The 51,532-nt window shown below is 70.6% G+C and carries 35 protein-coding genes, 3 pseudogenes and 2 CRISPR repeat arrays; of the genes and pseudogenes, 12 read left to right on the top strand and 26 right to left on the bottom strand.

Annotation, left to right across the window (positions count from 1 at the left end):
- Positions 1-295 precede the first annotated feature (295 nt).
- The 4 genes from ACIRD3_RS32370 to ACIRD3_RS32355 all read right to left on the bottom strand — a co-directional run bounded on the left by ACIRD3_RS32370 (position 296) and on the right by ACIRD3_RS32355 (position 6,365).
- Positions 296-2,365 carry a hypothetical protein gene (locus ACIRD3_RS32370; protein WP_402223695.1) on the bottom strand — a complete coding sequence of 690 codons (2,070 nt, stop codon included), beginning with the start codon at positions 2,363-2,365 and terminating at the stop codon, positions 296-298.
- 186 nt (positions 2,366-2,551) lie between these two features.
- Complete coding sequence (locus tag ACIRD3_RS32365; protein WP_402223693.1) at positions 2,552-3,673, bottom strand: glycosyltransferase family 4 protein; 1,122 nt, start codon at positions 3,671-3,673, stop codon at positions 2,552-2,554.
- Positions 3,674-3,746: 73 nt separating this feature from the next.
- Entirely contained in the window at positions 3,747-5,057 is a 1,311-nt protein-coding gene (locus ACIRD3_RS32360) for a hypothetical protein (protein WP_402223691.1), read from the bottom strand.
- 51 nt (positions 5,058-5,108) lie between these two features.
- Positions 5,109-6,365, bottom strand: coding sequence for a nucleotide sugar dehydrogenase (locus tag ACIRD3_RS32355; protein WP_402223689.1), 1,257 nt, complete (start codon positions 6,363-6,365; stop codon positions 5,109-5,111).
- Between the two features lie 31 nt (positions 6,366-6,396).
- Between ACIRD3_RS32355 and ACIRD3_RS32350 the strand changes: the two genes are divergently transcribed.
- The gene (locus ACIRD3_RS32350; protein ID WP_402223687.1) at positions 6,397-7,170 is read left to right on the top strand and encodes a glycosyltransferase family 2 protein; all 774 of its coding nucleotides are present in this window, start codon (positions 6,397-6,399) and stop codon (positions 7,168-7,170) included.
- Positions 7,171-7,276: 106 nt separating this feature from the next.
- Here ACIRD3_RS32350 and ACIRD3_RS32345 read toward each other — a convergent pair whose 3' ends face one another.
- From ACIRD3_RS32345 to ACIRD3_RS32325, 5 genes are all read right to left on the bottom strand, one after another.
- Positions 7,277-8,176, bottom strand: a complete 900-nt coding sequence (locus ACIRD3_RS32345; RefSeq protein WP_402223685.1) for a TauD/TfdA family dioxygenase — start codon at positions 8,174-8,176, stop codon at positions 7,277-7,279.
- 37 nt (positions 8,177-8,213) lie between these two features.
- Entirely contained in the window at positions 8,214-8,792 is a 579-nt protein-coding gene (locus ACIRD3_RS32340; RefSeq protein WP_402223683.1) for an ATP-binding protein, read from the bottom strand.
- Positions 8,793-9,054: 262 nt separating this feature from the next.
- Positions 9,055-10,287, bottom strand: coding sequence for a helix-turn-helix domain-containing protein (locus ACIRD3_RS32335; RefSeq protein ID WP_402223703.1), 1,233 nt, complete (start codon positions 10,285-10,287; stop codon positions 9,055-9,057).
- A gap of 656 nt (positions 10,288-10,943) precedes the next feature.
- Positions 10,944-11,294, bottom strand: coding sequence for a hypothetical protein (locus ACIRD3_RS32330; protein ID WP_402223681.1), 351 nt, complete (start codon positions 11,292-11,294; stop codon positions 10,944-10,946).
- 253 nt (positions 11,295-11,547) lie between these two features.
- Positions 11,548-12,708, bottom strand: a complete 1,161-nt coding sequence (locus ACIRD3_RS32325) for a hypothetical protein (protein WP_402223679.1) — start codon at positions 12,706-12,708, stop codon at positions 11,548-11,550.
- A gap of 303 nt (positions 12,709-13,011) precedes the next feature.
- Between ACIRD3_RS32325 and ACIRD3_RS32320 the strand changes: the two genes are divergently transcribed.
- Entirely contained in the window at positions 13,012-13,623 is a 612-nt protein-coding gene (locus ACIRD3_RS32320; RefSeq protein ID WP_402223678.1) for a L,D-transpeptidase, read from the top strand.
- 628 nt (positions 13,624-14,251) lie between these two features.
- Here ACIRD3_RS32320 and ACIRD3_RS32315 read toward each other — a convergent pair.
- From ACIRD3_RS32315 to ACIRD3_RS32305, 3 genes are all read right to left on the bottom strand, one after another.
- Positions 14,252-14,725, bottom strand: coding sequence for an NUDIX domain-containing protein (locus ACIRD3_RS32315; RefSeq protein ID WP_402223676.1), 474 nt, complete (start codon positions 14,723-14,725; stop codon positions 14,252-14,254).
- A 556-nt stretch (positions 14,726-15,281) separates the two neighbouring features.
- Positions 15,282-16,250 carry a hypothetical protein gene (locus ACIRD3_RS32310; protein ID WP_402223674.1) on the bottom strand — a complete coding sequence of 323 codons (969 nt, stop codon included), beginning with the start codon at positions 16,248-16,250 and terminating at the stop codon, positions 15,282-15,284.
- Between the two features lie 153 nt (positions 16,251-16,403).
- Positions 16,404-18,077: a DEAD/DEAH box helicase family protein gene (locus ACIRD3_RS32305; RefSeq protein ID WP_402223672.1), complete on the bottom strand. Its 1,674-nt coding sequence runs from the start codon at positions 18,075-18,077 to the stop codon at positions 16,404-16,406.
- A 177-nt stretch (positions 18,078-18,254) separates the two neighbouring features.
- Here ACIRD3_RS32305 and ACIRD3_RS32300 point away from each other — a divergent pair, with 177 nt between their 5' ends.
- Positions 18,255-19,247 (top strand): hypothetical protein, encoded by a 993-nt coding sequence (locus ACIRD3_RS32300; protein WP_402223670.1) that lies wholly within the window; start codon positions 18,255-18,257, stop codon positions 19,245-19,247.
- A gap of 2,321 nt (positions 19,248-21,568) precedes the next feature.
- Here ACIRD3_RS32300 and ACIRD3_RS32295 read toward each other — a convergent pair.
- The 7 genes from ACIRD3_RS32295 to ACIRD3_RS32265 all read right to left on the bottom strand — a co-directional run bounded on the left by ACIRD3_RS32295 (position 21,569) and on the right by ACIRD3_RS32265 (position 32,153).
- Positions 21,569-23,095 carry a class I SAM-dependent DNA methyltransferase gene (locus tag ACIRD3_RS32295; protein ID WP_402223668.1) on the bottom strand — a complete coding sequence of 509 codons (1,527 nt, stop codon included), beginning with the start codon at positions 23,093-23,095 and terminating at the stop codon, positions 21,569-21,571.
- The gene (locus ACIRD3_RS32290) at positions 23,092-24,468 is read right to left on the bottom strand and encodes a hypothetical protein (RefSeq protein ID WP_402223666.1); all 1,377 of its coding nucleotides are present in this window, start codon (positions 24,466-24,468) and stop codon (positions 23,092-23,094) included. The genes ACIRD3_RS32295 and ACIRD3_RS32290 overlap by 4 nt, the downstream gene beginning before the upstream one ends.
- A 58-nt stretch (positions 24,469-24,526) precedes the next feature.
- Positions 24,527-26,458 (bottom strand): DNA/RNA helicase domain-containing protein, encoded by a 1,932-nt coding sequence (locus ACIRD3_RS32285; RefSeq protein WP_402223664.1) that lies wholly within the window; start codon positions 26,456-26,458, stop codon positions 24,527-24,529.
- 543 nt (positions 26,459-27,001) lie between these two features.
- A complete protein-coding gene (locus tag ACIRD3_RS32280) occupies positions 27,002-27,619 on the bottom strand; it encodes a HEAT repeat domain-containing protein (RefSeq protein ID WP_402223662.1) in 618 nt (205 codons plus the stop codon).
- 285 nt (positions 27,620-27,904) lie between these two features.
- Positions 27,905-28,916: direct repeats of the CRISPR family, unit length 29 nt; unit sequence CGGCTGACCCCCGCGTATGCGGGGAGGAC.
- A 259-nt stretch (positions 28,917-29,175) separates the two neighbouring features.
- Positions 29,176-30,096: a phosphorothioated DNA-binding restriction endonuclease gene (locus ACIRD3_RS32275; protein ID WP_402223661.1), complete on the bottom strand. Its 921-nt coding sequence runs from the start codon at positions 30,094-30,096 to the stop codon at positions 29,176-29,178.
- A 300-nt stretch (positions 30,097-30,396) separates the two neighbouring features.
- Positions 30,397-30,957 (bottom strand): hypothetical protein, encoded by a 561-nt coding sequence (locus ACIRD3_RS32270; protein ID WP_402223660.1) that lies wholly within the window; start codon positions 30,955-30,957, stop codon positions 30,397-30,399.
- A gap of 554 nt (positions 30,958-31,511) precedes the next feature.
- A complete protein-coding gene (locus tag ACIRD3_RS32265) occupies positions 31,512-32,153 on the bottom strand; it encodes a DUF4352 domain-containing protein (RefSeq protein ID WP_402223658.1) in 642 nt (213 codons plus the stop codon).
- A 425-nt stretch (positions 32,154-32,578) separates the two neighbouring features.
- On the opposite strand from ACIRD3_RS32265, the gene ACIRD3_RS32260 reads away from it, so the two are divergent.
- On the top strand, positions 32,579-33,376 hold the full coding sequence (locus tag ACIRD3_RS32260; RefSeq protein WP_402223656.1) for a hypothetical protein: 798 nt from the start codon (positions 32,579-32,581) through the stop codon (positions 33,374-33,376).
- A 156-nt stretch (positions 33,377-33,532) separates the two neighbouring features.
- Here the strand turns inward: ACIRD3_RS32260 and ACIRD3_RS32255 are convergent, their stop codons facing one another.
- Positions 33,533-33,715 carry a hypothetical protein gene (locus ACIRD3_RS32255; RefSeq protein ID WP_402223655.1) on the bottom strand — a complete coding sequence of 61 codons (183 nt, stop codon included), beginning with the start codon at positions 33,713-33,715 and terminating at the stop codon, positions 33,533-33,535.
- Positions 33,712-34,023: a hypothetical protein gene (locus tag ACIRD3_RS32250; protein WP_402223654.1), complete on the bottom strand. Its 312-nt coding sequence runs from the start codon at positions 34,021-34,023 to the stop codon at positions 33,712-33,714. Before ACIRD3_RS32250 ends, ACIRD3_RS32255 begins: the two co-directional genes overlap by 4 nt.
- 394 nt (positions 34,024-34,417) lie before the next feature.
- Here ACIRD3_RS32250 and ACIRD3_RS32245 point away from each other — a divergent pair, with 394 nt between their 5' ends.
- The gene (locus tag ACIRD3_RS32245; protein WP_402223652.1) at positions 34,418-35,686 is read left to right on the top strand and encodes a transcriptional regulator; all 1,269 of its coding nucleotides are present in this window, start codon (positions 34,418-34,420) and stop codon (positions 35,684-35,686) included.
- Here ACIRD3_RS32245 and ACIRD3_RS32240 read toward each other — a convergent pair.
- Entirely contained in the window at positions 35,667-36,326 is a 660-nt protein-coding gene (locus ACIRD3_RS32240) for an HAD family hydrolase (protein ID WP_402223650.1), read from the bottom strand. The two genes, ACIRD3_RS32245 and ACIRD3_RS32240, sit on opposite strands and share 20 nt — an antisense overlap.
- Positions 36,327-36,468: 142 nt before the next feature.
- Complete coding sequence (locus ACIRD3_RS32235; RefSeq protein WP_402223648.1) at positions 36,469-37,518, bottom strand: hypothetical protein; 1,050 nt, start codon at positions 37,516-37,518, stop codon at positions 36,469-36,471.
- Between the two features lie 185 nt (positions 37,519-37,703).
- A CRISPR array of direct repeats spans positions 37,704-38,586; the repeat unit is 29 nt; unit sequence CGGCTGACCCCCGCGGGTGCGGGGAGGAC.
- Positions 38,587-39,028: 442 nt separating this feature from the next.
- Between ACIRD3_RS32235 and ACIRD3_RS32230 the strand changes: the two genes are divergently transcribed.
- The 4 genes and pseudogenes from ACIRD3_RS32230 to ACIRD3_RS32215 all read left to right on the top strand — a co-directional run.
- Positions 39,029-39,298 (top strand): hypothetical protein, encoded by a 270-nt coding sequence (locus tag ACIRD3_RS32230; RefSeq protein WP_402223702.1) that lies wholly within the window; start codon positions 39,029-39,031, stop codon positions 39,296-39,298.
- Entirely contained in the window at positions 39,291-42,368 is a 3,078-nt protein-coding gene (locus ACIRD3_RS32225) for an ATP-binding protein (RefSeq protein ID WP_402223646.1), read from the top strand. The genes ACIRD3_RS32230 and ACIRD3_RS32225 overlap by 8 nt, the downstream gene beginning before the upstream one ends.
- Before the next feature lie 647 nt (positions 42,369-43,015).
- Positions 43,016-43,285, top strand: a complete 270-nt coding sequence (locus ACIRD3_RS32220) for a hypothetical protein (protein ID WP_402223645.1) — start codon at positions 43,016-43,018, stop codon at positions 43,283-43,285.
- 347 nt (positions 43,286-43,632) lie between these two features.
- Positions 43,633-43,755 (top strand): annotated as a pseudogene (locus tag ACIRD3_RS32215) (IS5/IS1182 family transposase); the annotation flags it as partial.
- A gap of 6 nt (positions 43,756-43,761) precedes the next feature.
- Here ACIRD3_RS32215 and ACIRD3_RS32210 read toward each other — a convergent pair.
- From ACIRD3_RS32210 to ACIRD3_RS32200, 3 genes and pseudogenes are all read right to left on the bottom strand, one after another.
- Positions 43,762-46,617, bottom strand: a complete 2,856-nt coding sequence (locus ACIRD3_RS32210; RefSeq protein ID WP_402223643.1) for a tetratricopeptide repeat protein — start codon at positions 46,615-46,617, stop codon at positions 43,762-43,764.
- 221 nt (positions 46,618-46,838) lie between these two features.
- On the bottom strand, positions 46,839-47,306 hold the full coding sequence (locus tag ACIRD3_RS32205) for a hypothetical protein (protein ID WP_402223641.1): 468 nt from the start codon (positions 47,304-47,306) through the stop codon (positions 46,839-46,841).
- A gap of 249 nt (positions 47,307-47,555) precedes the next feature.
- Positions 47,556-47,680, bottom strand: a pseudogene (locus tag ACIRD3_RS32200) (IS5/IS1182 family transposase); the annotation flags it as partial.
- A 34-nt stretch (positions 47,681-47,714) separates the two neighbouring features.
- Here ACIRD3_RS32200 and ACIRD3_RS32195 point away from each other — a divergent pair.
- The 3 genes and pseudogenes from ACIRD3_RS32195 to ACIRD3_RS32185 form a co-directional block, all read left to right on the top strand.
- Positions 47,715-47,957: pseudogene (locus tag ACIRD3_RS32195) on the top strand (Gfo/Idh/MocA family oxidoreductase); the annotation flags it as partial.
- Positions 47,958-48,035: 78 nt separating this feature from the next.
- Positions 48,036-48,593: a DegT/DnrJ/EryC1/StrS family aminotransferase gene (locus ACIRD3_RS32190; RefSeq protein WP_402223701.1), complete on the top strand. Its 558-nt coding sequence runs from the start codon at positions 48,036-48,038 to the stop codon at positions 48,591-48,593.
- Positions 48,590-49,024 (top strand): NUDIX hydrolase, encoded by a 435-nt coding sequence (locus tag ACIRD3_RS32185; protein WP_402223640.1) that lies wholly within the window; start codon positions 48,590-48,592, stop codon positions 49,022-49,024. The genes ACIRD3_RS32190 and ACIRD3_RS32185 overlap by 4 nt, the downstream gene beginning before the upstream one ends.
- The last annotated feature ends 2,508 nt before the right edge of the window (positions 49,025-51,532 follow it).

Raw genomic sequence — 51,532 nt, 5'->3', positions numbered from 1 at the left:
GACAGCACAGCCCACTCGGCATCCGAAAGCTCATGACGACGCACCATGCCCGACATGATCCACCATCACTTGATCAGCTTTGAAGACGACCCCTAACACCCAGGTGCCCTGGCCGCTTGTGCGTCGGATTCGTCCGGTGGGCGGTAGCCAACTGCGGCTCCCCCAGGTTGATGGAGGACACAAGGTTAGGAGTACGGCGACCAGACGGTGTGGGCTGACCCCCGCGGGTGCGGGGAGGACCTTTCGCGAACCGGGACGATGCGGTGGGCGGTAGGTGCCGTCGAGTGTCTGCCGATCAGCTCCAGGGCGGGGACGTTCGGCAGTCCGGCTCCAGGCCGTAGCGCAGCAGCCGGGCCCACTGTGGGTCGTCGGCGGCCCGGCGGGTGGCCAGCGCTTCAAGGGCCTCGCTGCGCCCGGCGTCTGCGGCGCGGCGGCAGGATTCCTCGGGTTGCTCCGGCTCCTGCTCGGCGAGGTCGCTCTCGTGATAGTCCGTCGTGATTGCCCACAGGGCGACGGTGCTTCCACGTGCCGCAGCGTCGTGGACCAGCTCGTCCAGCGTGGGGTGCTTGTTTCGGCCCATCCGCATCCATGGGACGACGATCTGAATGTCGTGGTCACCTGACGCTCGCCCTTTGGCCAGGAGCCGGTCCATCGCGGAGGGGTCGCCGTTGCGTTCCGCCAGCCATGCCAGATCCCAGGGAGCGAAGAGGCTTCCGGCCTCTGCGTTCGCCTGGTACAGGCGTGCCGCCTCCTGCGGTGCCCCGGCCCGTGCACGCATGCGGGCCAGACGCTGGAAGACCGACATGTTCCGTCGGCTTGCTGCCTGCCGGGCGAGATGTTCCGCCTCCGTCAAACGGCCGATCCGCTCGTGGATTTCGGCGAGGCCGTTCACCGCGTCGGGGTTCCCGGCCTCGTGGGCCTTCCGGTAGAGCGGCTCCGCGTGCCGCAGCCGCAGGCGTATCAGGGCCGCCGTGCCGAGGGCGACAGCGTCGTCGGTGGATGAGCAATGGTCCACGGCCGTTTCCCAGAAGGCGGCGCCCGGGACCTCGTGACCCCGGGTGCGTCGGCCGTGCTGCTCCAGATAGTCCGCCAACCGGAACCATGGCTGGTCGGGCGCAGCCACGCGGTTGGCGTGATGGGACGCGTTCGTGACCTTCGCACGGGTGGACGCGATCGCACCGCCTGCACGGATGGACGCGATCGTGCCGCCGGCAGGGATGAGCGGAGTGGCGCTGCCCGCACGGTCAACCCCGCTCGCGCCGTCCAGGTCAGGAGCCGGGACAACTGCGAGCGGTCCTGGGACGCCGCGGCACGGTGTGGTGACGGCGACGATGGCCTGTTCCCAGAGGTCGGCTCCGGCCGCCTTCAGCTGGTTGCGTGGGAGGTAGGCGGTCGCGGCACCCGCTAGCAGGGACCACGGCAGGTCCACGCCGTGTCCGAGGCGCCGCAGGTCCATGGCCGCCTCCATCAGGGCGCGGGCGGCCGACGAGGCCGTCTCGTACCGCTCCAACAGCAGGGGCGCAGCCCCGAGGTACTGGGTGATTTCGCCGTCCTGGGCTTGCTCGGCCGCCTCGGTGAGCTTTGGGTCCGCCTCGGCCACGCGGGCCAGTTCGGCCAGGTCCTGCCGGGTGAAGGCGTTCGGTACCCGGATGCTGCGACCCTCGAACAGGGCCCTGGCGTGCCGGTGGCGGTCCTCGTCGAGGCGCAGCCAGTATTCGGGCCACAGGGTGGCCAGAATGAGGACCGGCCCGTGCCCGGGGGTGGTCTGTTGTTCGCGGAGGGCGGCCGCGGCTTCCTCGCCGAGCGGGCTGGAGGACTGGAGGAGATAGGACTGCGCCTCGTCGAGCCAGACCACGGTGTACGGCCCGATCTCGCCGGGGGTTCGGAGCGCTGTGAGGAGTCGGCGTAACGTCAGCGGATGCCATACCCGCCAGTGCGGTGGCAGTTCTCGCAGGGCCTCCCAGCACGCCCGGGTCTTTCCGGTCGATGAGTCGCCGACCAGCACGGCCGTGGCGCTCGTGCCCTGGGCGGCCCGCTGTACTACGGCACGCAGCGCGGCGTCGTGGGCCCGTGTGACGTACGTCGGGAGTTCACCGTTGTCGCCCTGGCCGGTGGTGATGCTCCGACGGACGTTGAGCGCCGTCGGATCGGTGAGTGAGCGCACGGGTAGGCCCGCAGGGCCTCGGGGGGTGGGCGGTTCGGAGACGTGGACGTGAACGACTCCGGCTTGGATCAGGGGCCCGTTGATCGTGCTGCCGCTCACGGTGTTGTCGACGTCGACGTGCGGAGGCTCGTGTTGGTGCAGGTGTTGGCGCTCGGGCTCGGGCCCAATCCCGTGCTCGCGCTCGTGCGCCGATGACGCCACGTGCGGACCTCCCTCAGCTGCCATATGTGGGGAGCTGCGGAGTGGACGCACTCCCCGGTCGGTCCACGGTAGCGGTTGCCAGCTGCCCTCCGAGAGCGAGTTCCGGGAGTCCTTCTTCGGCACCCACGATTCACACCGTCTCTCGGTGCTCGGACAGGGCACGCGCGGCGACGTACTACGGGTGGATCAGGTGAGTCCGGCAGAGACAGTCTTGGTGGTCACGTCAGTCAACTCTCTGGCGGTGCGGACGATGTCGTACTGGCTGGAGTTGTCCATCCCGGCCCGGATCAGGGCTGCGCGCCCGTGCACGTCGCGAGCCAGCTGATCAAGTGCGGATGCCAGGCTCGTCGGGTCACCCGCCGTGAACGGGGTGCCGGCCTTGCCCAGGGTCGCCGTCATTCCGGCCACGTTGGAGTGGACGACAGGGAGGCCATGGGCCTGCGCCTCGATCACCACCAGGCCGAATGCCTCCGAGCCGGAGGTCGTGAAGACGAAGGCGTCGAAGTGCGGCAGGCGTTGCCATAGTTCCTGACGGGGCATGAACGGCATGAAGACCACCCGGTCCTGGATACCGAGGGACCGGGTCCGCTCGCGAAGCGCCTCCTCCTCGGGGCCGCTGCCGATGATGGTCAGCCGGTGAGGCTGAGCGGCCACCGCGATGGCTTCGACGGCGGTGAGTGTGGCTTTGTTGGCATCCAGGCGTCCGGCGTGCACCAGCGATAGCGGTCCTGCTCCGAGACGCGGTCGGTCGTGTGCTCGGGCGTTACGCAACGGGATGCCCCACGGGATGACGGTGAGACGCTCGGTGAATCGCCTTCCGGTGAGGCAGTCGATGCGGTCGGCAAGGGCGTGGGTCGGGGCGACGATCGCGGCGCTTCCGGCGGCGACTTCGATTAGGAACTCGCAGTCCCGTGTGCTGCGCTCGGCTGCCATCACATCGGAGCCGTGGGCGATGGCGATGATCGGGATAGTGCCAGCGGCGCGGGTGAAGGCCACGCTGAGAGCGAACCCGAGGTGTTGGGCGTGGATGGCGTCTGGCTGGGTCTGGTCGATGAGCGCAGAGACCTCGCGCGTCAACACGTCAACGTAGGTATCGAAGTCCGGGCCGTGGGGGCGTTTCGTCGTGGAGAGGATGATCAGCTGGTCAAACGCGGTCTTCCATGCCTGGTCGACCGGTGACCTGCCCAGGAAGGTGGTGTGGACTTCAGGCATGGCGGCGTAGAGATCGTGGACGAGTACCGTGCTCCCGGACGAAGGCGCGGCGGTGCGGTTGATACCGGTCAGGACTTTCAAAAGCTTGGCGGTCATGCGGGAACTCCAGCCATGTCTTTTGCCGGGGGGAATCAGAGATCGGGCATACAGGGTGGACTCGATCCGTGGATCACTCGGTGGCGTTCTGCATCTGGCGCTGCCGGGGAGGCGCCCACCACGACGCCAGGTGGGGCGTGAAGTCGGCCTGGATCTCCTCGGCCGGATGCAAATAGCCGTTGTCGTCCCGCTCTGCCGTCCACACTCTGATCGGCGCTCGGGGGTAGACGGGATGGATTCCGATCTCTCCCTTGGGGAGAAGGCCGTTGAAGGGAGTAGGTATCCCCTCGAGGTTCCAGTAGTCCCATGCTTCAAGAGCCTTGGCCTTCTCGAAGCATTGGTACAGCTTCCGGTAGCGGGCCATGTACCGGATCTCGCGGAAGACCATCTGCCCGAGCCGCTCGGGTGCGACTTCGTGGACCGTTCTGAGATCGAGGCCCTGGAAGGTGATCGATGCCGCGTCCTGGGACGGGTGAAGTGCGGTCCTGGCGAACAGGTGGGACAGCCGTCGCCGAACGTACTCGGAGACACTCGGGACGAGAGCCGGTTCTATGCCCTCTATGAGCTGGATGAGCCGGTCATGGCGCGGATTGAAACGGGCCAGGTCGAACAGCTGGTCCATGCCGTCGACGGCTGCGAAGGCGAGTCGCTTGTAGAGCCAGTTGTTCAGCTCTCCTACCTGGGCATAGCTCTTGGACTCCGGAGTGGTGGAGTGGAGCATCAGGTACTCGGACAGGACCTCGAAGTACAGGTAGCCGAGGAACGGCACATGGGTCACGGCGGCGGAAAGCTGGTCGATGAACTCGTGTGCCGGAGCGGCGTGTCCGGTGGCGTTGTGCAGGGCAACGTCGAGGAATACCGCGGCAGCGCGCAGGCCGGCCACTACGGTGCGGTCGAGATGGTCGTTCTCGGCCGGGGTGAGGAAGCTCTGGTAGCGCTGGTAGATGCGCAGGTGGATGGCACCGAGATGCAGGTAGTCGACGCCCTTGGGCCGGATCGGGGCATCTGGAGTGACCTCGAATACCAGGGGCTTCGTGTAGGGCTTGGTCTCCATCAGGTAGGACCCGAGATTGTGCGGGCGAAGCCCCTCGCGCTGGCTGGCGAGCGGTGAGCAGTACAAGGCTCCGACCAGGCACCCGGTGGAGACGTGCAGCTGCCGGCTGGTGCGGATGGCGTTGATGTCCTTGGTGGTGTGCAGCAGGTACATCGGCTGTCCGCTCACGAGGGCTTCGGTCATGGCGTTGTTCCGGATCAGCCAGCCGTTGGGGGTACAGGTCTCCAGGTAGTCGCGCCAGTCGCTCTCACTTTCGGCCAGCGAGGTAGGAGTTCGGCGCTGCGCGGGCATGGTGTAGTCGGTGTGGGCGTGTTCCCAATCGTCACGCAAAGGAACTCCTGGTTGTGGAGGGTTGATTGTGGAGCGCGGAGATTGCGGGAGCTAAAGGGTCTCGACGTTCGGCCCGGACAGACGATTTCGGCAGTCGAGGACGTAGGGGGCGGTGTGCTCGATCAGCGTGAGGTCGAATCGTGCATGGTCCATGAGGAGCACTACCGCATCAGCGGCCGCGATCTCCTCGGCGCTCGCGTCTACCAGGGGCACGTTGAGCTCGGATGCGTCGCCGTCCGGGATGTTGGGGTCTGAGCCGTAGACCTTGGCCCCGAGGTTGATCAGGAGATCGGCGACACGGGCCGAGGGCGACTCGCGAAGGTCAGTGGCGTTGATCTTGTAGGTGAGGCCGAGCAGCAGGATCCGGGATCCGTTGACGGTCATGTGGCGCTTGTGGAGTGCTTCCGTGAGACGCCGGACGACGTAGTCGGGCATGTGGCGGTTCACGTCGGCGGCGAGTTCCACGAACCGGACCGGGACACCAAGCTCTTCCTGGACCTTCCAGGAGAGGAACATCGGGTCGATGGGGAGGCAGTGGCCGCCGACTCCCGGCCCGGGGGTGAACCGCGTGAAGCCGAAGGGCTTGGTCGCGGCGGCGTCGATCGCCTCCCAGATGTTCACGCCGAGGCCCGGGGCCAACATCGCCAGCTCGTTGACCAGGGAGATGTTGACCAGACGGAACACGTTCTCGATCAGCTTCGCCATCTCGGCGACCCTGGTCCCGGACACCGGAACCAGGGTCCGGAAGATGCCACCGTAGAAGCCCTTGATCACATCGAGTGAGGTGGCGTCGATCCCGGATACCACCTTGGGCGTGCCTTCGAACGACCACCGTGGGCTGCCTGGAGCTATGCGTTCGGGGCTGAAACCGACCAGGAAGTCCACCCCGGCCTTGAGGCCCGATGCCTGTTCCAGGATCGGCACGAGCAGTTCCTCGGTGGTGCCGGGGTAGCTCGTGGACTCCAGGATCACCGTCGCGCCGGGGCAAAGGTGCTCGCCCAGCGTCCGGGCGCAGGACTCGATGTAGGTCACGTCGGGCACGCCGTCCCGCAGCGGTGTCGGCACGGTGATCACCGCGACGTCGAAACCGGCCAGCTCGGCGGCGTCGGCGGTCGCGCCGTACGCCCCGGAGTCCAGCACCGCGCGGAGCCGCGAGGAGGTCACGTCCTCCACGTACGAATCGCCGGCGGTGAGCTGCTTGATACGGTGCAGGTCCACGTCGTAGCCGACGACGCGATGGCCCACCTCGGCGGCGCGCACGGCGAGCGGCAGCCCCACATAGCCTTGACCTGCGACAACGACATCCATGACGACTCCAACCCGGGTAAGGAGCACGGCCGTGCCCCTGGTTTCTGTGGTGATGCCGGTACACAACTCCGTCGCCACCGTGGGCGCGTCGGTGCGCTCCGTTCTCGCGCAAACCCATGCCGACGTGGAACTGCTGGTCACCGACGACGCGTCCACCGACGGCTCCATGGACCTGCTTCAGGACCTGGCCCGCCAGGACGAGCGTGTTCGTCCGCAGCCGGCGCCCGAGCAGGGAGGTGCGGCCAAGGCCCGCAACCTCGCTATGGCGCGGGCGCGGGGGAAATACGTGGCCTTCCTCGACGCCGACGACATGTGGCTTCCGGAGAAGGTGGAGCGGCAGCTCGCATTCGCCGAGGCCGGGGATGCTCCCCTGACGTTCACCTCCTACTACAAGGTCGACGGCGACTACGTGGGCGAGGCGGCGACCTTCACGCCGAACGGGCGCGTGGTCGCGGCGCGGGAGCGCGTGACGTACCGGGACATGCTGGTGCAGGACCACATCGGGGCCCTGACCGCCATGTACGACCGGTCGTTGCTGGGCACGCGACTGATGCCGGACATGCGCAAGCGCCAGGACTACGCGCTGTGGCTGAGCATCATGCGGGAGGGACACCCCGCCCGGGGGCTGCAGGAACCTCTGGCGGTCTACAGGTCCGGGCGGGCGGGATCACTGTCCTCGAACAAGCTGTCGCTGGTGGAGCACAACTGGAAGCTCTACCGCGACCATGAGCGGCTGTCGCTTGTCCGGTCGACGTTGGCTCTGGCCGGGGCGACGTTGCACTCGGTGCGCAAGGCGCGCATCTAGCACCCGGAGTCCATCTCCGGGTGGTACTTGACCGGCCCTGCCCCGTGGTCGTGCCGCGTGATTGGCGGCTGGCCTGCGGGACGGGACTCAGCGTTCCCCGGGCCAGCTACACGGCCGTGCCGGCTCCGCCCGGCGTGCGCAGGAACAACTGGAGGAGCAGCCGCCGGTCGGCGACCGGGACGATCTCCTGACCGCTGTGGAGCGCTTCCCGGCCGTGCAGGACCCGGTGCTGGTTCACGATGAGGTAGTCCCCTCGTTCGAGCATGAAGGACACCTGCCCCCGGACGAGCTCCTCAGCGAGCTCCGTGGCGGCATCCGCGTGCGCAGGGCTGAGCTCGGACCGCTCCAGCATCTTCGCGGTGAACCGGACGAACCCCGCGCCCGGCTCGGAGCTGTCCAGGATCGGGAACGGCTTGTGCTCCTCGCCGACGCCGTGCAGGTCGAAGAACGTTCCATAGTGGTAGGCAGCCTCGGCGAGCAGGACTCGGGTGTCCTCCGACAGCCGTGCGACCGCGGCGTGGGCGTCGGACAGGATGCTGGGGCCACCGCCGAGCGGATCCGGGCGGATGCACAGGAGCGTGGTGTAGTCCGGGGGCAGGGTCGCGTTCACCAGGTCTATGTGGAACGCGTTGTACCCGATGCCGCTGGACTTGCCGGGGTCCTTGTCGACCTTGACCCCGATGTCCTTCCACATCGGCCAATTCGGGAACGGCGAGAAGGGAACCGCCACCTCGGCCGCGAAGCCGGCTGCCAGCCGCAGGAACCGGTCACCGGCCCCCATGGACTCGGCCAGCCTTCCCAGCCGCAGTACGGCGTATCCACCGCCCTCCCCGGTCAGCGCGTGGCGAAGCGTCGCGGCGGTCTCCTCGAACCGCGGGACGGCCGCCAGCTCGGTGCGGTACCGCTCCATGGTCGACTTCGCCAGGAACGATCCGTCCAGCTTCCATGCCGGGAGAGGGAGGTCGATCAGAGCGGATTCGAGTTCGCTCGGGATGCCGATGAACACGCTGATCCTCCTATCTGTTTGTGAGCCGAGTCGGTACTTACGCCACGGTGGCCAGAGCGCGTCCGCCGCCGACCGCGCGCAGACGGCCGCACGCGATCACATCTGCCAGTACTGCCGCTCTTCGTGCGACTCGGGATGGTGACGCGACATTCACGGGAGGCCTGACCTCCAGCTGAGCCCAGACCCGCTTCCCGCCCGGTACACGGGCGATCCCCCACCGGTCGGCGAGTGCCTGCACGAGGAGGAGTCCACGGCCGCTCTCAGCCAGAACATCACCGGTGTGTCCGTGAGGGATGTTCTGGCTGGGGTCACGGACCTCGATCGCGACCGCATCTCCGCCCGGAGACAGGTGAATGCCCACCAGGATCCGGCCGCCGGCATGCATCGTCGCGTTCGAGATGATCTCCGAGGCCAGGATCTCCAGCGATCCCAGCACGGGTTCCGGGAGCCCCCACCCGGTAGCGATCTCCGCAACTTTGTGCCGGGCCCGATGAGCGGCTTGTGCGCGTTGCTCACGGGTACCGGACGCCTTCACGGCCAAGCGGCGTGTCCGAATGCGGGACGCACCATGCGGTACGGTCTCGGCCGGCTTGCCGTGGGATCGGGCTACCGTCATGCCCGACCCCCGGCGTCCTGGTCGTTGACCGGGCTGAGGGTGGAAGCGTCCGGCGAAACCCTCCATCCCTCACCTCCGCCCGGAGGGCAGAGGTGGAAGGAGTAGACGTGCTCGCCAGGGACATCCACCACGACGCCGAGCGAACCAGTCGCGGAGTCAGCGACCAGGTCACCTAAGCGCGGGATCCAGGCTCGTCGTCCGCTCATACGCACAGACAGTAGGTGGACGACTACTGCTCAATATGAATCCGAGGAATACTCGGCTACCCGTCCAGGTGGAAGCGGTCGGACATGCGCCTCAGCTTCTCGCGGGTGCCGGCCCGCTCCTGGTAGACGATCTTGCGGAGGGTCGCCCTGCCGATCGGGTGGTTACGCACCAGCTGCGGGGCGATCCGTTCGGCCTCTTCGAGGCAGGCAAGGGCCTTGTCCCGGTTCCCGTCCCACAGCCAAGCCCGGGCCAGATCCATGCTGTGGTGGCCGCGGCGGGAGTTCGGCAGCGCGGCGACCTTCGCCGGGTCCGCCCGCTCATCCAGCCGGAGCGCGGTCTCATGATCTCCCATCTCCAGCTGGACGGAGATCGCGTGGATCTGCACGTTCCCGGAGGAGAACGTCAAGGAGTGCCGGTCGAAGATCGGCGGACCGTCAAAGCCGTCCATACGGTCGGCCGCACTACGGGCGTGCTGGATCCGCTCCTCGCACTGGCTTCGGCTGCCGGCCCGGGCGGCGGAGACCGCCGCCCGCAACTGCAGCGTCCCCCAGGCCCTGACCGCCAACGGATCACCCTGCCGGTACTCCGCCTCTATGGACTTCAGAGCCTTATCAGACAAAGCCAGGGCATCGTCCCAGTCCGCGGTCGCCCACATGTCCCACACGCGCATCCAGTCCGCGACCGACACCATCACAGGATCACCGGACAACCGCGCAGACCACGCCGCGCGTTCACAGGCCATCGCGATCAGCTCCGGATGACCCAGGGCATGAGCGGCGGTGTGCGTGAACTTGCACGCCACCGCGTAGATCGCGAACGCCTCTTCCCGCTCATGGCCACTCGCGGTCTCGGCAAGAGCCCTTGCTTCCCGCAGGAGATCCGGGAGGATCTTCAAGATCGCGACGTTGGCTGCGGCATCACGGAGACGGTGAAGCCGCTCGGTCTCCCGCCACAGCTCACCAGACGAACGAGGATCCCCGTCGAATACCGGCGTCAGGTCGTACCTGCGAAGCTCACGGAGAATCGCCGAGGCCGACACGTGCCACTGGTTCTCCGATGCCCTGCCAGCCACGTACGGGCGCTCGATCAGATCGTTCGGATGGCAGTGAAGCGCGGCAGCGAGACGATTGATCATGTTCGCGCGGTCCAGCTCGATCAGGCCCTTTTCGACCTTAGACACCCACCCCTGGGATTTCCCAACGGCCTCGGCGAGATCCGCCTGCGGCATCCCCAGCCGAAGCCTGGCCCTGCGAACACGCTTCCCGATGGACTCCCGCTCCTCCAGCACCATGCCCCTCCGGTTCCGCTGGTGGCCGGCATCGAGCCGGGCCCTCCCACCAGGACGGTACCGGGCCAAGCACATTGTGCGAAGCCATGGTTGGTATCCCTCGCCTCGATCGTCACCGCAGTGAGTCCAGCCGCCTTGCTGGCGGACTTCTCGCAGCGTCACGACGGGATCCACGCCAGCCGACCGAGCTCGGGCACCTCTTCACGTAGCCTCTCAAGGGCTCCTGCGGCTGCCACCGGTCGTCTGGCTGGGTGCGCGTTCGGTGCCGCCGTCAACGCGACCGCCTTGGTGATCACCATCCGGGGCCGGTCTGCCCTCACCGGCGCCGACGTGGCCGGGTAGGACATCCGGGCGGTGACCGTTCTCGTGATCGCCGCCCTGGCCGCCGAGGCACCTCTACGATCCGAGGGATGTACCACCTGCGGCGCGGATACGGCAGCCTGCTGCCGAAGTTGGCTGCGCTCGGTGTCGACCTGACGATCGACCGGGAGTAGCCGTGACCAACACCGTGCCGTGGACCCCGAACGCGCTCGCCGGCCTGCGCGAGTGCCTAGACCTGATGACCGCAGACGGCACCGTGCCCGGCGACGGCGAGGAATTGGCCGGGGGCCTGGCGGTGACGTGCTGTTCGCTGGGGAGGTACTCCCAGCTCCAGGTCACGCGTTCACCGCCGTGTAGGCGGCGCGGTACAGCTCGGCGACGGTGATGGCGTGCTCTCGGCACTCGTCGGCGGTCGCAGCGTGGTTGGCGAGGTAGTTGGCCCGGTGGTAGTCCCGGGCGGTGGCCGGGTGGCGCTCGATCTCGACGACGGCGGCCCAGTGCGCGACGAACGAGCGGATCGGCTGCACGTTCCCGGTCTCGATGGCCTCGGCCATGGCCCGCGTCTGCCCGTCGATCATCTCCGGGAGGCGGTCCGCGGCCACGACGGCCAGGGCTGCCTTGAGCGCGGCCGGACTCCGGTCGGGCCGAGGGATCAGCTCGATCCCGTTGTGCGCGGGCTGGCTCATGACGGCGCTCCTCTCCTCGATGCTCCGGTCCCTCGGCGCTCCAACCGACCCCGCTGGCAGGGGAGAACCCGCTCACCAGCGCGACACCCGAGAAGGACTATGGCTGATCCCCGCAGGTGCGGGAGGACCTCCGGGGTCCACCAAGCCGTAGGCGCGCGGTAGCGGAACGCCCGAAGGTGCGGGGAGAACGCCGGTGCCGTCGTGCCACGAGATGAAGCACCCGTACACAGGGGGCCTTGATGCAAAGTCCTTCTCAGGCCTCGTCCGCCCAGATGGCCGTGCGGCCGTCGGACTGGATGTGGACGGTCATCGACATCTCGCGGTAGAGGGAGAGCGCGTCCAGTTCGCCGACCTCGGCGCGGGCCTGGTACGCGGTGGCCGGGAGCAGGGGTTGGACGCACAGTTCCGGAGGGCTCAGCAGCGTCTGGCCCGGCGCCACGACGATCCGCACTCCCGTGCCCCAGGAGCCGGGGCACGGATGGCTGGCGCGGGTGCGGACCCAGCCGACCTTGGCCCGCACCGTCACCGCGTCGGGACCGGTGTTGGTCAGCCGGACCGCGAAGCTCAGGCCCGACTCGTCCACCCGGGTGCACGCCGTCCAGGCGAGGCCCTCGACGTAGCGGATCCGTCCGCACCGGTGGTTGCCGCCGATCTCGGTGCGCGCCCCGGCGGCCGGGGAGAACAGCGGTAGGTCCGCACGCTCGGGAGCGGCGGTCGGCGGTTCGCCCGCGGTGCTCGCGGTGCTCGCGGCCGACGGGGGCGGCGGTGCGGGGGCGGCCGCGTCCATACCCGCACCGCTGCGCCCCGCCAGCAGGACCAAGGGCAGGACGGCGGCCGGGACGAGGACGGCCGCGGCGACGGGCAGCCATCGGCGCACAGTCGTGTTGACGGGGCGTGTGCTCCCGGCGCGCGCCGTGTCGGCGTTCTCGAGCGTGGCGCTCGCGCCGTCTCCGTCGGAGCGCCGGCCCTCGCCGGTCCCATCGAGGCCAGCCGGTACCGGGCCGTCCTCGTCCGGGCCGCCGCGACCGAGGTAGGCGACCGCCTTCCGCCGCCACCCGGCGCCGCCGAGCTCCCCCAGGTGTGACCGGAGTACGGCGATCTCCTCGCCGTGCCCGACCAGCAGCTCGGCCGCCGCCGCGGCGTCCGGGCCCAGGGCCTGGGCGAGAGCGGCGGTGTCGGCCTGTGACGGCATCCGGTTGGCCTTCGCGACGAGCAGCTGGCGGTGTCCCTTCAGCCAGTACGAGAGCAAGGGTTCGTCGATCCGGTGTCCGGCGAGGCGCAGCCGCCGTACGAGGGCCTTGCGGGACGGCCGCTGGGCGCGGTCGGTGACGTCGGACAGGCACCTGGCCCAGTCGTCCAGTGCCCGGGCGAGCTCGCCGGTGGCGTCCTCGAAAGCCTTCTGCCGCTGCTCCACAGGCGTCCTCCGGTGTTGTTCGGTGTGCACCGCGGGCCGTTCGGGCGCAGGTCAGCGCGGTGCAAGACAGAGTGCAAGTTGCACTGTTCCGCGCCTGATGGACAGCCAATCCCGTCGGCCGCGAGGCTCGTTGGCGGCGGAAGCGGCAGCGGTGGGCAGCGCGCTGGTGGCACACGGCCGGTCGGCGCGCACACCGCGTAACGGGTGGCACGCCGCGCGTCGGCGCCGCCCGTCCCCGGGCCATGGCGGCCCCGCCAGGAACCAGAACGGCAAGCCCGAACCGAAGCAGGACAGGAACAGGACATGCGGACGATCCCCTCGTACTCCCACCGCGGCACCTCCCACCACGGCACCTCCCGGCGGCGGCCTCTCACGGCGCTGCTGCTCGCCGCGGGCCTGACGGCCGCGGTCGCGGCCGGCACCGCGCCCACCGCGCAGGCGGCGGACAACGGCGTCCGGCTGACCTTCGTCAAGAACCACGAGCACCCCGACCGCTCCACCCTCTCGGTCCGCGTCGCCGGCGAGACCATCGCCTCCTACCGGGCCGGATCCGGTATCGGCGCCAGTGCCGAGGGCCGTGACAGCTGCCGGACCAACAAGGGCTGGCTGCCCAACGGCACCTACCGGATCGAAGGGCACGAGCGCCACCGGGACAGCGTCATCAAGGGCCTCGCCATCGCCCTCGCGGACAAGAAGTGCTCCGACGGCACCCTGCGGTCCGACCTCTTCATCCACAGCGAGATGAAGGCGGACGGCACCCAGGGCACGCCCCAGGAGCCCGAGCCCACGCGCTGGGACGGCGACCAGGACTACCGGTCCTTCGGCTGCATCAAGCTGAACCCCGACCACATCAAGGCGCTGTTCGCCAAGCTCGACGCCCGTGGCTGGCCCACGACCCTCGAGGTCAGCGGCTGATCCCTCCCGGCGGGCGCGCGCCGTGCACCGCGCGCCCGCCGGTCGCCGCACGCCTGACCACTCCGCGAGCCCTACGTCCGGGATCGGCGCGGTGATCACGGGGCGGGCTCACAGGTGCCGTCCTCAACCTCACCGACCACGCAGACTCGCCTGCCGCCGACCCGTGCGACAGCTCCCGGGGGGCAGCACGGTCCCGACGTTCCGAGCTGCGGGAAAGACCTGGTACCCGTGGCCCGGCTCACCGGCAGGGAGAGCTGACCCCGCGAGGGCGGGACGACCCGCAGTCGTGGCGCCGCTCTCAGAGGTGTTCTCATCTGGTGATCTCCGAGAGCCACGTACGCAGGGGCCCTTCGAGGTCGAGATTGTCGCCTCGCGTGGTGGTTTGGAGTAGTTCCGTGATGACGACCAGTCCAGCGAAGCGCCCGGCTGGGGTGGAGAGGACGTGAGCGAGACGGCGACGGACCTCGGCGGCGGTCTCCGGGACGAGGAGGCTGTAGGCGTACAGGAGAGCTGCGCCGTAGCCTGTGGGCGCGGTGCCCCAGCCTTCCCAGTCGAGCACGGTCAGCGTAGGGCTCCAGTGCGCAGGGCAGCTCGGAAAGCTCCGTGCAGCTGGAGGGGGGCCGTGGTTCTACGCGCGGGTCGCTCCGTGCTCCAGGTAGACAGTCGCGGACTGCCTCCTGCCGGCGCGGGCCGCGTGGACGCGGCGGGCGAGGCGCGGGATGAGGAGTCCGTCGAGCTGGTCCGTGGTGTGGAAGGCATACTCGCCGATCTCTACCTGGTCGACTGCGATGTTGTCCAGCTCTCCGGCGGGGAGGACGCCGCCGTCGAAGATGAAGAGGAGCTTGTCGCCCTCGGTGGGGTGGGGCGCCCAGTCGGCGACGAGCAGGCGGCCGATCGGCGGGGTGATGCCGAGCTCCTCCATGACCTCACGGGCCGCGCCCTCGCTGGGGGTCTCGTCGGCGTGGAGGTAGCCGCCGGGGATCTCCCAGCCGGGCTTGTAGGTCGGCTTCACGAGCAGGACGCGGTCGTCCTCGTCGAAGAAGAGCACGCCAGCGGCGGTGCGGGGCTGGGCCACGACCTCGTGGGACTGGGAGCCGCTCATGGCACGCCTGTAACCGCCCAGCCGCGTCACGCGACGATCTGGGGCCGCTGCGGCGAGCTGCGCGACCTCCGGGGTAGACAGGTCCAGGCCGTCCCACAGGAAGGAGCGGACGCTCTCGGTGACGCCGCTGGCGCTGTACGGCGCCTGGAGCTCGGCGTCCTCGGCAAGTCGCGGCCACAGAAAGCACGGGCCGGTCCGGCCAGCCTCTGACGGTTGTTGGCCGAGGTGCTGGGGCGAGGCGGCGCCAGTCGGCGGTCTGCTGTGGCGCGAGGTGTCCCGGCAGCACGGTACACCCGTCACGCTGAAACTGGTTGCGGTTAGCGGGAGTTGCCATCTCCATCGTCCGAGTGAAGCGAAACGGCTCAGGCCCGGGCAACTCGTTTTGTCCGTGTCTTCAGTCGCCCGGGTGCCCCGACATGGTGAGCACCGGACTCCGCCTGAGTCCTTGGCTGCTACGACTTCGGGCGGCCGACGGGCGCGACGGCGTTTACGGGAAGGCCGTCACGTAGAAGCGGGAGGCACGCCTGCCGACTTCGCCGGTTGGCGACTTCCCTCCTCACTCCCCTGTGAAGACAACGCAGCCTTCGTTGCACAGCTGTCCGACTGGCAGTGAAGACCGGGAGTCCCGCATAGCAACGAGCCCACCGTCCACCACGCGAACCACGCGGGCGAGAGCATCCATCATCCCGAGGACCTTAGCCTCTCCGAGATCAACCCGTGCTTGGATGAACTCCCAGTCCTCATCAGTCCAGACCCCGTACCTAGACAAGTGATCTTTCCAGCGTTCACGCAGCTCCGGTGTACGAAGCTCGCCGCGCTGATGGGTCAACAGATGGCGGATCGCTCGAATTTCCTTGATTGGGCTCTGATCAACTGGAGCGCCGAGGACCTCGTGGGCTTTCGCCAGGATGGGCCAGGCTGGAGATTGTTGATGTCTACCCACCTTGACGTGAAGAGTGCCCCAGAGCCCTGCGCGTCGGACTCGATGCTGTTTCAGCACTTCGTGAAGCACATGCTCCAAGTAGATTTCAAATGCCGTCACAGCGTCCTTTAGCGCCGATGCCTCCAGCATCCAGGCATAGTTGTGCTGCCAAAGCCCGTGGACCTTCTCATCGAAGGTGTTGAACACTATCCAGTCCCCGCGGTCCAACTCTCGCTGTCGGCCGCCGCGACGCCTGTGCTGCTCAGCCGACGACTGCCAAGCTGCCTTGAAGCCGCTAGACGACCATGCAGTTGAGAGACTGATGAAGGCGCGGATATCGCGGTCATGACTTTCCCATGCTTCGAACGCTGCAGTTGGACCACCACGGTCTCGGCTGTCTCTGTCCACCCGCACAGCGTACGAGGCGTGAGCTCGCTGGCCCATCGGTCGGGCGACGGTGAGGCCGTGAAGTGCGACGCCGGAGAACACTGCGAGGACGACGGCGTCCCGCGGGTCCGTGCTGCCGTGGCGCAGCAGGCGGGCGGCTGTGGCGCCGGCCAGCAGACCGAGGCCCAGTACCACGGCGACCAAAGCTGTGGTCATGCCGAGGCTGCGGTGTTGCCGCGAATCGCGGAACTGCTCCTTTCTCGTGGACGGGGTGGTGCGTGCGCGCCCGTCGCAGGCGGTCAGGTGGTCGGCGGCGGGCGCGGGCATCGGGTGCCGCGCGGCGGCGTGGATCCCGGACCTGGGCCGGGGTCAGGCCCAGAGCGCCGGAGCGGTCTCTGGCACGTGGTCGAGGCGCAGGTCGGCGCGGCGGATGAGGCCGTCGAAGACGCCGAGGGCGCAGGCGTGGACCCGGCCACTCGCACCGAGCTTGGCGCACACGGTGCGTCCGTAGCCGCGTACGGAGTCCGGGTTGACGTCCATGGCGACGGCGAGGGCGGCGTTGGGCTGGGCGGCGGCCCACCCTCGGAGCACCAGAAGCTGGCGCCCGGTCAGCGGAGCAGTGGTGGGCCGCCCACCGGGGCAGAGCTCATGCTCGGTGATCAGGCCGTGGAAGGCGGCGAGGGCAGCGGCACCATCAGCAACGCCTTCACGATCGAGGACGGCGGTGTCACCGTCTCCACCGAGAAGGCCGCCGCCTTCCGCGGGACCCTCGGCGATGCCCAGGCGATCAAGCAGCTGATCACCGACCTCGAGGGCGCCGCCAGCATCGAGACCTTCCTCAACGAGCCTCTCGTCGCGCTGTGTCACAGGGCGCAGCGTGGCCGCCTCGTCGTCCCGGCTCGGCGCCTCGCTGACGACGCCCGAGACGATCTCCGCGTCGTGCAGCCCTTCCCGCTTCCACGCCGTCAGGAGGCTGGCCACGCCCCAGCCGACCCCGACTCCATGACGCGGACGGGGAGCCGGGTGCCGAGCGTCCCCGCGAGAACCTGGGCCGCCTGGATCTCGCGCAGCACGACGCTGGCGACCGCGACGGGGTCGGCGGTTGTCCTGGCCGGCCGTGGCGTGGCGCAGCTCCACGAGGTCGCCGACGCGGGCGATCACCATCTCGTTGCCGCCGCCGGCAGCGACGTCGACGCTCAGGCGCACCCACGCGCCCGCCTTCACCCGGTACGGGGAGGTCTCGCCGTCCAGGCCGAGGGCGTTGAGCGCGTGGAAGTCTTCACCGTGGGGCTCGGCGGCCTCGATCCAGGACACCGGGATTGCGCGGGCCTGGCCGCCGCGCGGGAACTGGGCGTGCACCTTGGCTTGGACGAACGGGGCGTCCTCCCCGTGGTCTCGGATCGCGTCCTGCCCCCACTCGGGGTCCACGAGGTGGGAGGCGAGCAGGTGCGCCGGCGCTTGTGGTGGGCAGGACCGGCAGCGCCGCGTGCGCTCGCCCAACATCAGCGGGGTGTCGTAGACGCTGATCGGCAGCATGTGGACGGCCGGGTCGGCGCAGGTCTGCTCGAACCAGCTGCCCTCGTCGTTGGTCGGTGGGTTGCCGATCAGCAGGGCCCGGGTGTGCTCGCCGGTGAGAACACCGCGCATGGCTGCGCCGATGATCCGGCCGATGCCGCCAGCCTCGTCCACGATGAACATCAACCGCGGTGCGTGGATGCCCTGAACGGCGGACTCGTCGTGGTCGGGGGCCGAGCCGTAAGCCACGACGACGTCCGAGCCGTGGGAGTCGGGCATCTTCCACTGGCTGACGCCCACCTCGCCTGGCAGGCCTGCCCTGTCGACGATCTGCCGGATGTGGGGCCACATCTGACGCTGCACCTGGCGGGCGCGGGTGGCGGTGGTGACCGTGAGGGCGGTGCCGGGCGGGTGGACGACGGAGGACCAGACGGCGGCCCTCGCCGCGATGTGGGTCTTCCCTGAGCCGAAGCACGAGCGACGCGGCACGACCTTCTTGAAGGTTGGCGACACCGTCTTGAAGATCACCAGCGGTCTGATGGCCGGCCGTGAAGGCGGGGTGTTGGCTGCCCTCGGAGCCGACCACCACCGGGCCCGCGGGCTCGCCACCGGCGAACTGGTCGGGACGACACTCGCTGGGCACTGGAGCCCACGAGCCGCCGTAAACGGATGGCCTATGGTTCCCAGCCCGGTCATTCTGACCCCATGGGAGACAGAGCCAACGTTATCGTGGTCCGCAAGAACAACACACACGAGCTGTACCGGACCGGGTGGGCGGTCGGAATCGACCTCGACCTGTTGGACGGGCCGGCCGCGGTGCTCGCCATGCTTCCCGAGCTCCGCCAGGACGGCTGGTGGTTGGACGACACCATGGCCCAGGGCGGGGCGCTGCTCGACCTCGGCCGAAAGGTGCTGCTGTTCTTCGCCTGGGAGGGTCCGAGCACTGAACTCCGTCACCGCGCGGCCGTGTTCGAGCTGATCCGAGTGGCGTGGCCGGGCTGGGAGGTCCGTTGGCTGTACGACGGCGCGGCCGAACTGCGCGAGTACGTCGGGCTGGACCCGGAGTACGTTCGGTGCCGCGATTCGGACCTCTCCTTGGCCCCGTTCCTCGCTCCCGAAGAGGAGGATCTGGCCGGGCCCGACCCGGGCGGTGTGGTGGTCACCGTCGGCGCCGGTCGCTGCCACGTCGCCTCCGAGGCTTTCGACCACCCCGTCCGCGAGGGGGTGTCGCTGCTCGACCGCCTGGCAGATGCCCCGGAGCACGGAGTCTGCCGTCTGCATGTCAATGCCGGTATCCACCTCGACCCGGAGCGCCGTCGCTTGGGCTGGTGGTCCCTCTCCTCCACCCCGGAGGCCTACCGGGTGCCGGAGTTGTGGCCGGGCTGGACGGTGGAGTTCTGGAGGGACGACTGGGAGCGGCACCTCCATGCCTGTAACCGCTTCTACCCGGCGCCATTCGACACCGGAACCGAAGCCCGGGCCGCAGTCCTCGCCGAGGCCGGGGAGCGCCGGGCCACCCGGGCGCGCTACCACGCCCAGCGGGTGGTCCCGGACTCGCCCAACCCACCGCCGAATACGTCTGGCTTCCCATCACCTCAGCGAGCCGCAGCTCAGTTGCCGGATGTCGGCGACCACCGGGCGGCGCAGTATTGGGCGGACCGGGCGCGCAGTTCGGGAAGTTCCTCGGAACTCGGCTGACCCCATAGTTGCAGGGAGGAATTTGTGGAGTTCGCCGGACAGCTCTGCTGGGTTCGGCTGACCCCCGCGGGTGCGGGGAGGACACCCTAGCCCTCTCACTCCTCCATGGTGAGCACGGCTGACCTCTGCGGGTGCGGGGAGGACCCGCTTCCGCCGGGCGCCGGGGCGGTGGAGAACGGCTGACCCCCGCGGGTGCGGGGAGGACCTGCCCGGCAGCAGCCAGTCGCAGACGCGGCACGGCTGACCCCCGCGGGTGCGGGGAGGACCTGCGGTTCGCGTCCGAGCAGTACCCGGCAGTACGGCTGACCCCCGCGGGTGCGGGGAGGACTTCGCCTTCTCCAGGTCGGCGCGGCGTTCGGCCGGCCGACCCCCGCGGGTGCGGGGAGGACAACCCCGAGGTGCGCCGCGGCGGCAACCTCCCCGGCTGACCCCCGCGGGTGCGGGGAGGACTTACAAGGGTGGGTCCGGTTACGTCGAAGAGTCGGCTGACCCTGCGGGTGCGGGGAGGACAGGGCGGCGGCGGTGGCCGCGGCTTCAGCGGCGGCTGACCCCTGCGGGTGCGGGGAGGACCACTCGTCCAGCTCCACCAGGGTTTCCAGACGCGGCTGACCCCCGCAGGTGCGGGGAGGACCCGGCAAGACCGGCTTTGAGCATCCCGCCGAACGGCTGACCCCCGCGGGTGCGGGAAGGACCTCCACGACAACGCGAAGCCGAAGCTTGAGGGCGGCTGACCCCCGCAGGTGCGGGGAGGACGGCCACCTCCGGGGAGCCAGGGGCCCGGCGATCGGCTGACCCCCGCAGGTGCGGGGAGGACGCTCACCGCCGCCCGCAAGGTCGAGGAGGAGGCGGCTGACCCCCGCAGGTGCGGGGAGGACATCCCCGGCGCGTCGGGTGGAAACACCGGCGGAGGCTGACCCCCGCAGGTGCGGGGAGGACGATGTGGTTCTTCATCACGCACCGGTCAGGGGCGGCTGACCCCCGCAGGTGCGGGGAGGACGTCTACTCGGTGCAGAAGATCTCGGGCCGCACCGGCTGACCCCCGCAGGTGCGGGGAGGACTCGCGGACCTACGTCGGCGAGTCGCTGCTGTTCGGCTGACCCCCGCAGGTGCGGGGAGGACTCCGGCTCCCACACGCTCTACGTCCTGACCAACGGCTGACCCCCGCAGGTGCGGGGAGGACGGTCCCCCTCGCGCTGGACGAGGCGGCGATGTACGGCTGACCCCCGCAGGTGCGGGGAGGACGAGGTCCGGGCGCCTGAGAAACTCCCGGGCCTCGGCTGACCCCCGCAGGTGCGGGGAGGACGAGGCGATCGCGGTGGCCTGCTCGGCGAAGATCGGCTGACCCCCGCAGGTGCGGGGAGGACGCTTCGCTCGCCCCCTGGAGCCCCCGTTCGACCGGCTGCCCCCCGCAGGTGCGGGGAGGACTTCAGCGCCAGGTCGCTGCCGGTGCCGGCGATCGGCTGCCCCCCGCAGGTGCGGGGAGGACCCGGCCGGCACCACCCCCGGATCCGTCCTCGGCGGCTGCCCCCCGCAGGTGCGGGGAGGACGCCTCCGCAAGGCCGGCCCACGCGGCGGAGAGCGGCTGCCCCCCGCAGGTGCGGGGAGGACCCGTACAACGCCGATGACGCCATTTCGGGTGACGGCTGCCCCCCGCAGGTGCGGGGAGGACGACCTCCAGGAGCGCGAGCGCCCACCAACGGTCGGCTGCCCCCCGCAGGTGCGGGGAGGACCCCACACGCCCGTCCCGGCCGGCATCGACCGCTGGCTGCCCCCCGCAGGTGCGGGGAGGACCCCTTCGCGACCTGGGGCGATGCGGCGGCTTTGCTATTTCTTTGCTGAGCCCGTATGTGCCCCCGCTCGATTAGCCCCAACGTTGCACGTCAACTGTTGAGGTGTCAAAGGGCTTGAGCAGCATCCTATGCGTCGGTGCCGATGGCGGACCGGGGCCGACAATGCGGAGCACGCCGGTGTCGAGGAGCGTTGCAGAGTGTCGAGCGCTGGCGTGGAAGCAGGGCCGCCTCCGGCGGAGGGGCTCACGGTCCGTGCCGCTTCCGCCGCCCTGGTCTTCGTTGCTTGCTTGGCGCGGTGTCGGGCTGGTGTCACTGCGCCGATCACGGAAGTCCGGCTGCCGCCGGACCCGGGCCTTGACGGCCCTTTCCGTGCTCATCCGTTCCCGTGGCTGGCCGCCGATCGCCGACGCGTAATCAGCCTGCTTGTCGTGCTGGTTGCTCGGGATCCCGGGGAGGGCCGAGCGCTCTGTCGGGCGGGCCCGCGGGTGCGGGGCGAACGGTCTCGAACGGCGGTGGAACCAGCACCCGAACTTACGCGGCAGAGGTCGGGTCGGCGACGTCCGCCGAAGCCGCAGGCATGGACGCAGGTGGCGCCTGGCCGAGCGTGCGGGTGATGGCCTCGAACTCGGCGAGCGCGGCCCGCAGGTTCTGCGCGATCTCGGCTGCGATGACCTCGGGCGGACTGTCGTCCGGCGGGGTCGGCTGCGCGATCGGGCAGATCAGGTCGAGGTTGGCGTCGTCCCGGTTGATCAGCTCCTCGTAGGTGAAGCGTGCGAAGCGGCCGTCCGGGGTCTCCCTGCGGGAGGCGCGGTCGCCGGGGCGCAGGGCTTCGAGGACGCCGGTCAGGTCCTCCGCTCGCAGCGGGCGCTGCGTCGGGTGGAACGAGTGGCCGGTGCGCAGGTCGTAGACCCACAGGTGTGTGGTGGCGGGTGTGCCCGAGGGCGACTGCGGCTTGGTGAAGTGCAGGACGTTGGTGCGGACCCCTGGCACGCTGTGGAAGATCCCCGTGGGCAGCCTGATGAGCGTCTGGAGGTCGAAGTCGCGCAGCAGTAGCCGTCGCACCGCCTCCGCGGGGCCGCTTCCGAACAGGACGCCGTCCGGCAGTATCACCGCCGCCCTGCCGCCGGGGGCCAGGACCGACATGACGTGCTGGAGGTGGTTGAGGGCCTTGTCGCGTGTCCGGACGGCGAAGTCGGGGCGTTCCGGCGGGGTGCCCAGCATTCCGAACGGCGGATTGCTGAGCACGACATCGGCCTGGGTGAAGCGGTGCGTGTCGAACGGGTCGGTGCTGGTGACGTGGACCAGGCCGCCGTACCAGCCGGTGTCCCGCAGGAGCAGGTTGGCGTCGGCCAGGCGGCTCGCGGGCGACGGCTCGTTGCCCTCGATGCGGCGTCCGGTCGACGGCGGCAACACGGGGCCGGGGTGCCGCTCGCGGATGTGGCGTAGCGCGGCGACGAGGAAGCCGCCTGTTCCGCACGCGGGATCGGCGATGCCGTCCGCCGGGCCCGGTCCCGCGAGACGCACGAGGGTGTCGACGAGGAAGCGCGGAATGTGGTGCGGGCTGCTCCTCCGGGTGTCCTGGACGACGAGTTCGAACAGGGCCTCCAGGACATCGCCCTCCTCCTCACTCCTGTCGGGACCCGGGGTGAGGCCCTCCTCCAGGTCGTCGATCAGCTCCCGGAGCAGGAGCGGGTCGGTGACGGCCACGGGCGCGTCGGCGAGCGCGCGCCCGAGTGCGGTGTCGGGCCGGTTGCCGAGGTCTTCCAGGATCCGCTCGTACACCTCGGGCAGATCGCCGTCCGGAGCAGCGCGGAGGGCGGTCCAGGCACCTGCCGCGGCGGCGAGTTCCGGGCCCGCCGGGCGCCCGGGAGGAGGTGCCGTCGGTCGGTCGGCCCGCTTGAGCAGGAGGAGGTGGGACATCGTCTCGAGGAACATCCAGCCGGGGACGCCGTCCTCGCGCAGCCGCTCGTACCGGCTCCACAGCCGGTCGGCCAGAGTCTTCGGCGGTTCCGCCTCCTCGAGCGGCAGGGACGGGTCGGTGGGGCGGCTGCTGCTCATCGGAAGTCGAACTCCTGCTGCTCGTAGCCGGTCTCGGGGAACCTCGTCGGCTCGTCGGCCTGGGTGGGATCGTCGGCGGTCCCGTGGCCGGTGAGCCGGCCGGACAACGCGTGGGCGAGGATGGCCAGCCGCAGTTCCGGAGCGGATCGGCGGGCGTCGGCGACGAGCGCGCGGGTGGCGTTCACGTGCTCCCTCCAGACCTCCGCTGCCCGGACGAGCCGTTCCTGGACGGGGAGGGCGGGGACGGGGACGGTGACGGCCTTGACGTCCTCGAGGCGGACGGAGAGGCTGCCCGTCGTGCCCCTGACCTGGTCCTGGAGGCGGCGGCGGGTGGCGGGGGCGTTCCAGACGAGCTCGAGGAACCGCGGAAGGAGCCGCGAGCCGGGCCGGATGCGGACGAGGTGGTTCTGGTACAGGGCACCGGCGGGCTCGCCGTGCCAGAGGGCGGCGTGGCCGATGCGTTCGAGGCTGCCGTTCTGCCGGACGACCAGGAGGTCGCCGGCTTCGACGAGGTGGCGGCGCACGGAGTCGAGGGCGTGCACGGGGATGGTGACCCGGCGGACGTCACCGAGCGTCAGGGCCTCGCGCGCGACGTTCGCGACGCCGAGGTACGGATGCGAGGATCCGGTCTCCGCGGCTTTGGGCGTGCGCAGCCCCGCGGTGACCTCGGCGACCTCGGCGATCGGTGACAGCGGTCCGGTGGCGGGGGCCTCGGTCGGGCCGTCGGCGGTGACGTCGTCGGTGAGACGTCCGGTGACGACGGCGTTCAGGACGCTGTCCCACAGGCGGGGAAGCCCCTGGTACGCGGCATCGTGGGCCGCCTCGCCGGCGTCGAGGCGGCCCAGTAGCTCGTCCAGGGCGTCGGCGACGCGCCGTTGCTCGGCCGGCGGCGGCACCGGGACGCGCCATTTCCGGACGGCGTCGGAGCCCAGATGCTTGAGCCCGGTGGCGCCCCTGGCATGGCGGCCGAACTCGCCGCGCAACGCGTCGTAGGCGAGGGCGTGACAGAGGTAGCGGGGGTCCGTCCCGGGGACCGGCCGGACGCGGATGAGACCGCTGTGGAAGGAGCAGTCCTCGATCTCGCCGTTCCACAGCACGGAACGGCCGATGCGCTCGGCGCTTCCGGAGGCCTCGGCCAGCAGGACGTCGCCCGGGCGCAGGTCGTATCGGCGGGCCTGTTCCCGGGTCAGTTCCGTGGTGCCGACCTTCGTGAGGTCGAGTACGCCCCAGCCGAGGTTGGAGCAGCTCAGCTGGCGCCGCGTCAGCGTGCCGGGGACCCGCGCACGGGTGGCGCCCCGGCCGGGCTGGACCGTGGCGATCGCGTCGACCCGGCGCAGGGCCCAGCCGGGCGGCAGCGGCAGAGCGGGGGACAACCTTCCCATCGTGGACCGTCCGGGGGCGGCCCGGCGGGCGCCGTCGGTCATCGGGGGCTCAGATCTTCTGGAGACCGAGCTCGGCGAACAGCCGCCTGGTCGCCGGGTCGACCGAGTACAGCACCGTGCCGCGGATGGAACGCGTCATGAGGACGCCGTAGGCGTTGCGGATCGCCCGCGCGAGCTCCTCGTCGGACCGTATCCGGTCGGCCTTGCTGAGCACGTGCTCGCGGTGCACGGTCCAGGCGCCGTGCTCCCACGTGAGGTCAGGGCCCATGATCACGCCGCCCCACTCGTACTCCAGCCCCTGCGCGGTGTGCACGCAGCCGATCTGCCCGAAGCCCCCCGGATCCGTCGCCCAGTACTTCCGCTTCGGGACACCGGGAGTCCTGTGATCGTCACCCGCGTTCCACGGACGGGCCCACCCATCCTCCGGCGCCACCTCCGGCACCGTGCCGCTCGAGTCGGTCCACGGCCAGCACATCCCGGCGCTCATCCGAGCAGTGGCACCCGCCTCCAGCCGTTCACGCAGGAACCCCTCCATCTCGCCCGCGCTCTCGGCGTAGTAGAGCTGGAACGGCTCCGGATCCGGACCGTCGTCGGGATTCCACACGATCGGAGCGCCGGCCATGAGCGGCTGGACCCAGGCGTCGTACGTCGCACTGCCCACGGCACGCAGCACCCGGTCCAGGGTGATCGGCACGACCTCCGCCCCGAGACGCTGGATCTCCTCGACGAGCGTCTCCGGAGACCACACCTCCTCGGCGAACAGGCGCTGGTCACCGTCGATGAAGAACACCGGCACCCGCGCCCGGGAGACGATCACCTCGACCGACGACTCACCGGGACGCATGTGGAAGGAGCCCCGCATCGGGCGCTCCGACAACCGGTGCGCCTCGTCGCACAGGATGACGTCGAGTTCGTCCACCGCCAGGTCGTCGGCGACCTTGCTCAGTGTCGTGAACGCGCGGCGTCGGCCCGGTGCCGCCCGTCGGAAGGTGTCGCGCGAGGCGATCCCCCCGGAGACGAAGGCGGCCTGGTAGCCCTCGGACAGCGCGTCTCCCAGCAAGGTCAGCGCGACCAGCGACTTGCCGCTGCCGGCCCGGCCGCTCACCACGTAGACCTTCTTGGTACCGGGGGCGGACGTGGCGCGGACGGAGTCCATCACGTCGTTCACCGCGCGCAGTTGGTTCTCCACCAGGCTGAAGCGGGTGTGGCCGTCGATGATCGCGCCGATCTCGTCGGTGAGGAGCGTCTCCGAGCGGCGGCGGTCCAGGAGGGTCTGGGTCGCCTCGGCACCGGAGGCCGGGGCGAAATTCGTCTCGAGGAACTTCCGCAGGTCGGCGGGCCGGCGGGCCGTGAACGTCGGGATGCCGGGGCACGGCGCCACGTTGCCGATCCACTGCGCGTCCGGGCGCTTGAGGTTGTGCAGGTAGGAGGCGCCGGCGAGGTTGACGTAGCGGCTGTCGAACATGCTGTGGTGCTTCCTGAGCGCCACCATGTTGTCCCGCACCTGAACGGCCGGATGCTTCTTGTGCTTGTCGTACCCCGGTACGAAGACGCGGTCGACCGCGCACCCGGCACACAGCCCGGTCCCGCTACCGGACCGGCACGACGCGCACAGACCCTTGGTCTTGTCCGCCCGGGGGCGCTCGACGACGTCCCACTGCTTGAGTTCGATCGCGGCGAAGCTCAACCCGCCCGACGGGTGGTCGCCGGCGAGCACGACGTCGATCGGACTCATACCGGGGTCGACGCGGTACTCGACGAACATCCACACCTGGCCACGCCCGAGGTCGGTCAGGACGGTCGCCAGCTCGTACAGACTCTCCCGCCACGACGTCACATCGCCCGTCGACGGGTCCTTCCCCTCGGGATGAGCCTCCCGGTAGCACCGCTCGATCTTCTCGACCAGCCCCAGCCGGTTGCGCACCAGCTCCTCAGCGGGCCAGTACGCCTCCAGGTCCCCCCACACGGCACCGGTCGCCACCCCGAACCACTCCCCCGATGACCGACCGGACCCCGTCACGGCCGAACCACTCATGCCGAACCCGCCACCGGCACACATCGGTCGACGGCGAACTTTAATGATCGCCGAGTATCCCAGTACCGGACAGGAGAGACAAGGAATTACCGTCGGGCGGGGCACAGCGGGCGCGAGGTTGACGCGCGGACGCCCACCATCCCGTCACGCACATGACGGACGCCTCTCACGACATCTCGCCCTGCGCACGAGCGGCTCGGCCCAGATCCTCGGCCCGGTAAATGATCTCCAGGGTCAGCTGGATCGGGGTTAGCCTCGCGGAATGACTCGGACCGGTCGATATCGGTGGCGTACCCGTCTGCGCAGGCACCTGCCTTGGTTCCTCGTCGCGCGAGGGCTCGCCGACAAGGGCAGCCAGGATTGCGGAGCCCATGAGTGGTACAACCACGACGGCTCGGTGGCGCGTTGCTACCACTGCGAGGTCGCAGAGCGTCCCTGGGTCGCACCTTTGCGGTGACGCCTCCCCCGGCGATGGGCCGACGTGGGCCTCTACCAGGGGGAATGGGTTCGGTACTCGCCTCGCAGGGACGAGGCGGCCGCGGTGGCCACGTCGGCCCGGGGGCCGGCCGCGCAGTCCCGAAGGAACCCCCGGACCCGAGGCCCCGACCATCCCGCCGCAGCGGCAGCGGCCCAGAACCGGAGGCCGTCGTGCGGCTCCAACGGGCCGAGGACGTCGAGCACGTAGTCGACCGTGGCCGCGTCCAGCCGGAGCCGCTGCGTCGCGACCGCGCGCAGCGCCCCGTCGGCGAGCATCGGCGTGCCGCTGTCGAGGCACCACCGCAGAGAATCAGCGGTGCCCTCGGGACCGCTCAGCCGGACGATGGCGTCACCGAGCGCGGCGTACACCATGGTCGCTTCGAAAGGGCGCCGGGCGAGCTCCCGGAGCAGCCGGAGGGCGGGCCGGTGACCACACAACCCGAGCGCCATGACCATCTGATACTGGGTCTCCCACGTCCGGGAGTCCTGAACCTCCCGCCGAAGGGCCTCCAGCAACGACGGGCCCGCCGCAGGGTCGCTGAGCCGACACAGCCGCGCCGCGACGGACCGCCGCTTGGGCGAAAGCCGATGACCGAGCTGCGCCACGGCCTCATCCAACGTCAGTGCCATCTCGGCTCCCCCATTCCATTGTGAAGGGGTCCGGTAGGGCTGCGGAAACGCGTGGTTCGCGGCCCCCAGGCCGCGAACTCCTCTCGGCACAGAGCCGGCCCCCGCCATTCGGGCACGAACGCCGAACGCAGCGATCCGAGCGTCTCCTCGCGGGACGGTGGTCGGGTGCGGCTATCACAGGAGCATGCTGGCACAGCCGTCCCGTCACCTCGATCTTCAGGTGAACGCTTCCCCGACAGCAGTCCGCTGACGAACACCGCTTTCACCGACTTCGCCCCCTCGGGCCGCCTGACCCCCGCGTACGCGGGGAGGACGATACATGGATCAAACTGGACTTCATCGTCCGGGGCTGACCCCCGCGTATGCGGGGAGGACCGGGGTGGAGGCCGCCCTCGGGTGGCGGGCGGCGGCTGACCTCCGCGTATGCGGGGAGGACATCCAGCGGATCATGCCCGCGGCCAGGAACGGCGGCTGACCCCCGCGTATGCGGGGAGGACCAGATCGCCCTACTCACCAAACACGGATACATCGGCTGACCCCCGCGTATGCGGGGAGGACCGGTTCGGAAATGCCGACAACCCCTTCTCCGTCGGCTGACCCCCGCGTATGCGGGGAGGACCCGGCCCGATGCTGGACGGCGCCGAGCAGCACGGCAACGGCGGCTGACCCCCGCGTATGCGGGGAGGACCTCGGCTGCGGGGCCGGAGCGGGTGCGGGCTGCGGCTGACCCCCGCGTATGCGGGGAGGACCGTTCAGGTTGCCGCGGGTGCGGACAATGAACGGCTGACCCCCGCGTATGCGGGGAGGACCCCGCATCGTAGGCGAGGACGTCGTACAGCCACGGCTGACCCCCGCGTATGCGGGGAGGACCGGTTGGTCTGGAGTTCCCGCAGCTGGCGGGACGGCTGACCCCCGCGTATGCGGGGAGGACAGCCGGATCGGCATGGAACTGACCCGATCGGACGGCTGACCCCCGCGTATGCGGGGAGGACCGGGACCAGGTCGGTCCCTACCAGGCTGCCCGCGGCTGACCCCCGCGTATGCGGGGAGGACGCGCGGTACCGGAACCATCACATTCATCTGCCCGGCTGACCCCCGCGTATGCGGGGAGGACCGAGCGATGCCGGTCCGCCGGTGCAGGTCGGCCGGCTGACCCCCGCGTATGCGGGGAGGACTCCGGCGGCGGGAAGTCCACGATCATCCGGGACGGCTGACCCCCGCGTATGCGGGGAGGACCGCCCCCAAGCGGGGGGCGGGCCCTGAACGGTCGGCTGACCCCCGCGTATGCGGGGAGGACCCTTCGCTACCTGGTGTGATGCGGGGGCTTTGCTGTTCCTTTGCAATGATGGTGACTTGCCGTGCAAGCTTCTCATGCGTCCAAGCGGTCAAGGTCGCATAGGGCTTGAGAGGTGTCCCGGTATCCGTGCAGGGGCCCCCGGAGCGGCCGGACCCTCGAGGTCGTGATGACCACACTCTGCCAGGTGCTTGCGGGGCGGGCTCGACAAGCCCACCAGTGGCGCAGCTGAGCGGTTCCGGTCCGTCGGAAGCAACGGGCGTCACCCGGGGTTTGCCTGGTCTGCGGGGGGACGGGGTGCGCCGTGGAATACCTGCCGGACGTGCCACTCGCGGTGCCGAGGAGCGACCGGTGGGAGGCCGGGCTGGGGGCCGATGACGGGGCGGCCGGCGAGGGCGAGGACGTGCCGGTGGCTGGCCTCGCTGCGGCCGATGAAGCGTTGGGAGACGAGGATGCGGTGGTCCTGCCCCAGGCCGAGGACACCTTTGTCGAAGAGCTTGTGGTGCAGCGAGCACAGGCATAGGCCGTTGTCGACCTCGTCGGGTCCGTCGTGCGACCACCAGCGCACGTGCGCGGCCTCCAGCCCGACGGTACTGGCGCCGAGGGCTCCGTCGTAGCCGCAGAACGCGCACTGGAATTCGTAGGCGGTCAGTATGAGGTCCCGCATCCGCCGGTCCCGCTGCCTGCGGGCTGCGGCGGTGCCGGCGCCGTGGACGGAGCCGGTCTCGGCGCGTTCCAGGTCGAGGCCGACGGCTTCGCAGAGGTCGGCGTGCAGGGACGCCGGGAAGTGGGCGTCCAGCAGCACCCTGGCCATTCGGCCCAGCAGGGGTGGGTCTTGGTCGAGCGCGGCCCGCAGTCCGGGCGCGAGGCGGCCTGCGGCTCCGCTGGAGCGGAGGAGTCCGATGCCGCTGCCGGGGCTTCCCGGGCCCTGGTCGGTCCTGACCTCCCACACGCCGTCGCTGACCATGTGGTGGAACGGGTAGGCGGGCGTCGTCGGGTTCGACGGTCCGTACTCGGCGAGCAGCCGCTTCAGTTCCTCCTCCACCGCGCTGTAGCGCAGTTCGGCGCCGGCGTCGCGCTGGTAGCTGCCGAGGGCGTACAGCAGCAGCAACGGCTTGTGCGGGGCGCGGACGCCGTTGCTCGTCCAACGCCTCAGCCGCGCCACCCGATCGAGCCAGTCCATGGCCGTCAGGGTAGTCAGCGCGACTGACGGGGGATCACGCCGGGGCGTCGGGAGCCAGGCCCCCGAGGCGGCCGGCCCGCCCCGGGGGGAAAGCGGGTCGTCCGGACCGGGAAGGGGCTCGGGTAGTCCGGCGGCGCAGCGTGCCGCGCCGCCGCTGTGGACGACCTCGGCGAGAAGGAAGAGCGAATGTGGCACGCCGCCGACGAGAACGACGTCGCCGGCCGCCCCTCGCGAAGGCGGGGAGGATCGACGGCCAAGGCGTGTCACGTCGGATCCGTGGTGGGCCTGGACGATCGCAGGTCAGTTCGGGGGTGGCGGGGTGGCGGGGCGGTTGTTCTGGCTGGCGACGGTCACCACCCACTGCGGGAACTGCGGCAGGGGTACCGCAGGCGAAGGGCTGGAGTCGGGGCGTAGCGAGGCGGCGGGTAGGAAGGCGACGCGGCAGCTCCGGCACAGCCAGGTCTCCCGCCAGACCCGTTGCAGCTGCTGCCACTGTTCGACCGTGTGCGGCCATTGGTCGGCCGGACCAGTGCGACGGCTTCGGTGATCGGTATGGAGGGTGAGTCCGATCCCCAGCAGGATCACGGCGACCAGGAGCGGACCGTAGTGGTAGCCGAACCGGTAGGCGGCGTCGGAGCTGCCGCCGTCGTCGTCGGAGAACAGGGCGCGTACCCCGAGCAGACCGAAGAGGCCGGCCAGGACGAGGAGGGTGATCGCGGCCCCGGTCGAACCTCCGGGTTCGGGCGGCATCGACAGCAGCTCTCGCGTCGTGGGGTCGAGAGGCCGGTCGGAGTCCAGCAGGGCTTTGCCCACGACGACGGTTTCGTCCGCCGCGGCGCACGTGGGGCAGGTGACGCTCATCGAGAGGCTCCGGAGGTGATGCACGGGGTGCACAAGGATGGGCACGTAGTACAGCACGCGTGACTGACTGATCGTGTGGTCGGGGTTCCAGAGAGCACGGTCGAGTACGAGCGCCGCGTCAGCGCCCTCGCGTCGTTCGGACCGTGATCGTTCTCACCGATAACCACGGTTCCATTGATCCCCGAGGCCGTTTACGAACACGCGATCCGTCGTTCAGGGCCGTGACATACCGAAGCCTTACGTGCCTCGGCAACACTCCTGGACCAGCCCCGGCGGTCCCGCTGCGCCTGCCCCCGCACACTGGGGAGGACCGGTCCCCGTCCGAACCCCCGAGCGGGCGGCGGACCGGTCTCATCCGCCCACATCCCGCATGCGGTCGGTAACGTGCCAGGCGAGCGGCACCGCCCCGAAGGCGGCACCCCCGTGGGTGCTCTGCGGCCCCGTCTTGATGGCGCACCTCCGGCGGCGATACCCGCCATGGCCCGAGAGCCGTCAGCACCGGTTCACCGGCGCAGCGGTACGCGGGACGAAGGATGGCCGGTGTCGCTCCGGGCTCAGGAGACGGTCCACTGACCGGTGCTGGGAGCGAACCCGCTGTCCAAGGTGAACTGGATCTTCGCGACTGTCGACGAGGCCGGAACGGCGAACGTGATGTAGCCGAGGGCCGTATCGCCGGGCGGCACGGTGACGCTGCCGGGAAACCCGGGGCCGGCGGATGTCTCAGTCGCGACGCTGGCGGTGAACTGCTGTCCCTCACTGTCGACGAGCCGCGCGCCGTTGCTGGGGCTGTCCTTGTAGACCGCCGTTCCGGTGTTGTGGAGCCGGAACTGGACGGCGACCAACCGCGTGCCGGCCGCGGGCGACTCGAACGTCTCCTTCGCCCGTGCGGGGTCGACGACCTTGACGACCGTGACCTCTTCGCTCTCCTCCGGCTTCTGACCGGGGAGCGTGAGAGTGCTCCCGATGGAAGCAGCCACCGGAGTGGCGACGGCAGGCGTCGACGGCGTCGCCTGCCCTGGTGGCGTCGACGCTGTCCCGAACGGTGCCGACGTCACCGGACCACTCTGCGGGGAGGTGACGACCGACTGCCCGTTCGAACATCCCACCGCCAGCGCGACCAGGGGCAGACCCCACGCCAGCACGACCACACGACGCATCAGACCCACCATCCCCGGTAACCGCTGCACGACCACCACGATCCCTCCGAACCGCCAGACGCGCACCCGCCGACACGCTCGGCTTCTCACAGAACGACCTCGCAAGCGAAGTCCGGTGCTTTCGAGCCCGCCCGGCCTCGGCCCCGGTTTTCTGGCAGCCGCCGCGACGGGCGGCCGGTGGTGGGCGCCGTCGATCCGCCGCAGCGGAGCGATCCGACAGGCTCAACGCATCGGGTACTGCGACGGATGCCACTTGAGTACGGGTACTCAAGTCACCGCCCAGGTGGATCGGACACGATTCAGAGCACGACGGAGGTCGTGCGCGAAAGCGTGGCCGGCCGATGTCGAGTCCCCAAGCGGCACACGGAGAACCACGGCAGCGAGCCGCAGACGTGCCGCGGCCGTACCCCGGACTCCGGCGACCGTTATGGCCGCCCCACCCGACGATTCCCATGGAGGTCCCTGTGCCCACCGCCCGAGCCGTCAGCCGACTGCCCCTCATGGCCGGTTCGGCCGTGCTGGCCGCGGTCGTCGTCACCGGATGTTCCTCCGAGCCCGGGCCCACCCCCGCCAAGCCGGTCATCACCGCGCACGACAGCACCACGACCCCGGGCGCCGCCCCCACCGCCACGCCGACGCTCCAGACCTCGGGAAGCCCGGCGTTCGGCTCTCCCAGCAGCACACCGACCGGCCCTCCGATCCCCACCGGACCGGCCCTTCGCGCCCTGCTGCCGACCACCGCCACCCTCCCCGCCGGGTGGACGATCAAGGGCAACGGCAACGAGACCGACACCGGCACCTACATCGTGGACGATCCGGTCACACCGACGCTGCCACAAGAGCCGTGCACCCAGATGCGCCTCAGCGGAACGATCCTCTCCCAGGACCTCAAGGCGTCGGGCGCGATGAAAGAGGTCTACGACGGCGAGAACATGGCCCAGGTCTACCTGGCCGCCTACCACGCCGGCGACGCGGCCAAGCTACTCGGCGAGATCCGAGCCTACGCGGAGCGCTGCAAGTCCTTCACGGGGAAGGGGATCGACGGCAAACCGGTCCCGCTGACCGTCACCCAGCAGCCCGTGCCAGGGCTCGGCGACGAGGCCCTCGACATGAAGAAGGTGCCTCAGGGCCCGTACCACAGCGAAGAGATCCTCGTGACCCGGATCGGCGACCGCGTCCTGTTCCTCAGCGGCGACGACATCCTGGGCCGCCTGCCGCGCCTCATGCAGCTGGCGACTCCACTCTCGAAGGCCGTCAAGTAGCAGCCTCCGTACGGGGGACTGTCCGCCACATGTAGCGGCTGGGGTTACCCCCGCGGGTGCGGGGAGAACGCGCACAGCTTCTCCGAGAAACCCACAGCGTACGGCTGACCCCCGCGGGTGCGGGGAGGACGCGAACGAGGTGCCGGGGCCGGACCTTCAGGCTTCGCAGCCGTCCGCGTCGGCCTCGGTCGGCTCGCGCTCCGGTTCGGGGCAGTGTTCGACGATAGAGGTGTGTGCGGTGAGGTCCTCGATCCACCGGCCCCGCGCCCACGCGCCGCAGTACCGGCAGCGTCCCAGTTCGACTTCGTCCCCGGCCGGTGTCCCGCCGCCGGCGATCACCGGTCGTCCTGCGGGGTAGTCGGCTGGCATCGGCTGTGTGTGGGCCGCCGCCAGGTCTCGAGGGGGCGCGCGCAGCCGGGGTGGGCGTAGGCGGCGCGGCTGTACGCCAGGCTGCCGGGGGTGGCGGACAGGTCGTACATGTACCCGATGAACACCAGGTCCCCGGTGCACTGCGTGCCGATCACGCAGGCCTCGCCATGCCACTGCTCAGGGGTCACCCGGATCTCCCGGTGGGGCCCGTGGGTCGGCCTGAGCTGCACCTGGGCGGTCGCCGACCGCTGCGCCGTGAGCCGGTCGCCGGTACTCATCGCCGTCCCTCCCGGCGACATCCGTCTGCGCAGGCCACAACGGGCCAGCCGAGTGGGGCGGAGCCCTCGCCGGTCGGCGTGTAGGCGTGGCCGGCGGGCTTCATTTCGCCGTTGGTGGCGCCGCAGCGGATGCAGGCCTCGGCCTGCAGCTGTGCGTGCGTCGGCGGCGGGGACATTGTCTTGGGCACGTACGTCTCCTCACTCTCAGTAGCCTGAGGCCACCGGTCGGTGACAGCGGTAATCGTTCCCCTCAAGCCGGACGTCCTGAAGGCCTTATGGAGGACATCGAGAGGACGCTAAGGGGACTCGACGGTCAGACCTATGGCAAAGGGGTCCCCGAAACGTCCTCAGGCGCCGTAGAGTTGACCCGACATCGGCTCGTCCGGAGGACTCTGTGCCCAACACCGCGCTCAAGGCGGCCCGCCAGGCGGCCGGCCATGCCAGCCAGCAGGCACTCGCCGACGCCCTCACCCGCGCCGCCCGGCAGCTCGGGCTCGGCGGCATCGTGGTCAGCACCCGGCAGGTCAGGCGCTGGGAGTCCGACACTCCGCCCTGGCCCAGCGAGGAGTACCAGCGCCTCCTCACCCACGTCCTGCACCGACCGATCGAGGAGCTCGGGTTCCGCGCCCCGTGGAACCGCGCCGCCCACGCTGCCGTACCTCAGCCGTCGGCCGCACCCGTCCGGTCACCCGCTCCGCCCGCCCTCCGGGGCTCACTGCCTCGGCCGTACGGGCCCAGTGGCACACAACCCGGAACCGTCGGCGCCGACTTCGCCGTGGTCACCGAGGCCCACCGGCGGCTGTACCTCTCGACCGCCCCGGCCGCTCTACACCCGGCGGTGGCCGCCCACACCGAACTCGGCCGGGTGCTGCTCGGCGAGACCGACGGTGTGGCCCGCGGCGTGCTGGCCTCGGCTCTCGCGGAATCGCTCCTGCTGCTCGGCAGGATCGAGTTCTTCGACCTGCGGCAGTCGGAAGCCGCTGACGCCACGTTCGTCCGCGCGCTCCAGGCGGCAGGCGAGGCGGACGACCACCTGCTCGGGGCCGCGATCCTCGCCCACAGCGCCTTCGTCCCCGGATGGGACGGTCGCATCGACCGCGCACGCGAGCGCCTGCAGGCGGCACGGACCTACACCCGCCGGGTCTCCGCCTCTGCCGAGATGCTGGCGTGGCTCGACGCCGTCGAAGCCGAGTGCCTCACCCGGTGCGGCGACCACCGCGGCGCGCTCGCCTTGTTGAGGCATGCCGAAGACGTCCTGAGCACCGGCGGCGACGTGTTGCCGCCGGACTGGTTCACGTGGTTCTCCGCGACCCGCCTCCACGCGTTCCGCGGCAACACGGAGCTGCTGGCCGGGCTGATCCCACAGGCCCGCACCACGCTGGAGCAGACGCTCGCCGACCTCCCGGACACCGACGGCAAACAGCGCGCGGTCGTGCTGGCGGATCTGGCCGCCGTCGAGGCCGCGGCCCGACGACCGGAGCAGGCGTGCGCGCTGCTGGAGCGGGCACTCGACCAGCTGGCCGTCACCTGGTACGCCACCGGCATGGAGCGGGTCCGGGAGGCTCGGCGAGCGCTCGTCGCATGGCAGGACTCGGCGGCCGTCCAGCGCGTGGACGACCGTCTGTACTCCTGGTCGGCGACGCTCAGCTCCCTGCAGCGTTAGCCTTCGCGATCAGCTCCGGCAGTTCCAAGAGCGAGTCGATCCGGAACGTCGCCCGCTCGGCGGCCGGGTCGTGCTGCTGGATCCAGCCCCACGGCCCGCGCCGGATCAGCGCCGTACGCATCCCCGCGCGGGCGGCCGGAAGCACGTCATTGTCGAGCCGGTCGCCGACGTACAGGATCTCGCCGGGATCGGCGGGCACGACCTCGGCGACGCGCTCGAAGAAGGCGAGGTCGGGCTTGCTGGCACCCCAGTCGTCCGAAGTCCCGATCAGATCGACGTCGGCGGTGAACAGGTCACGCAGGATCCGGCCGGCACGCACGGTCTGGTTGCCGGCGATGGCCAGCCACAGGCCGTCCGCGCGGAGCCGGGCGAGAGCGGGCCGGACGTCGGGGTACAGGTCGTCCTCCCCGAAGGTCTCCGGATCGCCGGCAGCCGCGCGCTTCTCCCGCTCCTCGTACAGGTCGAAGCCCGGGCGGAACACCTGAAACGTCTCCCGGTAGTCCCTGCCCTCCGCGATCACCGCCCCGAACTGGGCGACGAAGGTGTGCCTCGGCACCTCCAACCAGTCGGCCCAGGTCCCGTACTCCCTGGTCTCGTCGACCAGGCACTCCCCGACGTCGAACACCGCAGCCTTGATCATGTCCGCAGCCTAACGGCGAGCGGATGTCCTGGGGGCGTGTCATTTCTGCCGCGGTCCCGCCGGTTCGGCCAGCCCGAGGTGAGAGTGTCGGGCAGTCAGGACGCTGGACGGATCGACCCGGCCCCTACTACCCCGTGCGCTTTCACGATCGGTACGCGGCGTCGTGATACCAGCGCAGCCGGGGGCTGCGGATCGCGGGCAGCCTGACCAGGGTGTCCCTGAAGGCGCCGTCGTGGGGTTGGAGGGGGTACCAGGGGCGCGATGGCAGTGGGTAGTCGTCGCGCAGGACACCCCCCGGGAGTACCCCGGTGGCGGGCGTCGGCGAGGTCTCCTCCCCGGGGCTGGTGAGATACGCCCAGACCCCGCTGTCCAGGGGCACTACCGTCGCCTCTCGGTCGGATGGGCGCCACGGCTCGCCCGTCCTGGGGTGGCGGGGCACGAGGAGGACGTCGGGGCGAGGCTGGGGCTCGGGGATGCCCGGGCCGGCCAACCCCACCGAGCGGGAGTCGGACCCGGACGGGAGGTAGCGGGCGACGGCGTGGCCGAGCAGCTCGGCGACGGGGCCCGCGGGAAGGGTCACCGGGTGGTTCTCGGTGGCTGCCACCAGGTGGGCCAGCGCGACGCCGACCGCGGCCTCCCAACGACGACTCCACGACCCGTCGAGTTCGACGGGCGGGACGCGGTGTTCGGCACGTTCCAGGTCTGCCCAGTCGGGCAGCGGGTCGTCCGGGAGCCCCGAGGGACGACGGACGACCTCGTCGGGCTCCAGCCACACCGTCTGCCACGAGCCGCAGTCGTCAATCCGAGTCGCCACGGCCCGTCCGCACCCCGTACAGGCCAGATTGGGCCCGGCCCGGCCATCCACTCCGCGGCAGTAGCCCTCGCACTTCTCCAGGATCAGGGTCATCGACCGGGAGTCACCGGGCGCGATGACGATCCGTTCTCGCGCGCCGAAGGAGACGGCGTACACCGGCGCATACACCCCCTGTCGGGCAGCTGCCTCCTCTCGGACCTCCTGCCACAGCCGCCAGGGCGGACCGGTGGGCTGCGGGTCGACGGCGTACGTCCCCGGCTCCATCAGCGGCGGGTGGAGTTCCTCCCAGGCACCGTGGCGGGTGTGGACAGGCAGAGCGACCCGGGACACCGGCGCCGTCAGCTCGGTGCAGCACCCGGCACACGCGAACACGTCCAAACAAGCTCCCTCGCTGCGGCTCCCTGGGATTGTGCCGCGCGCGCGGCGGACGATCCATCGGTTTTCACAGCGGCTCCAGGGATTCCGGGGGCGCGTCGTCCCAGGAGTGATGACGGGTTGTCGGCGCCGCCCCGCTTGCCTTCTTCCAGATGTGCGAGCAGCGATCAGTCGGCGCTCCGGGGCAGCTGCTTACCCCCGCGAGTGCCGGGAAGACAAGTCCGCCCTCACCCCCACCAGTGCGCAGCCCAGCTGACCCCCGCGGGTGCGGGGAAGACATTGAGCGGCTACCGGCCTTGTTCGGCTTGAACGGCTGACCCTCGCGGGTGCGAGGAGGACGCGCTGATCTCGACGGCCAAAGGGCCTGACGTCGGTTGACCCCCGCGGGTGCGGGGAGGACCCGGGCGGCAGCTCAAACAGGTCGCGAATGCGCGGCTGACCCCCGCGGGTGCGGGGAGGACGGTCCCGACTATCCCCGACAGCACCGGTGCCGCGGCTGACCCCCGCGGGTGCGGGGAGGACGGTATCGAGCCCGGGGCGCCGGCGATCCGCCGCGGCTGACCCCCGCGGGTGCGGGGAGGACGGCGGATGGGCCGCCCTGCTCCTCGCGCTGATCGGCTGACCCCCGCGGGTGCGGGGAGGACGCGGTGGATGTCGTGGATCTGCCAGCCGGTGGCGGCTGACCCCCGCGGGTGCGGGGAGGACTTCCCCTGGGCGTCGTAGGCGCTGAAGCCCAACGGCTGACCCCCGCGGGTGCGGGGAGGACGAGGACGACGAACGCTCCGCCGAGCTGCCGGACGGCTGACCCCCGCGGGTGCGGGGAGGACCTGCTCGGCACCAAGTGCCGTACCCGCCAGCACGGCTGACCCCCGCGGGTGCGGGGAGGACAGCCCTGTCCTGGGGGCCTCCGCGATCTTGAGCGGCTGACCCCCGCGGGTGCGGGGAGGACGCGCGGTTTGCGCGTAGCCGATCAGGTGGGCGTGGCTGACCCCCGCGGGTGCGGGGAGGACCTGGGTCCGATCGCCGTCACATACGCCACGTCCGGCTGACCCCCGCGGGTGCGGGGAGGACCCTTCGCGACCTGGGCGTCTGTGGCGGCTTTGACATTTCTTTGCATTGTCGGCCGCGTTGTGCCCACACGAGTGTCTCGCATGGTGTCGATGACCGTTGAGGTGTCAAAGGGCTCTCGAGATTCTGCCACGCCCTATGGCATCGGGCCCCCAGGTGATGCAACCGGGACGTGGTCAAGCGCGGTCAGGCGCGCCCGTCTTGTTCGTGCATAGGAGGACAGGGCCGCTCCCGGCCCGGGTGTGTGTCTGCCGCAGCCGTTCGCCCCGCCCGGCGCGCGGCCCGACCATGGCCGAATAGTGCCGTAAACAAGGTCGATTATGCCGCAATGGTGATCATTTAGGAGTACATGGCGAATGTACGGAATATTCCCCTGGCCTGTCGCCAGGTGTACGATGCTGACCCCGCGGCTCCGTGCCGGGAGCAATATCACTGGGGGGCAGGCATGGTTCGTGGATGGGAAGCCGATCCTTCCGCTTCGCTCGAGAAGCGCCTGGGGAAATCCGCGAAAGAGCTCGGGACGTCCGAAGGCCGGGACGAATGCCCGGACATCTGGCAGCTCTCCAACGGTGATATCGCCGTGATCGGACGCGACCTCACGGAGCACTACAGCGACCGGCTCCCCGACGGTGTCACCCTCGGCCCGGGCGAGCGGCTCGTCGTCATTCCCGGCCTCATGCTGAGCGCGGCGAAAGCGGACATCACGGATGCCTGATCGGCGGGTCCCCGAGCTGCGGCCCGAGTGGGGCGAGACCCTCGCCCGCCAGGACTACAAGCGCGACTTCCGCGAGCGGGACGCGCGCGTCCGCGGTCGGGACTCCTGGAAGCTGGAGCGGCTTCAGCACTTCGAGGAACAGGGCAGTGCCAGCTGGGCCGCCGTGTTGCGGGGTGATTGGGACGAGGCGCTGCGCCTGCTGGAGGGCCGGCGCCCGGCGCTGCTCGAGATCGGGCGGCAGGACGAGGAACGCCAGTCCTTCTTCCACCGCGTCCGGGTGGTCCGGAAACCGCTGACGGCGTACGTGCAGTGGGAGCTGCACTCGCTGCGGATCCGCGCCGAATGCGGCGAGCGTATCCGCATCGTCGACGCCGAGGCGCTCGCCGATTCCGGGGACGAGGAATTCGGTCCGCTGCCGGAAATCGTCGTCCTCGGCGGGCGCACGGCCTATCGGGTGCTCTATTCGGAAACAGGGGTCCCGGGCGGTGCCGTCCGCTACACGGATCCCGATCTCGTCCTGCGCTGGGAGGACTACCTCAAGGATCTCTACCGCGTCGGCGAGGACGTGCACTCCTATTTCGCCCGCGAAGTGGCACACCTCCCGCCCCCCGTACCCGCGCAGCATCGGAGCACCGTGGCAGACGAGAACGAAGGGAACGACGGGAACACCGACAGCCCCGGACGCACGCATTCCGCCGTGTCCGGGTCCTCGACCCACGACCTCGTCCAGGCCCGGGACATCCGCGGCGGAATCCACTTCCACCGCGCACCCGACCACCGGCACGCCGCCGACCCCGCCGCCACCGCACCGAAGCCCCGCCAACTGCCCGCCGACGTCCGCGGCTTCGTCAACCGCGTCGACGAACTCCACCAACTGGACACCGTCTTCACCCGGGAAACCCCGGACCGCCACGAAGCCGCCGTCATCGTCATCGCCGGAACCGCCGGCGCAGGCAAGACCTCCCTCGCCCTGCACTGGGCCCACCACGCCCGCGACCACTTCCCCGACGGACAGCTCTACGTCAACCTCCGCGGCTACGACCCCGGCCGCCCCGTCACCGCCCCAGAAGCCCTCCACCACTTCCTCACCTCCCTCGGCGTCCCCGCCCCCTCCGTCCCCACCGACCCCGACGCGGCCGCCGCCCTCTACCGATCCCTCCTGGCCGACCGCCGCGTCCTCGTCGTCCTCGACAACGCCGCCACCGCCGCCCAGGTCCGCCCCTTACTGCCCGGCAACACCGGCAGCCTCGTCCTCGTCACCAGCCGCAGCCGCCTGTCCGGCCTCGCCGTCCGCGACGGCGCCCGCCGCCTCACCCTCGGCACCCTCCCTGAACCCGAGGCCGTCGCCCTGCTGCGCGCCGTCACCGCCGACCACCGCCCCCACGACGACCCGGACCAGCTCGTCCAACTCGCCCGCCTCTGCGCCCGGCTCCCCCTGGCCCTGCGCATCGCCGCCGAACGCGCCGCCAGCCTGCCCCACATGGGCCTCGACGAGCTCATCGCCGACCTGCGCGACGAATCCGCCCTCTGGGACGCCCTCACCGTCGGCGAGGACGAGGACGCCGACGCCGTCCGCACCGTCTTCGCCTGGTCCTACCGCGCCCTACCCGACCACGTCGCCCGGCTCTTCCGCCTGCTCGGCCTCCACCCCGGCCCCGACTTCGGACTCCACGCCGCGGCCGCCCTCGCCCACCTCACCCCCAGCCGCACCCGCCAACTCCTCGACTCCCTCGTCGGCGCCCACCTCGTCGAACAGAGCGCCCCCGACCGCTACCAGTTCCACGACCTCCTGCGCGCCTACGCCACCGACCAGGCCCACCGCGAGGAGACCCCCGACGAACGCCACGCCGCCCTGCGCCGCGTCCTCGACTGGTACCTGCACACCGCAGACGCCGCCCAGCGACGACTGCGCCCCAATGAAGCCAGCGTCCCGCTCGACCCGCCGACCGACGGGATCCAGCCGACCGCCCTCGCCGACTACAACACCGCCGTCGACTGGGCCGAACGCGAACGCGCCAACCTCCTGCACGCCGTCCACACCGCCACCGGCGCGGGCGAGGACCGCCGCACCTGGCAGCTCGCCGCCGTCCTCTGGAACGCCCAGGCCCCCTCCGCCCCCGGCGCCGACTGGCTCCCCGCAGGACACGCAGGCCTCGCCGCCGCCGAACGCCTCGCGGACGACCACGCCCGCGCCCTGCTGCACACCGACCTCGGCATGGGCTACACCCGGATCAACGCCCTCGACGACAGCCTGGAGCACCACCGCGCGGCACTCGGGCTCTGGCGAGGCCTCGGCGACCGGCTCAACGAGGCGCACTCCCTCAACCTGATCGGCCTGGTCCACCTGCACCGCAGACGACTCGACGACGCCGCAGGGCACTTCGAGAGGGCCCTCGCCGCCTTCCGGCTCCTGGACGAGGCGCAGTGGGAGGCCACCACCCTCGCCAACCTCGCCGGCACCCACTACCGCGCCGGCCGCCTGCCCGAGGCCTCGGCCGCCGTCGACCGGGCGCTGAGAGCCCACCGCGCGCTGAAGAACCAGCGCGGCGAGGGCAACGCCCTGCGCCTGCTCAGCGACATCCGCCGCGAGGACGGCGACACGGCCGGCGCGCTCGCCGCCGCCCAGGCCGCCCTCGACATCGCCCTCAACCTCAGGGACCACCGGCTCGAAGGCTTCTGGCTCCTCACCCTCGGCGACGCCCAGCGCGACGACGGACAGCACACCGACGCCCTGGAGTCCTACCAGCGATCCGCCGTCCTCCACCGCCGCCTCGGCGACCGCAGCCGCGAAGCCCAGGCCTGGCACGGCACCGGCGAGACCTACCGCCTCCTCGACCGTCCCGCCGAAGCCGCGGCGTTCCTGCGCCGGGCCGCCGCCACCCACCGCGACCTCGCCGACCCCTGGCACGAGGCCCTCGCCCTCGCCGCCCTCGCCGGATCCCTGATGAGCACCGACCCCCAGGCGGCACGCCGGCACCGCCTGGACGCACTCGCCCTCCTGACCGGGTACGACGACCCGCGGGCGGCCGCGGTACGGGAGGGGATCGCGCGGCACCTGGAGACGGGCTGACCGCGGTCGCCCTACTCGTCCCCGTACCCGGCCACGCATTGAAGGAGGAGCTCCCGTCACGGGACTCGAGGGCGCCGGCCAACTGATCCCCCGCCGACGCGGAGAGGAGAACGAGAAGGCAGAACGGAGGGCCAGGGTCGCAGCGGCGGGACGCCTCCATCGCCTGGCCGAGGTCAACAAGTACGAGAGCGACCGCAACACGGCGCCGCTGCCGGCCCCACCGAGCTCACCAGCACTGCGCGAGCACATCGTCGCTCGCTCCGCGGCCATCGTCCCCGCGGACAGGGCCGGTCCGCAGAGGCTCCGCAGACCGGGACGATGACGGCGGACCCGGTGGCGTTCTCTGATCCGATGTCACAAGGACGCGAGGTGGGCGGCTCGTTGAGCGAGCCCCGGAGCGCCGGGGATTCCCCGCCTGCTGTAGACGGCCATGGTCGAGCGCACCGTCTTCAACTCCTTCCTGTTACGGTCGGACGCCACGCCGTCCATGAAGTCCAGGCACTGGTTCCAGAGGATCACGGCCTCCTCATGACAGGTGCTGGACGGCCGCCGGACTCGGCGAGGCTCTTTCCAGGTCGGGGCCGCGTCGAGTGCCCGTCGGCCGAGGCGGTGGATTTGCTGTCATGGGCGCCGGATAGGTTGCCCGGATGACTGATGCCGACCCGCTGGTGCCCGTCCTTGCCGGACTCCTCGTCGACGTCGTCCGGTTCCTCGACAGCTGCGAGGACGACGAGGTCGACCCCGACTCCGCGGTGAAGATGATGGAGAGCGTGAGCTGGGTGCTCGGGCAGTTGCCTCAGGACCAGCGCGAGCGGTTCCTGACCGTGGTCGCCGACCTGGCCGAGGCCGAGCATGACCTGGGCCGACGGGAGTTCCTGGAGAACTTCCCGTTCACCAGCGGTCTGGCCGAAGAGTAGGAGGGCTCAGTTCGAGCCGAAGCCGGACTAAGTGGAGGCGCCCGGCTGCAGGCTGTGGTCCTCGCTGCGGCGGATCGGCTCGATGCGGTCGTACTCGCCCTGGTGGCCGAGGATCCAGTGTTCGGCCAGCGGCTGCGCCTCGCCCTGGCTGCCGTCTTGGTCCGGTGTTCGGTTCGGCGTCGCCGCCCGTACCCGTCGGATCGTGAGGATTCGTTCGGCTCCACAGTCCCGCCCTGGCCGACCTCGCGTACACCGGCGCCGACGGGATTTCGCCGGACCAGCCGGGCGTGGCCCGGCAAGGAGCCCACCCCAGCCAGAGCCGCTCAACCGGGCCCCTCCCGGTTCCGGTACCCGTCGAACGAGGCGAGGCGACACTCCAGCGATGGCGGATCTTCCACCATGCCCGCTGCAGCCCGAACTGGCTCACGTCAGCACACAAAGCCGTCCTCACCCTGGAACTGCAACGCTGAAAGAGCTCACCGACTGGTGCTGTGCTCCTCTCCCATGTCTCGCCACCAGGAAAGATCACGACGCGTGCCCAGGGTGTGACGATGGTCCGCCCCCAGGACGCGCAGCTGGTCGGGCAGCAGCTCCTCCAAGTCCGCCACTGCCCCGGCCACATCCCCCGCCCGGCCGCGCCACCAGGCAAGGTCGTGGCGCGCGCGGAGGGTGTCGGGGTGATCCGCACCCATGACGCGCAGTCGGTCGGGCAGCAGCTCCTCGAAGGCGGCCACTGCCCCGGCCGCATCCCCCGCCCGGCCGCGCCACCAGGCAAGGTCGTGGCGCGTGTCCAGGGTTTCGGCGTGATCCGCACCCAGGACCCGCAGCTCGACGACCACCAGCTCCGCGAAGTCCGCCGCTGCCCCGGCCGCATCCCCCGCCATGCCACGCCACCAGGCAAGGTAACGGCGCGTATCCAGCACGTTGGAATGGTCCGCCCCCAGGACGCGCAGCTGGTCGGTCAACAGCTCTTCCAAGCTGGCGACCGTCCCGGCCGCGTCCCCGGCGTCGCCCCGACACACGGCGATTTCGCGGCGCGTGTTCAGCGTGTCGATATGGTCCGCCCCCAGGAGGCGCAGCTGGTCGGCCAGCAGTTCCTCGAAGCCGGCCACCGCCCCGGCGGCATCCCCCGCCGTGCCTCGCCACCAGGCGAGTCTGCCACGGGTGTCCAGGGTGTCATGATGGTCCGCACCCAAGGCGCTTAGCCGGTCGGCCAGTAGTTCCTCGAAGGCTGCCACCGCCCCGGCCGCGTCCCCCGCCATGCCACGCCGCCAAGCGATGTGGTAGCGGGTGTCCAGGGTGTCGCGGTGGTCCGCACCCAAGACGCGCAGCTGCTCGGTCAACAGTTCCTCGAAGGCAGCGAGCGCCTCGGTCGCACCTGCCGTGGCGGCGCGGCACCAGGCGAGTTCGCGGCGGGTGTCCAGGGTACGGGGGTGGTCCGGTCCCAAAAGGCGCAGACGGTCTGCCAGCAGTCTCTCGAAGGCTGCCATCGCTGCCGCCGGGTCTCCCGCCTCTCTTCGCCACCAGGCGAGGTTCCGGCGGGTGTCCAGGGTGTCGCGATGGTCCGCCCCTAGGACGCGCAGCTGGTCGGCCAGCAGTTCCTCGAACCCGGCCACCGCCCCGGCGGCATCCCCCGCCGTGCCTCGCCACCACGCGAGGTTGCGGCGCGCATGGAGGGTGTCAGAGTGGTCCGGACCCTGGATGCGGAGCCGGTCGGCCGACAACTGCTCGAAGCCGGCCGCTGCCCCTGCCGCATCCCCTGCTACGCCTCGCCACCACGCGAGGTTGTGCCGAGTGGTCAGGGTGTCCGGGTGGTCCGGGCCTAGAACGTGCAGGCGGTCGGCCAGCAGTTCCTCGAAGGCCGTTACCGCCGCTGCTGGGTCTCCCGCTTCGCCTCGCCACCAGGTGAGCTCCTGGCGGGAGGTCATCGTGTCGGGATGGTCCGGGCCGAGGATGCGCAGGCGGTCGGCCAGCAGCAGTTCGAAGGCAGCCGCAGCTCCCGATGGATCGCCCGCCCTTCCCTGCCAGCTGGCGAGTTCGCTGCGGGCAGCCAGGGTGTCGCGGTGGTCAGCTCCCAGTAGGCGCTGTGTGGTGGTGGCGAGGTGCTGGTAGTAGTCGCGAGTGGCGGTCTTCTGACCACTGTCTGCGAGGCTGGTGCCGGCGCGATGGAGCACGGGGTGGGCGGCGGGTCGGTAGAGCGCCTCGCCCGCGTAGTTGGCCAGGGAGCTGGCGTTGGCACGCATGGCCTGGGCCAGGTCCATGTCGCCTTCGACGTCGGGCCAGGTCGCGATCAGGGAGTCGGCGGCGGTGCGCGCGCAGTGGCCGAGCTGCTCGTGGAGGAGCGGTTCGCGGACGGCGCGCTGGATGAGCTGGTGGACTCGGACGGCCTGGTGGGGGGTGGAGGGGGTGTGATCGATCAGGCTCAGGCGGTGCAGGGCCCGAAGCGCGCCGACAGCCTCGTCCTCGGTGACGGCCGGGGTATCGCCGTTCCGGGTGCCAGGCACCGCCCGGCTCCGGGCGAGGTGGATACGGGCCGGTTCACTGGTCAGTACGTCCTGCGGGATGCCGTTGGGGTCGAGCATGGAGGCGATCTGGAGCATGGACTGCGCCAGGCCCGCTGGGCGGAGACGGTCGGCACGCTCGATGGACAGCGAGAAGGCGGCGGCGACAGTGGCTCCCTGCTCGTCCGGCAGAGTGTGGTATTCGGGGAGCAGGTCGGGCAGTCGGCTGATGCGGTCGGCGAGCATGCGGCGGTAGGTGACGCAGTCGAGGTCGCTGTCGGTGAGATAGGCAGCGGCCTGTGACAGGGCCAGTGGCAGATACCCCAGGTCGTCGGAGAGGGCAGCGAGCTGGGCGGGGGGCTCGTGGCGTCCCGCGCCAGCCAGGACTTCCGCGAGGTATGCCGTCGCGTCGTCAGGGGTGAACACACCCACCGCCAGGGCACGGCCGTGCCGGCTCAGGGCCGCGTCGCGGCGCCGGGTTGTGACGAGGGTCCGACCGTAGGGACTGGCGGGTGGCCACAGACCGGTCAGGTCGCCGGGGTCGGCGACATCGTCGAGCACAATCAGCCAGCGGCACGGTGCTACTCCTGGTTTGGCCTCCAGCCAGGCAAGGAACTCCGTTGCGCCACGGTGCGGGTCGGCCGTGTCCGCTCCCTGCACATCGGCTCCGGCTTTCGCGTAGGCGTCGATGACGGCCTGGCGGGTGGCAGCGGTGATCCAGACCAGCAGATCGATCTGTCGGAGCTGCCAGGCGCGGCGGGCGTAGTCGGCAGCGAGCTGGGTCTTGCCGACCCCACCCATTCCGACAAGCAGCTGGCAGCGTGCCGCCATCCCCTCCCCGGCCGCTTCCCTCAGCGCAGTCGCAATAGCGCGGTCCCGGAAGCGGCCCACTCGCGACGGTATACGCCCGACCTGGTGCGGCCATGCGACGGGAGCGCGTGGCGGTGCAACCTGGTAGACCCTGTCGGCGCGCAGGACAGCCAGCGCGTGGTCCTCGGCGTAAACGACGGTGTTCGCAGTGATGTGCGGGGCAGGGGTGACACCGGGTGCGCTCAGTCCTGCGGCGCCCCCGGCTGAGGAGGGTTTCCGATCGTCACGTCCCCCGTACGCAAGGCGGCGACGGACCCATGGTCGGCGCGGATCACGGCGTTGCCACCCACGGCCTGCCCGCCGCCGTCCGCTGACACTCCACCGGACGGGCCGGTGGTCACCCGAAGTGCGTCCACGGCCTGCTGGAGGGCGTCGGCGAACTCGGCGTCATGCTCTGCTGCGTCCTCCAGCGCGAGTTCCAGACGCTGGCGGGTACGCGCGGTGGGCTCCGCGTGCCCGGCCGCCGCCTCGTCGTGTAGGCGTTGCAACGACGAATCGTGGCTCAACTTGCGGCTGACCAGGTCGTGCAGCCGGTCCATCCCGGCGTCCAGTCCTCGGTCCACTTCCGCGTCCGCCCGGTGGGCCACCCGGCCTGCCTTGCGCACTGCCCAAGCGAAGACGTACCCGACCGCGATCTCAATGCCCGTCATCAGTCCCCCTTTACCGTTGACAATGCATCAGACTGCACTTCGCCAAACCCCGGCAGGCAGTACATCCGATCCGACAAGCAGTGTGATGTGCCTGTCTGCGCAGCGGGTTCTGGACGAAGCGGTCCGGCACGGACCATGTCTAGGCCCCCGGAGTGACCTGCGGGGTCTGGCCGACAGGGCCAGTGCGCAGGCTGTCGGCAGAACGGCCCCCGTGCGCGCCTCCGTGCAGGCCTGGCAGGGCAGCATCCGTAGTCTGCCGTTGGGACCGGTGGTGGCCTGGTGGTTCACGCCGTGGCGGCGGTGCTCTGCCGAGTAGTCGGCGCAGCCGTCGGCGAAGCGGTCGCACTCGGTGAGGTGCCGTCGACCAGGACGTACCTGCTCGACGCCCAGTAAACCTTCCACACCGACGACCCCGGCGCCGGCTGGCGCGGGGACGTCCGCCAGGCCGGGGGCGGCTGCATCATCGACATGGGCTACCACCTCATCGACCTGCTGCTGTGGTACTTCGGCCTGCCCAACCGGGTCATGGCCGACTTCTCCGCCACCGCCGTACCCGGGGCTGGCTACGACGCCGAGGACACCGCCTTCATCGCCTCCTGCTACGAGTCCAAGACGGCAGGGCGCTACATCGACCCGAAAGAGATGCTGTGACCAGCCACCTCGCCGTGCTGGGCGGCGACCCCGCCGTCACCACCCCGGACCCGCACTTCAGCTGGCCGCCGATCCGAGATCCCGGAAGGCCATCCGCTCGCGCGGTACGCGGTCACCGGGGTCGGCCTCAAGCTCCGCATCCACCCCCTCGCCGCCGCCATCGCCCGCGACCAGCTCGCCCGCCTCGACGAGTGCCTCGCCGGACGGGCCGAGATCGCCCGCTATCTCACCGGTCAGCTCGCCCGGATACCCGGCCTGGAGGTCACCGAGATGCCCGACGGGGTGAACCCATCCTGGTACGGGTTGACGCTTACCTACCGGCCCGACGAGTTCGGCGGCCTGCCGATCGAACGCTTCCACCAGGCGCTGATCGCCGAGGGCGCCACCGAGTTCGACCGGCCTGGCTCCACCTGCCCGATGAACCAGCTCCCGCTGTACCAGCACCCCGCCTCACTGTTCCTCGGCCACCCGCACTCCCACCGCCGTTACCAGGCCGGGGACTTTTCCGTCGCCGAGCACGCCCACGCGCACACGATCAAGCTCCCGGTCTGGCATCGTGAGCAGGATCTCGAACTGGCCGAGCAGTACGTCCGCGCGGCCATCAAGATCAGCGACCATCCCAAGGAGCTGCTGTGAACGTCACCTCCCCCGCGTTCGTGGCCGGCCTGGCGGCCGACGCCGAAGCCGCCGGCATCAGCGGTTTCGTCGCCGCAGCCGTCATCAACCACGACAGCCGCATCCTGTTCGTCCGGCGCAACCCGGGCGACTACCTGGGCGGCCTCTGGGAGATCCCCTCCGGAACGGTAGAGACCGGCGAGAGCATCCTTGACGCCCTGCACCGGGAGACCGCCGAGGAGACCGGCCTGACCATCGACCAGGTCACCGGATACATGGGCCACTTCGACTACCAGAACAGCCGCGGCGGCACCACCCGCCAGTTCAACTTCGCGGTCACCGTGGAGAAGACCGAACCGGTCGTCCTCACCGAGCACGACGCCCACCAGTGGGCCCTGCCCACCGAACTGCCCGAGGTCAGCGACGCGGTCCGCACCCTGATCGCCCCCTGACCCAGAGCCGCCCCGGCGGCTCTGCAGCGCGGCCCGCCTCCCGGCCCTTCGAGAGGCGGGCCGCAGCCGTTTTCAGAGCCGGCGGGGCTGGGAGGAGCCCCCGCCGGGGCTTCCGCACGGCTGGAAGGCCAGCACGCCTGGCGGAAGGTCACTCCGGTGGCCGTCCGGCCATACGACGGCGAAGCGGGCGCGGCGCGCCGGATCGGCCGAAGGTCGATGCCCCACGGCCACCCCATCCACCGCGCGACATGCCGTACGTGCCAGAAGACCTGATTTCGCTTCTGACCTCGGCGATTGGGTTGGCAACCCCAGATGACCTTGGCACCGATGTGACCCCGCGGGTGCGGGGAGGGCCGGTAGTTGTCGAGGCTCGACCTGCCGACGAGCGGCTGACCCCCGCAGGTGCGAGGAGGACCGCTGACCGGTCTCGGACAGGGTGTCGCCGGACGGCTGACCCCCGCGGCTGCGGGGAGGACCATTAGTGCGCTGCTGTGATCGGGAATTACGATCGGCTGACCCTCGCGGGTGCGAGGAGGTCAGCTCACTAGAGACGATCGACGCGTAGGCGTACGGCTGACTCCCGCAGGTGCGGGGAGGACTTCAGGCCGTCGCGGACAAGATTGAGTCCAACCGGCTGACCCCCGCGGGTGCGGGAAGGACGTGCGCCAGCGGGGGCCGTAGGAGGTGCAGGCCGGCTGACCCCCGCTGGTGCGGGGAGGACTGCCCCGAAGTCCGAGTACCAGATTGTTGATGTGGCTGACCCCGCGGGTGCGGGGAGGACGCCACGGACTGGGAGCCCAACGGCGCCCTGATCGGCTGACCCCCGCAGGTGCGGGGAGGACCCACCGATCCGCGCGATTTCAGTGCTCAACGTCGGCTGACCCCCGCGGGTGCGGGGAGGACGAGTGGTCGGGCTGCGGAGGCGCTGGAGGGGCCGGCTGGCCCCCGCGGGTGCGGGGAGGACTGTGCCGAGTAGAGAGGAGACGCGTGCCCGAGCGGCTGACCCCTGCGGGTGAGGGGAGGACCGCGGGTTGACGTAGGACAGCCCCTCCGTGATCGGCTGACCCCCGCGGGTGCGTGGAGGACCGGCGGGCGGAGTCGGACATCGTTCAGGCTCCCGGCTGACCCCCGCGGGTGCGGGGAGGACGGGTCCCCGTCGAACGGGCCACCAACAGCACGCGGCTGACCCCCGCGGGGGCGGGGAGGACGCATGGACGAGCCATATCAAGTCATGGATGAACGGCTGACCCCCGCGGGTGCGGGGAGGACGTGCGGCGGGCGTAGCCGGTGAGGGTGCCTGCCGGCTGACCCCCGCGGGTGCGGGGAGGACCCAGGAATCCTGCCTGTGAAGCCCGGAGCAACCGGCTGACCCTCGCGGGTGCGGGGAGGACAGACCGTCGTGCCGGTTCGCGTTTGCCGGATGCGGCTGACCCCCGCGGGTGCGGGGAGGACACGGCGTCGACCAGGTCCGCGATGCCGGACGCCGGCTGACCCCTGCGGGTGCGGGGAGGACTCCGCGTTGCCCACCGGGACCTCGTCCCACTGCGGCTGACCCCCCGCGGGTGCGGGGAGGACACGTCGGACCAGTCGCCGTCGTGTTCCCATCGCGGCTGACCCCCGCGGGTGCGGGGAGGACCAGGCCAGAGGGGTAATCCCTCCGACCTGGGCCGGCTGACCCCCGCGGGTGCGGGGAGGACAGGTCGTCCACGCCGACCGACATCTCGGCCACCGGCTGACCCCCGCGGGTGCGGGGAGGACTCGAGTCCGGAGAGTTGCAGCCGGGCGACCGCCGGCTGACCCCCGCGGGTGCGGGGAGGACCGGCTAGGCGAAGACAGCTGAGGAACCCAACGCGGCTGACCCCCGCGGGTGCGGGGAGGACAGCCGGATCGGCATGGAACTGACCCGATCGGACGGCTGACCCCCGCGGGTGCGGGGAGGACTGGAGGGCGCCGTTGCCGCTCTGCGGAGACTCCGGCTGACCCCCGCGGGTGCGGGGAGGACCAGCGGGTGGTTCGCGTGTGCCCGCGGGGCTCCGGCTGACCCCCGCGGGTGCGGGGAGGACAAGCCACTCCGCGTAGGCCGCGGCCCTGGTGGCGGCTGACCCCCGCGGGTGCGGGGAGGACCGGCGCTGTCAGCGCGTACCGGCCCGGGCCGGCGGCTGACCCCCGCGGGTGCGGGGAGGACATCGGCGTGATCAAGGACAGCAAGCGGAACCGCGGCTGACCCCCGCGGGTGCGGGGAGGACGCGCAGGCGTTCTGGGCCCCGGCCCGGGAGATCGGCTGACCCCCGCGGGTGCGGGGAGGACACTTTCCGACCTGGGGTGATGCGGTGGCTTTGCACTTTCTTTGCTATTCCTGATGTGGCGTCGGGTGAGTCGGCCAGGACCAGGAGATCTGTGGAAGTGTCAAAGAGCCGGAGACATCGTGCCACGTGTCAATGACGCCTGGAGGGCTAACCATCGCGGCCGGCCGTGGGCGCTCGCGGGGCGTCCGCAGAGACGAAGCCG

Source organism: Kitasatospora sp. NPDC093550, assembly GCF_044764985.1.
In the GTDB taxonomy this organism is placed as follows: Bacteria; Actinomycetota; Actinomycetes; order Streptomycetales; family Streptomycetaceae; genus Kitasatospora.
The sequence above is the reverse complement of the archived record's forward strand: the minus strand, read 5'-3'. Positions and strand labels throughout refer to the sequence as shown.

Bases quoted from the DNA above. Each gene is read 5' to 3' on its own strand.
- ACIRD3_RS32320 (WP_402223678.1), top strand. From the start codon at position 13,012: ATGCGGACGATCCCCTCGTACTCCCACCGCGGCACCTCCCACCACGGC.
- ACIRD3_RS32250 (WP_402223654.1), bottom strand. From the start codon at position 34,023: ATGAGTACCGGCGACCGGCTCACGGCGCAGCGGTCGGCGACCGCCCAG.
- ACIRD3_RS32205 (WP_402223641.1), bottom strand. From the start codon at position 47,306: ATGACGGGCATTGAGATCGCGGTCGGGTACGTCTTCGCTTGGGCAGTG.
- ACIRD3_RS32355 (WP_402223689.1), bottom strand. From the start codon at position 6,365: ATGGATGTCGTTGTCGCAGGTCAAGGCTATGTGGGGCTGCCGCTCGCC.
- ACIRD3_RS32220 (WP_402223645.1), top strand. From the start codon at position 43,016: ATGACTGATGCCGACCCGCTGGTGCCCGTCCTTGCCGGACTCCTCGTC.
- ACIRD3_RS32310 (WP_402223674.1), bottom strand. From the start codon at position 16,250: ATGACCACAGCTTTGGTCGCCGTGGTACTGGGCCTCGGTCTGCTGGCC.
- ACIRD3_RS32275 (WP_402223661.1), bottom strand. From the start codon at position 30,096: ATGGACTGGCTCGATCGGGTGGCGCGGCTGAGGCGTTGGACGAGCAAC.
- ACIRD3_RS32300 (WP_402223670.1), top strand. From the start codon at position 18,255: ATGGGAGACAGAGCCAACGTTATCGTGGTCCGCAAGAACAACACACAC.
- ACIRD3_RS32330 (WP_402223681.1), bottom strand. From the start codon at position 11,294: ATGAGCCAGCCCGCGCACAACGGGATCGAGCTGATCCCTCGGCCCGAC.
- ACIRD3_RS32365 (WP_402223693.1), bottom strand. From the start codon at position 3,673: ATGACCGCCAAGCTTTTGAAAGTCCTGACCGGTATCAACCGCACCGCC.
- ACIRD3_RS32295 (WP_402223668.1), bottom strand. From the start codon at position 23,095: ATGAGCAGCAGCCGCCCCACCGACCCGTCCCTGCCGCTCGAGGAGGCG.
- ACIRD3_RS32315 (WP_402223676.1), bottom strand. From the start codon at position 14,725: ATGAGCGGCTCCCAGTCCCACGAGGTCGTGGCCCAGCCCCGCACCGCC.
- ACIRD3_RS32280 (WP_402223662.1), bottom strand. From the start codon at position 27,619: ATGGCACTGACGTTGGATGAGGCCGTGGCGCAGCTCGGTCATCGGCTT.
- ACIRD3_RS32270 (WP_402223660.1), bottom strand. From the start codon at position 30,957: ATGAGCGTCACCTGCCCCACGTGCGCCGCGGCGGACGAAACCGTCGTC.
- ACIRD3_RS32230 (WP_402223702.1), top strand. From the start codon at position 39,029: ATGGTTCGTGGATGGGAAGCCGATCCTTCCGCTTCGCTCGAGAAGCGC.
- ACIRD3_RS32225 (WP_402223646.1), top strand. From the start codon at position 39,291: ATGCCTGATCGGCGGGTCCCCGAGCTGCGGCCCGAGTGGGGCGAGACC.
- ACIRD3_RS32210 (WP_402223643.1), bottom strand. From the start codon at position 46,617: ATGGCGGCACGCTGCCAGCTGCTTGTCGGAATGGGTGGGGTCGGCAAG.
- ACIRD3_RS32240 (WP_402223650.1), bottom strand. From the start codon at position 36,326: ATGATCAAGGCTGCGGTGTTCGACGTCGGGGAGTGCCTGGTCGACGAG.
- ACIRD3_RS32340 (WP_402223683.1), bottom strand. From the start codon at position 8,792: ATGACGGTAGCCCGATCCCACGGCAAGCCGGCCGAGACCGTACCGCAT.